This window comes from Verrucomicrobium sp. BvORR034 (assembly GCF_000739635.1).
Classification (GTDB): domain Bacteria; phylum Verrucomicrobiota; class Verrucomicrobiia; order Verrucomicrobiales; family Verrucomicrobiaceae; genus Verrucomicrobium.
Genome location: NZ_BATQ01000142.1, coordinates 1 through 57,671, shown reverse-complemented (window position 1 = coordinate 57,671; position 57,671 = coordinate 1). Strand labels below are relative to the sequence as shown.

Here is a 57,671-nt window from a genome sequence, read left to right as displayed (position 1 = left end):
CCGGATCTCGTTATCGTGAATTCACATCGGGCGGCAGCAACCTGCCGCCCGAAAACCGATTTCCCAAGTAAACCAATAAGCAACGCAGCCCCAATCCGGCCTTCCGACCACCTCACATGAGCAATCTCACTCACGCACCTGACCTCACCCAGCGCCCACCCCGCAGCCCCCGCGTCCGCCTCGGTGGTTATGTCATCCTGCCCCGCATGCTAGATAAAGGACGCGCCTCCCTTATCGGCAAAAGTGGCGACTATCACTATGCCTGTCCGCTGGATCAGCGATTTCTGGCCTTCGCTGGCATTGATGCCGAGAAACTGAAAGAGCAACTCGCGGCTGGTGCGGGCGATGAAGAGGTGCTGAACTGGATTGTGGAAAACAGCACGACCAAACCCCAGGACTGGGAGATTGCCCACTGGACCAGCTATCAGGAGCAGCGCGCTCCGTCCGATGTAGAGACGAAAGGTTATTTCACGAAGCTCCAGTCATCGATAAGCGAGACCCGGGAAGACATTCTCACCTGGTTTGACCTGCTGGATGCAGACGACTTCGTCAGTTACGGCGGCAAGCGTTGACCTGCCTGCTCCGGGCTTCATGCCGCAGCATGGAGCCCGGAACTTTGTCTGGCCAATAGCAGCACTGCCTGCTTTTTTGTCTTTGTTCGACCAACTCCACCAATCCCTTCTCCACCCCTCGATCTCACCTCTCATGAAAGCTGCCCGTGGTTACGCCGCCCCAAGTGCCGATAGCCCGCTGAACTACTATTCTTTCGAGCGCAGGGATCCCCAGCCTCATGACGTTCAGATGGAGATTCTGTTTTGTGGAGTGTGCCACTCTGATCTTCATCAGGCCCGCAATGAATGGCAGAACACAATCTACCCCTGCGTGCCGGGTCATGAGATCGTGGGGCGGGTGACCGCGGTGGGCAACAGTGTGACGAAGTTCAAAGAAGGGGATCTCGCCGCCGTGGGCTGCATGGTGGACTCCTGTCGCGAGTGTGAAAACTGCAAGGCAGGGGAGGAGCAGTATTGCGATCACGCCCCCGTGTTCACTTACAATGGTCCTGACAAACACTCAGGCACCCAGACCTTTGGTGGCTACTCGGACAGCATCGTGGTGGATGAAGCTTTTGTGCTGAAGGTGCCCACGAACTTGGACCTCGCCGCGGTGGCTCCACTGCTCTGTGCTGGCATCACCACGTACTCCCCGTTGCGCCACTGGAAGGTGAAGAAAGGGCAAAAAGTCGGCATCGTGGGCTTGGGCGGGTTGGGCCACATGGGACTGAAATTCGCCCATGCCTTTGGTGCCCACACCGTCCTCTTCACCACCTCTCCGAACAAGGTGGAGGATGCTCTGAAGCTCGGCGCAGATGAGGTCATCATCTCCAAGGATGAGGACGCGATGAACAAGCACGCCCTGAGCTTTGACTTTATCCTGGATGCGGTGTCCGCCCAACATGATCTGAATGCCTACCTGAACCTGCTCAAGCGAGACGGCACTCTGACGTTGGTGGGCGCCCCGGAGCACCCATTGCCGGTGTCTTCCTTCAGCCTGCTGTTCAAGCGTCGTCAACTGGCCGGGTCCCTGATTGGCGGCATTGCCGAAACTCAGGAGATGCTGGATTTCTGCGGCACTCACAACATCACGTCAGAGATCGAACTGATCAAGATCCAGCAGGTGAATGAAGCCTATGACCGGCTGCTGAAGAGCGATGTGAAGTATCGATTCGTCATCGACATGGCTTCGCTCAAGGAAAACGCCGCGGCGTAGCCTTGGGGGTAGGGAGGGCGAGTATGGAGACCTGCATGTGCAGCCTCGGAAATTCTCCTTGCCCACCGCAGAAGTGGTGTAAGAAGAGGGCGCACGGAACTCGCGTGCGCCCATGATCCCACCCGCTTCCGCCCGCACTGCTGACACGCTGCATCGTTCCACCTTATGGATGATGGCGGCAGCGTGTGGGGCATCGGCGGCGAACATCTTCTACAACCAGCCCCTGCTGGGAAAGTTTGCGCTCGCCTATCAGGCCAGCCCTTCCAAGGCCGGGTTGGTGGCGACCGCGGCGCAGGTCGGCTACGGCATCGGGCTGTTCCTCTTTGTGCCATTGGGGGATCTGCTGAACCGCCGCAAGGTGGTCTTGCTCCTCATGAGCTTGTGTACAGCCCTGCTGGCTGCCACGGCAGCCGCGCCAGGGTTGCTGACGTTGATCTGGCTGCACCTGCTCATTGGCATCACCACCATGAACGCGCAGATCCTCATTCCCTTCGGCATGGAGCTTTCTCCGCCGAAAGAACGGGGGCGCACGGTTGGAGTGCTCATGGCCGGTCTGCTGTGCGGGGTGCTGCTGGCGAGGGTCGTCTCAGGCTTTGTCGGGGAGCACATCGGCTGGCGCATGGTGTACATCATGGCGGCCGCGGTCATGCTCGTGATCCTGGTTTCCTTGTACCGTGGGTTGCCCCATCGTCCTCCGGTGGCGGCGCACATGGGCTATGGGAGGTTCATGAAAGAAATGTTCCAGCTCTGGGGGCGGCTTCCGGCCCTGTGGACTGCCTCTGCAGTGAGCGGCCTGTCTTTCGGCTGCTTCACCGCGTTCTGGACCACGCTTTCTTTCCTTTTGATGGATCGTTTCGGGATGGGCGCGTCGGCCGCTGGCGCTTTTGGAGTGATCGGCCTGGCCGGAGTACTGGCTGCACCTCTGGCAGGCAGGGTCTCAGACCGTCGCGGTCCCCGCTTTACAGTGACCGTTTCGCTCCTGCTGATCGCCCTTTCATTTGTCGGCATGTCCCTGTGGCTCAGCCTGCCCATGCTGGTGCTGGGAGTGATCTTCATGGACCTGGGAGTCCAGGCCATTCAAGTGGCCGCTCAGACGCGAGTGATGTCTCTTGTGCCTGATGCGGGGAGTCGGCTCAATACCTTTTACATGGTGTTCCGATTCGTCGGGGGAGCCTTGGGTTCTTTCCTTGGTGCGACGGCCTGGGCTCACTGGCAATGGCCCGGCGTCTGCTGCGTGGCGGTGGCCTTGGTGGCGGCAGCGATGGCGGTGCATTTGTTGGAGCGGGGGAGTCGGTGATTCAGCAAAGCGGTCAATCAGTAATTGGGTGAACCAGCAACCCGGTGGACGTGTGGACCATTGGGCTCGTGGGGCCGCTGAGCGCAAAAAAACGGCGACCTAGGGAGGGCCGCCGTTCTCTAAACTGACGATGAGCAGTGGGGACGCTTACTTCTCCAGTCGCACCATGAGGTCCTTGCTCTCGACCGTGCTGCCCACGGCCACGAGGATTTCCTTCACCACACCGGTGACCGGGGAGGTGACGGTGGTAAACATCTTCATGGCTTCGAGCGTGAGGAGGGCGTCGCCTTCTTTGACCTTGGCTCCAGGATTGACGGCGATGCTGGCCACCATGCCGGGCATGGGGGCACCTACCTGCAATGAGTCGGCGGGATCTGCCTTGAGGTTGGTCTTCACTTCCTTCGCCACCGATTTGTCCCGGATCTGAACGTGGCGGGGGTAGCCGTTGAGTTCAAAGATGGCCGTGCGCTGCCCTGCCTGGTCTGGCTCGGTGATATTGAGCAGCCGGGCGAAGAGGGTCTTGCCCGCCTCGAGGTTGATGGTGATCTCCTCCTTGTCCTTCAGCCCGTAGAAGTATGCCGAGGTGGGCAGGACGCTGACATCGCTGTAGGAGTCGCGGAATTTCACGAAGTCTGAGAAGACCTGTGGGTACATGAGGTGGCTGTACAGATCGTCGTCGGTGACGGCGTCGGCGGCGACTCCCAAGCTGGTTGCGAGCCCCGCACGTGTCTTGGCCAGGTCCACCTTCTCGGCGCGTTCGCCGGGGCGGTTAGTGAAGGGCTTGCGCTTGCCGAGGATGATCTTCTGCACGTCTGCGGGCCAACCGCCCATGGGCTGGCCGAGGCCGCCCTGGAGCATGTCGATGACGCTCTCCGGGAAGCTGGTGCCGGCGGGCAGTTCGTGCAGGTATTTGCGGGCCTCGCCGGACTTCACGCCGCGGGTCACCATGAACATGCACATGTCTCCCACCACCTTGCTGGAAGGGGTGACCTTGACAATGTCGCCAAAGAGGTCGTTCACCTCCGCATACATGCGGGCGATCTCCGGCCAGCGATGGCCAATGCCCATGCTCTCCGCCTGTTCCTTGAGGTTGGTGTACTGGCCGCCAGGCATCTCATGGAGATACACCTCAGCGGTGCCGTAGGGCTCGGCAGTGTCAAAGGGCTTGTAGAAGGCTCGAACCGCGGCCCAGTAGTCGCTGAACTCCTGAAGCGCGTCAGAATCCAGCCCGGTGTCGCGTGGCGTGTGCTGGAGAGCGGCGACGATGCTGTTGAGGTTGGGCTGGCTGGTGCAGCCGGAGAGGCTGGAAAGAGCGGCATCGCAAACGTCCACGCCCGCCTCGGCGGCCATGAGAATGCTGCTGGCGTTCAGGCCGCTGGTGTCATGCGTGTGGAAGTGGATGGGGATGCCGATCTCTTCCTTGAGCGCCTTGACGAGCTTCTTCGCAGCCATGGGGCGACAGAGGCCGGCCATGTCCTTGATGCAGAGCATGTGGGCTCCCATCTTCTCCAGCTCCTTGGCCAGCTTCACGTAGTACTGCAGGGAGTACTTGTCGCGCTTGGGATCAAGGATGTTGCCGGTGTAGCAGATGGTGCCTTCGCAGATGGACTGCGTTTCTTCACGGACAGCCTGCATGGCCTCAGTGAGGTTCGGCAGGTAGTTGAGGCTGTCGAAGATGCGGAAGATGTCCATCCCGTTCTGCGCCGCATGCTTGATGAAGCCACGCACCACGTTGTCGGGATAGTTCGTGTAGCCAACCGCATTGCTGCCGCGGAAGAGCATCTGGAAGCAGATGTTCGGGATGCGCTCACGCAGATCGCGGAGGCGTTCCCAGGGGCACTCGCGCAGGAAGCGCATGGCGGTATCGAACGTGGCGCCGCCCCACATTTCCATGGAAAAGAGCTGGGGTGCCCGGCGTGCCACGGCGTCGGCAATGGCCAGCATGTCGTAGCTGCGAACGCGCGTGGCCAGAAGAGACTGGTGCGCATCGCGCATCGTGGTATCCGTGAGGAGCAGGCGCTTCTGTTTGCCCACCCACTCGGCGAATTTCTCCGGCCCGAGCTTGGTCAGGAGCTGCTTGGTGCCCTCCTGCGGAGCGGTGAGGTGGTCGTAGGCCACTTTGGGGGCAGAGACGAAGGCCTTGGCGGGCTTGTAGCCTTTGGCATTGGGGTTGCCGTTTACCGTGACATCCGCGAGGTAGCTCAGGAGCTTGGTGGCGCGGTCTTTGCGCTTCTCAAACTGGAACAGCTGCGGGTTGGTGTCGATGAAACGGGTCGTGGCCTTGCCTTCCGAGAAGATGGGGTTGGAGATGACGTTCTCCAGGAAGGGGATGTTCGTCTTCACCCCGCGGATGCGGAACTCACGCAGGGCGCGGTCCATCCGGCTGAGGCTCTGCTGGTAGGTGCGGCCGAAGGTGGTGACCTTCACCAGCATGGAGTCGTAGTAGGGGGTGATGACGGCGTTGTTCGTGCCCAAGGCACCGTCCAGACGCACGCCGAAACCACCCGCGCTGCGGTAGGTGAGGATCTTGCCAAAGTCGGGCGTGAAGTTGTTTTCCGGATCCTCGGTGGTGATGCGGCACTGAATGGCGTAGCCGCTCTTTTCCACCTGATCCTGTGCGGGCAGGCCAAGAGGTTCCTCATGAAGCTTGTGCCCCTGCGCGATGAGGATCTGACAGCGCACGATGTCGATGCCGGTGACCTCCTCCGTCACGGTGTGCTCCACCTGGATGCGGGGGTTCATCTCGATGAAAAACCAGTCGCCGGTATCCACATCCACGAGGTACTCGACCGTGCCGGCGTGGGAGTAGTTCACTTCTCTGGCAATGTTCACCGCGGAGGCGCAGAGGCCGTCGATGATGTTCTGGTCAATGCCGTAGCTGGGGGCCTGCTCAATGACCTTCTGGTGGCGACGTTGCACAGAGCAGTCGCGCTCATGCAGGTGCAGCACGTTGCCGTGCTTGTCTGCGAGGATCTGCACTTCGATGTGCTTGGCGCGACCCACGAACTTCTCCAAGAAGACGGCTCCATTGCCAAAGGCGCGCTTGGCCTCGGTCTGGGCTTCGTCGAGCAGGCGCTCCAGTTCTTCAGCCTTCTGCACGACGCGCATGCCGCGACCACCACCGCCGAAAGCGGCCTTGATGATGAGGGGGAAGCCGATTTTCTTGGCAGCGCTGAGGGCTTCCTTGCGGTTGTCGATCGGATCGTGGGTGCCCTGCAGGGTGGGGACCTTGAGCTTGTCCGCCACGTTGCGGGCGGCGGTCTTGTCACCCATCATGTTCAGCACCTTGGGATCGGGTCCGATGAAGATGATGCCTTCGCGGGCACAGGCGGCGGCGAAGTCAGGGTTCTCGGAGAGAAAGCCGTAGCCTGGGTGGATGGCGTCCACGCCTTTTTCCTTGGCCAGGGCGACGATGCCTTCGATGTCGAGATAGGCTCCGAGCGGTCCTTTCTCGGTGTTGAGCTGGTAGGCCTCGTCAGCCTTGAAGCGGTGGGGGCAGAAGCGGTCCTCATTGGCGTAGATCGCCACCGTACGGATGCCCAGTTCCGTGGCTGCCCGCATCACGCGGATCGCGATTTCTGACCGGTTGGCCACCATCAGCTTTTTGATCGGCCGGATCGCTGGGGCGGCGGACTCGGCGACGGGTGCGGCAGTCTTGGTCTTGGCAGTCTTGGGCATGGTTCGTTGAGGAAGGAGGATGGGAGTCCAAATGGGAAGCTCGCGATTGTCGGATTGGATACCGGGGTTTGCAAACGGATCATGGGAAACGTCAGTAACCGGCGCTATTTTGAGCAGGATCGGCACAAGTTGGCGATTGGCATTTGCGTCTTGGCACGCTTGAATGGCGGGATGAAGACGCCTGCAGTTGCCCTGGTCACTGGAGCTGGAAAAGGGATCGGCCGAGAGGTGGCCCGGCTGCTGGTGGAAAAGGGTCTGGAAGTGTGGGTCGCAGCGCGCAACGCCGGGCAAGCAGCGGAGGTGGCGGAATCCTTGGGACCGCAGGCGCATGCCGTGACCCTGGACGTCACCCACGAAGGTTCGGTGCAGGCTGCGGCAGCGGAAGTGGAGCAACGTTCCGGCCGACTGGACGTGCTGATCAACAACGCCGCCATTCTGCTGGACCGGGCGGATGACATCGCGGGCGTGCCAGTGGAAGTCCTAAGGCACACTCTGGAAACAAACGTACTGGGAGTGTGGCGGGTCATCCAGGCCTTCCTGCCCCTGCTGGAGAAGAGTGCGGCTCCACGAATCGTCAACGTTTCCAGTGGTGCCGGGCAACTCAGCGACCCTGGCAGCTGGGCCCCGGCCTACAGTGTCTCCAAGACGGCCCTCAATGGCGTGACCACCCAGCTCGCGGTGGCTCGCCCGCAAATGGCGGTGAACGCCGTATCTCCCGGCTGGTGCAGAACGGACATGGGCGGAGCTGGCGCGACGAAGTCGGCAGTGGAAGGTGCAGACAGTATTGTCTGGCTGGCGGTGGAGTCGCCCCAGAGCCTGACGGGAAAGTTTGTCGCAGACCGGCGGGAGATGGCTTGGTAGTCAGGGGTGAGAGGGCGTTTTTTCAGACAGGATTGACAAGATTTCTGAAGGATTAACAAGATGGGACCTGGATGGGATTCTTTGGGGCGAATGGACGACAGACATGAGCAGCTGTTTTGCTAAAAACTGAAAACTGAAAACTTGAAACGGTGCCCTCTCCCCAGGTCGAAGCGATATTGCTGCACCTGATGATGAGGTCTTGCAGGGACTGGTATCTGCGCGACTTGGCGGCATGACGTTGGAATATTTGGCGGACTCTTTCGTATGGTGGTTGTTCGCAACCTCCCTCACACCATGACGCGCCGACACTTCCTCGCCACCACCTCCGCCGCTGCTGCATCCCTGCCTTCTCTTCATGGTGCCCAGGAGGGCAAACTGAAGGTGGCGGTAATCGGGCACTCCGGTCGCGGTGCCTACGGGCATGGGCTGGATACGATGTGGCTGCAAGTGCCGGAGACCGAAATTGTAGGCGTGGCGGATGCGGACGAAAAGGGGCTGGCGGGCGCGGTGACGAAGCTCAAGCTGAAAGGCGAGCAGGGATTTGCCGAATACGCGAAGATGCTGGCGACGGTGAAGCCAGACATCGTGGCCATTGGGCCGCGTCACCTTGACCAGCATCGCGACATGTTGATCGCGGCCATCCAATCCGGGGCTCGGGGCATCTACATTGAAAAGCCCTTCGTCCGCACGCTGGCTGAGGCGGATGAGGTGCTGGCAGCGGCGAAGGCGAAGAACGTGAAGATTTCGATCGCTCATCGCAACCGCTTTCACCCTGTGCTGCCGGTGGTGCAAAAGCTCATCGACGACGGCACGGTAGGTCAGGTGCTGGAGATGCGCGGTCGTGGCAAGGAAGACCAGCGTGGGGGCGGACTGGACCTCTGGGTGCTGGGCACTCATGTGATGAATCTGGCCTGTTACTTCGGGGGCAAACCGTTGGAGTGTTCCGCCGTTGTATTGCAGAACGGCAAGCCGGTCACCAAGGCCGACGTGGCGGAAGGGGCGGAGGGCATTGGCCTGCTGGCTGGGAACGAAGTGCATGCCCGTTACCAGTTGGAGCGCGGCATGCCGGTCTATTTTGACTCCATCCAGAACGCGGGGGTGAAGGAGGCGGCCTTTGGACTGCAGATCATTGGCACCAAGGGCATCGTCGATTTCCGCATTGATGTGGAACCTCTTGCGCACTTCCTGCCGGGGAATCCTTTCCGTCCCGTGAAGGAGCCTCGCGTGTGGCAGCCCATCACCACCGGTGGCATTGGCCAGCCGGAGCCAATTGCGAATCTGGGTAAAAATGTAGGTGGGCACCTTACGGCGGCAACAGACCTTATCTCTGCCATCCGGGAGAATCGGGAGCCGCTCTGCAATGGCGAAGAAGGGCGCACTACCGTGGAAGTCGTGGCTGGGGTGTTTGAGTCCCATCGGCTGGGTGGAGCCAGAGTGGCCCTGCCCCTGGCCTACCGCGGGAATCCTCTTGCGGGGCTGTAAGGAGTGTCCGCATTCATTCCAGAAATTATCGACTCAGAGAGACGATCTTGTGCACCTTCTCAAAACTCGCGTTTGACAGGGCCGCCAAAATGAATTTCATCGCCTATGGGCGAAATCTCATTGTCTCTCTCTTTCGATGACGTGCTTCTGCTGCCTGGCAGAAGCGAAGTGCTTCCTGGTGAAGTTTTTCTGGGTACGCAGCTGACCAAGGCGCTGCCTCTGAACATTCCCGTGCTGTCCTCCGCCATGGACACTGTCACGGAAAGCGAACTGGCCATCGCACTGGCTCGTGAAGGCGGCATGGGAGTCATCCACCGGGCCTGCACCATCGACTACCAGGCTGAGCAGGTGGCCCGCGTGAAGCGGTCGGAGAACACCGTGATTCAGAAGCCCCTTACCGTCCGCCCTGACACCACCCTGGCCGAACTCGCCCGCCTCATGCGTGAGAAGGGCGTGAGTGGCTTCCCCGTCGTGGATGAAAAGAACGTTCTTATGGGCATGGTGACCAGCCGTGACATGTGGTACCTCGAAGACGAGTCCACCCCGGCGCATAAGATGATGACGCCGCGCGAAAAGCTGGCGGTGGGTGAGCCCGATACGAACTGGGAAGAGGCGCTCAAGATTCTTTATATCAACCGCATTGAGAAGCTGCCTCTCGTGGACGCCGCCGGGCATCTGGCGGGTCTGATCACCAAGCAGGATATCGAGAAGCGCCAGATGTTCACCAGCGCTGCCAAGGACGGCCAGGGCCGTCTCCGGGCCGGTGCCGCGGTAGGCGTGAGCGAAGACTGCGTGGATCGTGCCCTCGCCATGCAGGCTGCAGGTGCAGATGCCATCTTCATCGATGCCGCCACGGGACATACTTCGCGCGTCATGAACGTGATTTCGCGACTGCGTGAGGCACTGGGCGACGGCACCCCAGTTGTCGCTGGCAACGTGGTCACCAAAGACGGGGCCAAAGACCTTTGCGATGCTGGTGCGTCTGCCATCAAAGTGGGCGTGGGCCCAGGGTCCATCTGTACCACACGCATCATTTCCGGTGTAGGGATGCCTCAATTCAGCGCGGTGCAGGAAGTGGCCGAAATCTGCCGCCCGCGTGGTGTGACCGTCATCTCGGATGGCGGCATCCGCTTCTCCGGCGATGTCGTCAAGGCGATCGCCGCAGGTGCCGATCTGGTGATGCTGGGGTCACTTCTGGCCGGTACTGCGGAAAGCCCCGGGGCCATGGTCAAGTGGCAGGGCCGGACCTTCAAGGAATACCGTGGGATGGGCTCCCTCAAGGCCATGCGTAAAGGCGCTGGCGACCGTTATGGCCAGAACTCCTCCGGCAAACTCGTCCCAGAAGGTGTCGAGGCCCGAGTACCCTACAAGGGGCCGCTTGCCGATGTCGTCTTCCAGCTCATGGGCGGTCTCCGCTCCGGCATGGGTTACGTAGGTGCTGACAAACTTCAAGAACTGCGAGACAAAGCCCGCTTCGTCCGCATCACCGCCGGTGGTCTCAAGGAAAGCCATCCTCACGACATCGTCATCACGGAAGAGCCCGTGAACTACGAAGTGGGTTGATGGGAGACCAGAGACTGCAAGACAGAGCCTCCCGCTTGGTTCCGAAAGGGCCGGGCGGGAGGCTTTTCGTTTTGCTGCAGGATATTCAGCAAGGTGTGCGACAGGGCTTTGTGTGTTGACTTCGATCGAAATTAGAACAGTGGATTTTTGGGGGCTTGTTTGCGTGTCCTGAACGTGGAGTGTCCAGCGTGCGTCGAAACTTGGAGATGTGAGGGCAAGGACGAAGCTTGCAGACGCTTCAGCTAGTGCCTGCCAAGGAACCTCGCGGTGTGAACGGCAGTCAGACCATTACCATTCCCCCTTAGCAACGGATTCGCGAAGGGGAGAGCAGGCGGCTCGCCTGCTTCAGCCCGGCGGCCCGCCGGGCAGTTGAGGTGGCTGGAACAAAAAGAGGGCCTCCATCGGATAACGATGTGCTACGCGGGCGGGGCCGCCCTTGTGGCAGGCGAGCCGCCTGCGCTCCCCCCAAACACCCGTGTGCAGGTCGGTTCCCTGGCGGCCTCAGCCGAGGCCTTTCCGCGAAGCGGATGCGGCTACAAGCCCAACGTTGACGAGCTTCCAGCGAGTCTACGTTGGGTGCACGCGTTGAAGTTGTTTACTCCGAAGGAGTTTCGGCGGTCTGACCTCATCTCGCATCCAAGGTTCCTTGGCGGGCACTAACTTCCCCGTCTGCGATGGTTGAATTGTGGAAGTGCGACCGCGTACCCAAGGGGCTCCATGGCCGCGAGGGGGGGGCAGCATCAAACAACCCATCCCCTGTCTAACACCGTTACGTTCCAATGAGTGATCAACTTCGGACTGATGCTGGCAGGCCGTTAAGGTGCCGTCCTGCGCAAGGTCGTATGCAACGCTGTGACCGCTCTATTGAGTTCGTGGAGACTACATCCACCGCCAAAGCCCACCACCCGGTCGCTCAAGACAATGATGCCGCGGTGCTGAGTCTCAGTGGAACTCTCGTTGCCGGAGGTGGATTGAATCGTTTGAAACAACCCGGTGCGAATGTCTTGCACCTCGGAGGCGGGCACGAGGGTTTCATGCTGACTAAGACCACAGGACTCCAGGATCTGCAGCGCATCGGGCGTGGCGGTGATCTGGAAGCTGGTGCGATTCATGCGCCAGCCGGCGATCATGACCGCAAGGCCCATGAGCCCAAAGATGGATACGCCGCCGCACCAGAAGAGGCAAAAGCCGTTCCACAGCAGCATGAAGGGCAAGGGCGCGCCTTCTGAAGGCGGCAGCCACATCCGGGAGCCCATGACGATCATGAAGGTGGCGACCGCCACGAAGATACAGCCCATGACCAGAACATGTTTCCCATGGTTCCCGGGGGCGATGCGGACTACGCAGCCGTGACCGCGGTGGTTCACTTCAACGCGAGGGTTCGACGAAGTTCCCAAGACCGATGAAGTGTCCCGCAATGATTCAGCGGAATGGGTCGCTGAACGGGCAGCGGTGTGGCGCAGGCTGACAGCGTGGCGCAACTCCTCGCAGAGCCAGGCTTTCTCTTCAGGGGTGAGCCCGCTGCCGAACCGGATCTTCCGTCGCCCGGCTTTGATCTCAATCCCATGCACGGGTTTGTAGTTTTCCGAGTAGAACACCACGAGCTCTACGCTGGAGATGTCCTCGCGTGGCAAAGCCTTGCGCTTGACGTTGCCAAACATGCGCCGCTCATGGACAAGCTCCACCGCATCCACATTTAGGACGTGATGAGAGAAGCTTTGCCCAAGTCCGCCATAGATCAGGCCGACCCCAATGAGGAGAAACGCGCTGATGAGCAGGAAGGCCGGAATGTTCCCGATGCCTGATACATTGCCGAACAAGAAGATGGCAAAGAAGACAGAAGAAAACAGAAACCAGATGGTGCCAAACCCAAGCAGCGGATTCCACCCGCCTTTGGCAGGAAGGATCCAGGTGCGGGAGGAGCCCGTGTCTTCGACCGTGATGCGGGTGGCGACGGGTGGAGTGGTGGCGATCCGTCCCGCAGCGAGTTTTTCTTCCGGAGTCTTGTTGTGATCCGCAGCGAAGTCCATCAATGAGGCCGCGTGCCCACAATGGGGACAGGTCACCAGCATATCCCACATGGCGTCGTTCAGCCGGTGTGGGAGAGGTACGTGTCCCTGGCATTGGGGACAGGGAAGAGGGCGGTTGTTTTTCCGGATTTTGCGGTCGAGGAACCAGCGCAACAGAGCGCGCTGCCAACGGGGCAGAGTTTGGACTGACATAGGAGTCAGATGAATGGCTTGTTACTGAAATGATGATCCTCATGGGATGGATCCAGCAGGTTCGCTGGGAGACCATGGGGGATGGATTGAATCTGCTGGCAGATCGGCTTTGGCCCGGGGAGGGCTCGCAGGGATCGGTCAGGGGAAGGTCACTCATGTCCCAGCGCTTGCTTGAGCGCGGTCGTAGTGGATTGGAGTTCAGGCAGACTGCACTCACCGCCAAAGCTGATCACGCGATCTTGTAGGACGATGAGGGCGCAGTGGTTCACCTTGGTGGCTCTATGCGGGCCTGAACCGGAAGCCATGGTGAAATAGATGCTGGTGCGGATGTCCCTCACGTCTGAGGCGGGGACGAGTGTTTCATGTTGCCAGTTCCCATGGCTCTCCAGCACCTGTAGCGCTTGGGGCGTGGCGGTGATCTTGAAGTGGGTGCGCAGCATGCGATAACCCGTGAGAATGGTGCCCAGCCCTAACCCCACGAAGAGGATCACGCTGAGACACCATAGGATGAAGAGGCCGTTCCAAATCAGAACCCATGGCAGGGGCCAGGCTCCCGAGAGTGGCAACCACAGGCCCCGTGCCATGATCAGCAAGAAGGTCGCGAAGGCGAAAATCACGCTGCCTAAGATCATGATCCCCTTGCCCAACTTCCCCGGGGCCACGTGAACGACGCATCCCTGCCCGGGTGTCTCTATGAAGATGCGGGGCGCCGGTACTGACTTGGGGCTGCCCGTGTCCGCAACATCCAGCGAGGCGGTGTCCTGCCGGGTCACCAAGAGGGCGCGGCGCAAATCACCACAGAGCCATGATTTTTCGTTGGGAGGGAGCCCGCTGCCGAACCGAATCTTCCCTGAATGCCCCTTGATTTCGATCACATAAACTGGACGACGGTTCTGGGAGTACAGGCGCTCCAACTCCACGCTGACGATGTGGTCACGGGGAAGAAACCGGCGTTTGATGGATCCGAAAACGTTTCGCTCGTGGACGAGTCCCGAAGCATCCAGCGACAAGACGTGGCTTGTGAAGCTCTGAAGCAGGCCAGCGATGAGCAGTCCGACGCCGACCAGGACAAACCCCGCCACGATCAGGGGCGGCAAGTACCCCTGAGTGGCGGACTTTTCAGAAGAGAAAATGGTAAACGCGATGAAGACGCTGAATGCCATCCAGAGGGTGCCGAACTTCAGCAGTGCGTTCCAACTCTTGGGCGCGGGCAGCGTCCAAGTGTGGGTTGTTCCGTTGTGCTCGCGATGGATGTGCGAGGTGGCAGGGGGACTCTCTTCCGCGTGTTCCCCGGCAAACGCTTCTTTGACTCTCTTGTGGCGGTAGGAGGCGACTTCCAGAACAGAGCACGCATGGCCGCATGCCGGGCACGTAATGACCGTCTCCCACAGGATTTCATCGCTCAACCGATGGGGGAAGGGAAGGTTTCCCTGGCACTGGGGACAGGGAAGAGAACGCACTCCTTTTCGGAGCTGTCGCTCTAAAAACCAACGCAACACGGTGCGCTGCCAACGGGGCACTAGGAGTACTGACATGCATTGCCGGACCCTCCGGCGCGGCTAGCAACGCGCATGGACGGAAAAAATCAACTCCTTCCTCGCGAAACCTTTGTCACTTGGGGGTGGAATCCCTCCGCCGCAGGTGGGACGGTAGAGCCCCTATGCGAACACGAGCTTTGCCGGATGCCCAGAGTGCCACGCTTTATCAGCGGCTGGCAGCGCATTTCATTGATGGATGCATCATGGTGGCGCTCATGCTCGTGTTCGTGATTCTTGCGGCAACGGTGGAAAACGTGAGCAGCCATCTCGCTGGAGCCTTTCGAATTCTGGGGGCTTTGGCGGCGCTCGCCTACCGGCTGCTGGTGGATGGATTCTTGCAAGGCCAGGGGGTCGGAAAGCGGCGCATGGGTATTCGGGTGGTAGCCAGCTCAACGGGGCATCCCTGCGGGGTGGGGCAGTCTGTCATAAGGGCGTTGCCGATCTTCATCCCTTTCATCGGACTGGCGGACGTCTTTCTGCTTTTGGTGAACAAGCGTCGACGACTGGGGGATTTTCTCGCTCGAACAGAGGTGCTGCAGGGCATTCCACCGCCGCCGACCGTGCGGAAATCGAGAGCGCGGGCGAAGCAGAAGGCCTGAGGGCGGCGAGGGTGGTTTTGAGATGTTGGCAACAAAATTGCTGCAACGTGCCGCCAACCTGTAGAGAATCGGCGATGAAAAAAGTCAGTGGGGAGGGGCTATCGTGTGTGAGGCCGCTGCCCGTGATCAGATAGCCACACACTGCCACCTGCGATTTTCCCCATGACTGAGATCATCAAACCGACTGAACTGGAAACCGCGTCTGTTGCCCAACGGGTGGTGGCGCATCTCATTGACCTGGGGGTGATGATGGGGATTTGGATGTTGCCGGCTCTGGTAGGGGCGACGGGAAATTTTGCCATTTTTCTTTACCTGGTCGCCCTGGTCGCCCTGCTCACCTATCGTCTGCTGGGCGACGCGGTCTTCGGCGGGGCCGCCTTGGGCAAACGCCTGCTGGGACTGCGGGTGGTGGATGCGGAGACCCGCCATCCTTGCTCCTACATGCAGTGCGCCATTCGTACCGGGATCACGCTCATCCCTCTGGCTCCGGTAGTGGAGTTCATCCTCCTGGCCATCGATGGTCAACAGCGCTGGGGTGATCAGATCGCCCGGACCTATGTGCTTCGTCTGCACGCGAAAGCGGAGCCCTATCACGCTCCTTCGCACCCCATCGATTTTGCTGGTTTGAAAGAAACGGTCAGTCACCTGCACCCTCACGGGCATGCAGAGGAAGAGGGGAAGCGGTAGGTCGGTGAATCGGTGATTCAGTAGTTCGGTAAACCAGTGCGTCAGTGCGTCAGTGCGTCAGTGCGTCAGTGCGTCAGTGCGTCAGTGCGTCAGTGCGTCAGTGCGTCAGTTTTGGGTTCGAGGTAAGTTTATGTGTATTTAATGCTGGTCTTCCAGGAATCACTTCTGCTGTGCCTTCGTGGCGGGCTCACGCCCCAAATATCCGCCCACTGATGTTTGACTGCCAACCATCCAGCGTCCTGTAGTTGCCGACATGAGGAGAACGGACCAACCGCGCGCGTTTTTGGGGTGGCGACCAAGGAACCGGCTCCGGCTCAGTCCGCAGTTAATCCCTGAAGGGGATTTTGTAGCACAGCCCAAGGTTGGACGAGCGCTAAGCGAGTCAACCTTGGGTACCTTCCGAAGAGGGGTCTCAGGTGGGAAGGCCGACAGCATCCGCTTTCCCCCTCACCGTCTTCAGCGCCTCCATGTCGCTGGTTACACGTCGCGGAGCCACCCGCTGACTGAAGTTCCCGGCAAGACGCCGGAAACAGCACACAAGATGCGTGCGCTGGCAGGCACTTGTCGCAGTGTCTGCAAGCTTCGCCTTCGCGTCACGCCACCAAGATTCGACAGACGCTGGAGCTCCACGAAGAAGATCTGAGGCATGCTTGACGAAGTCCGGCCCTCATCAAGGCCGGGCTAGAGCTCTGGACAGCTTTTACAGACGAGTCTTGAATTTGAGCGAGTGCTTCAGGAGGGCGAAGTACGTGAATCTGAGCCGACCGATAGACGGTTGATCTCCTGCCGCAGAGCTTCGTTTTCACTTTCCAGTATTCGGATCTGTTCGTGAATGGGCAGAGGCGGTGGGCCGGAGCCTGGTTGCACAACCCTCTCATGGCGGATCATGACATGGCGATGGGGGCCAGTCTGCGCAAGTGCTTCATGAATCCGGCCGGTCTGGTCTCGATATCTGATCTTGTAAGTGCGATAAGGGCTCCTTCCGTTAAGGAAGGCTTCGGAACTGCATGAAAGGAGGGTGTGCCCCAACGCCGTCACATGGCGATCGATCAAGCGGCGGCTTCTTCGACTCAATTCGCTGTAGCAGAGGACCGCCAGGGCTGCCATGAACAAACAGCATGCAGGAAACAACACATGGAGAACGTCAACTGTCATGCCGTTGTGGATTGGCGTCGAGATTCTTCGCTGCTCTGCAACTCTGCCAGATGGTGTTTCAAGAGGCGATTCTCCTCCTGAAGCCTGAAGAGATGTTGAAGATCCGATTCTGAGGGTAGATTGATCGCGCTGGTAGGCGTGTAGATGGAGTCCCAGTGTTCTTGAGGTGCCTGAACCGGGGTTGCTGCTTCTTTAGAGTTGAGGAGCTTCTGTTCACCGATGAACACACCAGCGATAGGCGTCACGGCCGCGACAGCCTCATATTCCTGCCCTGCTGCATCGCAGTAACGGATGGCATAGAGGGCACCGTCCAAGGGCATGTGAACACGCTGACAGCGTTTTCCCGCAGTCAAAGTCAGGCCCCTGAGAGCCAGATACTCACCGATGCGTTGAAGGTACTTCGGTTTTCCAACGCCGTACTTCCAGTAGAGCAAGGGCGGCAGAATTGCGATGGTCGCCAGAAGCAGCCAACCAATCGCATAGATGAGATTCCTGGCGAGCTCTGGGGACATGAGGCATCTTAGATAGAGTAAGAACTCCGACGAAACCCGTCAAGCCCGCGCCGCGGACGGGTGTTTCGTTGTGTTGGTGAATGGAGCAACCATCCCGAAAAAATAAAACCGCTCCGCCGGAGCAAAGCTCAACAGCAGAGCGGTTTAGAGTCCCACTTGTGTCGTTTCAGAAGCTGGCTGCCGTTCCCAAGGAAAGCGACAGGGTGGAGACCCGCATAAAGTGCGTTTGCCGTCCAGTGAAGGCGTGGCAGCGGCACCCAAAGCGCAGTCTCCGGTGCTATCAATTATCGGTTCGGGCCATATGCGTCTGCAACAACGAACACCGCAGGAGAGGGGATTCCGTTTCCGGAAAAGTTGATGTCAAAGATCGAAAGAAAAGCTCCAAGAAGGGCTGTTTACCGGATGGTAGCGGGGAGCGTGCCAACCAGTGTTTTCAGCACACGAGCGTGAGCTTCATCCACTTCTTTCGTCGCCAAGGTGCGGTCAGACGCACGGTACGTCAAGCACCACGCCACGGACTTTTTGTCACTGGCGAGCTTTTGTCCCGTGGTGTCTGTGAACACGTCGAAGAGCGAGGCTCCTGCGAACAAGGGTTCCTTGAGAGTGCTGAAAAACGCGGCCACTTTGGCGGTCGCCAGATCGGCTGGCACCTCGAGGGCGACATCGCGTGTCACGCTGGGGAAGCGGGGCAGATCAGTGAACTTGGCCACGCCTTGGGCGCCCTGTTGGAGGGCGCTGATGGCGAGCTCCGCCACGAAGACGGGGCTGCGGGCGTCCAGCTCGCGGGCGCGGGAAGGATGGAGCTGGGCCACCCAGCCCAGTGTCTTGCTCCCCCGTTTCACCTCGGCGCTCAGGAGCCAGCCGGGGAGGGGCTTGGGCACCAACTCTAGACCCTGACCAGCCAGACCCGGCAGCGCTTCCAGAAGGCCGCGGAGGTCTGTGAATTCCAGAGCGGGGCTTTCTTTGGCGTGCCAACTGGGCGGCAGAGAAGGGCCGCTCAGGAGCAGGGCGAGGCGTTCTTCCTCACGAGTGCTGCCGTTGGGATTCTTCAAGAAGACGCGGCCGATCTCGAAGAAACGCAGGCGCTGGAGTCCCTGCCGGATATTGAGAGCTGCGGTGGCGATCAGTCCGGGGACCAGGCTGGGGCGCAGCGTGGTGTGATCTTCGCTGAGCGGGTTCTTCACTCCCACGGCTTTGTCCGGCGTCAGGGCAGGCCCGAGGACGTCGGTGAGCTGGGATCCGGAGATGAGGCGCAGGGTCTGGGCCTCAAAGACGTCCCGGTTCACCAAGGCCTGGCGCAGGGTCATGGTGAAGTCATAGGTGCGGTCGGGGGCAAGGCTCGGAGAGAAGGCGGCGGCGGTGCGGCTGGGCACACGGTCCAGACCGATCACGCGAGCGACTTCCTCGACCAAGTCCACGGAGCGCTGGAGGTCCCCGCGGTAGGAAGGGATGTGCCAGAGGGAGGTGGTCTCTGTTTTGCTCTTCTTCGCCAGCCCCAGGCCGGCGAGCACGCCGTGCATCTCCTCGCGACTCAGATCGGGGATGCCGATGAGATTGCGAGCCCGGGTTTCGTCGAAGGTGACATCCTGGGTGAGCTGGGGGGCGGTGCCCGCCACTAGCACTTCGGCCTCGGCGGTGCCGCCGGCGATCTCGAGGATGATCTTCACCGCCAGGTCTGAGCCGGCCAGAGCGCCTTGCGGATCCACGCCGCGCTCAAAGCGGTAGCTGGAGTCGGAGCTGATGCCCAGACGCCGGGCAGTACGTCGAATGAAGCTGGGGGTGAAGTAGGCGGACTCCAGCAGGAGGTCGGTGGTTGTTTCCGTGACGCTGGAGGCTTCGCCACCCATCACTCCGGCGATGGCCACCGGGGCACTGGTATCCGCGATGACGAGGTCGTCGGTGGTGAGCTCATAGTTGGCCGCATCGAGCGCCACGATCTTCTCACCATCCACCGCCTGGCGGACGATGATTCCGCCGTTCAACTTGTCGAGATCGAACGCGTGCAGCGGCTGGCCCACCTCGAGCAGGACGAAGTTCGTGATGTCCACCACGTTGTTGATGGGGCGCAGGCCTACGCTCTGAAGACGGCGCTGGAGCCACTCAGGGCTCGGGCCCACCTTCACGCCCTTGATGATGCGAGCGCTGTAGAGAGGGCATCGCTCGGTCGTATCCAGACGCACCTGATCGGGTGTCGCCTCCTTCACCGTTGCTTGCGGAACAGGCGACTTGGGTTCGAGACCTTTCTTGGTCAGGGCGGCCAGTTCGCGGGCCAGACCGGTGTGGCTCAGCAGATCTGGACGGTTGGGGGTGATTTCCAGATCGAACACCACATCTGGGGGCACCACTTCCGTGAACGGTGTGCCCACCTTCAAAGAGGGATCCAGGATCATAAGGCCGGCGTGATCATCGCCAATGCCCAGCTCGCGACCGCTGCACATCATGCCATTGGAGACCACATCGCGGAGCTTGCCCGCCTTGATCTCCAGTCCGCCGGGGAGAATGGCTCCCGGCAGTGCCAGCGGGATCTTGTCGCCCACCTTGTAGTTCTTCGCGCCACAGACGATCTGGCGCGGCGTGCCGCTGCCGTCATCCACCTGGCACACGCTTAGGCGGTCCGCATTTGGATGCTGGACGGACTCAAGAACCTGCGCGACCACGATCTTGTCGGAGTCAACACCCCGAACCTCAATGTCCTCCACCTCAATGCCCGCAAACGTGAGGAGATCACGCATGCTGTCGACGGTGTTGTCGGAGAGGTCGAGGTGCGTTTTAAGCCAGGAGAGGGAGACTTTCATAGACAGGATTAACAGGATTTTAAAAAGATTAACAAGATGACGGTCGGGAGGGCGTCATTCGGAGGCTGTCAGCGAAGGATGACCGTCGAAGGAAGCTGGTTTGGGTTTGCTAAGGCGAAACTTGCGTTTGGGCTGGAGGCTTTGGCTGCCAAAGTTGAGAAGCAATCCGTTGTCGATGCCGGTGGCGGCGAGGTAGTTCACGAGCTGCACCTCATGAGAGGGCGTGATCGATTCGATCGCCTTGAGTTCAACAATTAGTTTCGGGGAGATGTACAGGTCAGCGATGAAGTGTCCGACGATCTTGCCTTCGTAGAACACATTGAGCTTCCTTTCGGACTCAAAGATGATGTTTTGAGCGGCGAGCTCAATTTCCATGCATCGATGGTAGACGGATTCGAGGAAACCAGGACCGAGGGCGTTGTGCACCTTCATGGCGCAGCCAATGATCTTGTGCGTGAGCTCGTCCTCAGCCGTTCTCATCTTGTAAATCTCTCCGAAATCTTGTTAATCCTGTCTAGAACTGAGACAAGAAACGGACGTCGTTCTCAATGAGGTGGCGAATGTCGGTGATGCCGTGCAGGATCATCGCGAGGCGGTCGAGGCCCATGCCGAAGGCAAAGCCGGTGACTTCCTCGGGGTTGAAGAGGTTGTCGCCGCGCATCTGGGATACGGCCTGGAAGACGGCAGGGTCTACCATGCCGCAGCCAGCGATCTCGATCCAGCGGGCCTCCTGGCCTTTCACCTCGAGCTTGATGTCGATCTCAAAGCTGGGCTCGGTGAAGGGGAAGAAGTGGGGGCGGAAACGGACCTGGGTCTGGGGGCCAAAGATCTCCTGGAAGAAGACTTCCAGAGTGCCTTTGAGGTCCGCGAGGCTGACATTCTTGTCCACGTACAGGCCTTCGAGCTGATTGAAGACGCTCAGATGGGTGGCATCGATCTCATCGCGGCGGTAGGCGGCGCCGGGAGCGATGATGCGCACAGGAAGGGCCTTCACCACCTCCATGGTGCGGATCTGGACGGAGGAGGTGTGCGTGCGCAGCAGACGGCCGTCCGGAAGATAGAAGGTGTCCTTCTCATTGCGGGCCGGGTGGTCGGCGGGGGTGTTGAGCGCGTCGAAGCAGTGCCACTCTGTTTCGATTTCTGGACCGTCCGCCACGGCAAAACCCATCCGGCGGAGCGTCTGGATGGCGCGGTCGCGGATGCGGGAGAGTGGGTGGAGCGTGGCACCGGGGGAGGGACGGCCAGGCAGGGTGATATCGATGCCCTGAACGGAGGCAGCGTCTTTCTCTGCCTGAAGGGAGAGGAGTCTTTCCTCGATGCCGGCAGTCAGGGCGGTGCGGACCTCGTTGAGTTTGGCGCCGACAGCGGCTTTCTGGTCGGGAGGAACGTCCCGCATCTGGGAGGCGACTGCGGTGAGGCGGCCTTTTTTGCCCAAGAAGTTCACTCGCAAGGCTTCGAGGGCGGTTTCATCGCCCACGGAGGCCAGCAGGGTGAGACCTTCGAGCTGGATGGTGTCGAGTTCTGAGAGCATGGGAAAGGGGAGGAGTGCGGGAAAATCGGGTCAGGGCGGACCGGTTAAAAAACAAAAAAGCCGGAGCAAAGCTGCCCCGGCTTTCGTTGAATTTTTTGGAGGGGTAAAGTGTGCTTTTCGTCGCGAAACCGGCACACCTTACGGGGTTGGCTCCGGATGCTTAAGCAGCAGCCTTCTTCTCCAGGGCTGTTTTGGCTTGCTGGATGATGGCGTTGAAAGCAGCGGCGTCCTTGATGGCGATATCGGAGAGGACCTTGCGGTCAAGCTCGATGCCCGCGGCCTTCAAGCCCTCGGTAAATCGGCTGTAGCTCAGACCCTGTGCGCGAGTGGCGGCGTTGATACGCTGGATCCAAAGCTTGCGGAACTCACGCTTGCGAACCTTGCGGTCGCGATAGGCGTAGGTCATCGCCTTGCGGACGGCGTCCTTGGCGTAACGGAACAATTTCGAACGGAAGCCGCGGAAACCCTTGGCTTTCTGAAGGGTACGCTTGCGGCGGGCGCGACTGGCGGGTGCGTTGGTGGCTCTTGGCATTTTCTTCTTTCCTGGATCAAGCTGTTGGTTTGGAACTCGACGGTGGCCTCACTTGATCGAAGGTCCCGCTAAAAGAAGCGAAACCAGGCCGGGTCGTCGTGGCTGCAATAGCAGCCTTCATGGTCACTCAGGAGCGAGCATCAGGACCAAGGCATGTTGGCCTTGACTGCTGCGACGTCCGTGTGGTCCACGAGGACGGTCTTACCGAGGGAGCGTTTCCGTTTGCGGCTCTTGTTCTGGAGCAAGTGACGCTTGCCCTGCCGGCGACGGAGCACTTTGCCCGTTCCGGTGATTTTGAACCGCTTGGAAACTGCTTTCCGCGTTTTGGCGATGCCTGCGTTTTTGGACATAGGGGTCGCGAGAATACGGGAAAAGAGGGGCGACGCAAGGGAATTCTACCTTGCCCGCCAAGATCCTTTCCGCTGGTTTGGCGGGAATGGAGACTGTTTCCATAAAAATCGCGCACTTCAATAACCCCTGCGTCCCATTTACTATAATATGGGTGAGACTGAAAAAATGGCTTTGCTGTAAAGCTCGTAACATGCTAAAAGCTAAGGACTGTTAACTATTATGGCCGACATGTCCGCCCTCGCCGTCGAAACTCCCCGCTCGCGCGTCTGCGCAGCTCCCGACACGGGCGCAGATCCGCTGAAGACGGCCCATCTGGCCAACTCCTTTTTGCGTACCGCGCTCGATCAAGCGAGCGAGGGCATCATGATTGTGGAGGCTAACCTCTCTCACCGTCTGGGACCCCGTATTCTGCTCCACAACACCCGTATGGCTGCCATGGTGGGCGCCGAGCCCGAGAGCGGGCTGCGGGAGCGCTTTGTCACGCAGCTCGTAGCCTCTCAGACTGAGGCCGACGATCTCATGCAAACTCTGCGTGGAGCGGTGAAGCAGGGGGGTGCCTCCCAGTGGGAAGGCAGTCTGAAGACGCTCTATGGTGGCGGCACGCAGCGGTGCGCCTGGCGCATCCGCGCGGTGCAGGACGAGCACGGCAGTGTCTATAACTACACGCTCACGGTGGCGCCAGCACTCGCGGCCCCGGCGGCGAGTCCTGCTGGTGGGCCAGGAGTAGTGGAGGTGGACGACAGCCGTCGCCTGCGCAATGACAACCTGGCGACGCTTTCCCTTGGGGTGTTTCACGATCTGAACAACCTGCTGGGCATCATGATGACCAACCTCTCCGAGGCGGCCCGGCTTTCCCCGGGTGGTGTCCCGGCGGTGGGGCATCACGTGGATGAGGCGTTGGCAGCCTCGCAGCAGGCCCGTGCATTCATTCAGCAGACTATGAAGATGGCCAAGGACATCCCCGCCTCACGCGAGCCGGTGGACATGGCCGATCTGATTCGCGAGACCGCTCGCGTCGCCCAGAGTGGCAGCGGGGTGACCCTGCACATGCATCTGCCCAAGGACCTTTGGTGGTCGGTGGTGGATGGCGCGAAGATCACCCAAGTCCTGCAGAACCTGATCATCAATGCGATCCAGGCCATGAACAACCATGGCTATATGGATGTGCTGGCCCGCAACGTGGTGGTGCCTCAGGGTCACCACCAGCTGCAGCCCGGACCGTATGTCGAGCTTCTGGTTCGCGATCGCGGTTGCGGCATGGATCCTGACGTGGCCCGTCGCGTATTCCAGGAATCCTTCACCACCAAGCCTGATGGCAATGGCATCGGCCTCACCACCTGCCGGCGCATCATTCTGGAGCATGCGGGCCACATCGTGGCTTCCTCCATGAAGAATGTCGGCACGGAGATCACTTTCTGGCTCCCGGCGACCCAGCCGCGCGCCAAGCAGGCTGTCTCCGCGCCTGCCAAGCCCGCCTCACGCGGTCTGCAGTCTGGCGTGGGAACCGTGCTCGTGGTGGATGATGAAGACCGCCTGCGCCAGGTGATTCTGGCTGTGCTCAGGCAGTGCGGCTACAAGGTTTACGAAGCAGAGAGCGGCGAACAAGCTGTGTCCACCTACCGGAGCCTCCTTCTGGAAGGCGAGCAGGTGGACACCGTGATCATGGATCTGACGCTGAAAGGCGGCCTCAATGGCGAGGAATCCATGAAGGCCATCAAAGCTCTCGATCCCGCGGCCCGTGTCATTGCCTCTAGTGGTGGTATGGTGGAGGAGGCTCGCGACAGCTACATCTGCCAGGGCTTCGATGACATTCTACCCAAGCCCTACCTCGCGCCCGATGTGGCCGCGGTGGTGCATCGTGTGCTGCATCAAGGCAAGAGTGCCTCGAAGGGCGACATGGTGGCGGCGTGACGGCTTCGCCTGAGACAGAAGACGTGAAGGCCTGATGTCCAAAGGTGGCGTGACTGAACTGGACAGGAATGTCTCGCTCACCTTTTACTGAATGCCGGCCCGGAAACCAAAAGGAGGCGGGGGTTCCAGCCCCGCATGTGAGCGGAGCGATGGACGACTGCGATCCCTTCTTCCCAGTCACCGCGATGGACTCAGTTCGCACGTCCCTTCGGCGTACTGGATGGCGGGGACAGTCGAACTACGGCCGACAGCACCGCACTGAACTGTACCGGCGGGACGCCGGTACCACCCAGAGGCTGGAAGCCTGCGTCACCACTCAGTCTTTTTTGAGCTTGCTGCCTGCGGTCTCGCTGCGATAGAGACGCCATGAACATCTGGGTTGCCGCCATCATTGCCATCGCTCTGGCTTACTTGAGCGGTTCGCTGCCGTTTGGCTATTGGGCGGGGTTGATGAAGGGTGTGGATATCCGCAAGCATGGGAGCGGTAATATTGGCGCGACCAATGTCATCCGTGTGTTGGGCAAAAAGACTGGCATCCCCGTTTTCGTCCTCGATATGTTGAAAGGCTTGTTGCCCACACTTTTCGCCCAAGCCTGGTTGAGCAGCCTCGGGGCCTCCAGCACCATGGTCACCACGGTGGCGGTGTTGTGTGCGGCGGCCTCGGTCATCGGGCACAGTTTCACCTTCTGGCTGGGCTTCAAGGGCGGCAAGGGCGTGGCCACCTCCGCAGGGGCGTTTCTGGGGCTCGCCCCGTGGGCGCTGCTGGTGGCGTTTGTGGTGTGGCTCGTTCTTTTCTTCACCACTCGCTATGTGGCGTTGGCCTCGATCGGGGCGGCCATCAGCCTGCCGATCTCCATGTATGTCATCATGCTCATTGGAGGCGGGCTCAATGTGGGTGCCTACATCCTGCTCGCCCTCGGGTTGGTGATGGGCATCCTCGTGGTGGTGCGGCACCGTTCCAATATCAAGCGGATGATGTCCGGGACTGAGAGCCGGTTCAATCGCAAGTCCAAGGACAAAAAAGGGGGCGTAAAGCAGTAGTCATGGGTGCAGAAACGGCGAAGATGGAACGTGCGATTGTCATGGGTGCGGGCAGCTGGGGCACGGCCCTGGCGGCGATGCTGGCCCAACGTGGCCTGCGGGTGCAGTTCTGGGGGCGGGATGAATCTCTCATGCAGGAGATCGCCACCACCCGGTGCAATGAAAGGTATCTGCCCGGCCGGGTCATCGAAGGTGAGATGGAGGCCACGCACGACCTCAATCGGCTGCAGCCGGCAGATCTTGTGCTGTTTGTCACCCCGTCCAAGGCCATGCGCACTGTCGCAGGGGCGCTGAGGGATGCTGAGGTGCTCTCAGGCAATGAGGTGCTGGTCTCCTGTACGAAGGGGATCGAGCTTGCCACGGGGCGGCGCATGTCACAGCTCCTGGAGGAGTACTTTCCTCAGCACCATCTCGCAGCGCTTTCCGGGCCAAATCATGCGGAGGAGGTCTCCCGAAAGATGCCCTCGGCCGCCGTGGTGGCCTGTGCTGATGCTGCCTCTGGGGTGGCGCTCCAGAGCTGCTTCACGCTACCGTGGTTTCGCTGCTATACCAGCGAGGATGTCTCGGGCGTGGAGTGGGCGGGTGCCTTGAAAAATGCGTACGCGATCGCGGCTGGCATCGCCCTGGGGTTGAATCTGGGTGATAACGCCATTGCGGCGCTGGTGACACGTGGGCTGGCTGAGATGGTGCGTCTCGGCGTGGCCTCAGGGGGGCAGGTGGAGACCTTTTACGGACTCAGCGGGGTAGGGGATCTCGTGGCGACATGCTATTCAGAGCACAGTCGCAACCACCGGGTCGGCAAGTTGCTTGGGCAGGGCATGCCCCTGGCCGAGATCGTCGCCAGCACCCGCATGGTGGCGGAGGGCGTGCCGAACACTGAGAGTCTCTGGCATGCTGCTCGCGCAGCGGAGGTTCGCACCCCGCTGCTGGATGAGGTGTATGCCGTGCTTTACCAAAATAAGTCCCCCAAGCTCGCGCTACGGGAATTGCTTGGTCGGGATCCGCGTCCAGAAGTAGATTGAAACCGTAGGAACCATGATTTCACAAATCACATGGGCAGGGAGTGATCACTCTGGGTGCCAGTGTGACTGTTTTCTGCTCTGATGCGCGGGAAACTACTATCGGTGCTTTCGTGATTTAATGGGATCAAGCGCTTGCAAGATGTGCTTGCTTGTTTCAAGCTCCCGCGCGCTCCGCCCTTGGAGCTCTGAGTTTTTCTCCATGCACGACTTTAGCCCCAAGCCCGGTAGATTTAGTACCCCGCCAGAACGCCTTTTTATGCGTGTTCTGGGAGGTATGTACAGGGTACAAACGGTGCGCTAAGGTTCGGCTGGTGGGTGTCACGCACGTGTCACTGCACCTGTCATAAATGTATCATTCGAAATTAACTGTTCATCCCAGGAGGTCCCCAACGTGAAGTTCAAGTGCCCATCATGTGACATGAGTCTGAAGGCCGAGCCGGAATGGGCTGGCAAAGTGGTCCGCTGCCCCGGCTGCAATACAAAGCTGCAGATTCCTGAAAACATTGGTGGTACGCCGCCTGCCGCAGACGCGCCCTCTCCTGGTGCCGCCCCTTCTTACAGCAGCTCTGCACCGTTGCCTGACGCCGCTCCCCCTCCGCCTGTGGGTGGGGGCTTGGACAGCTTCGTTCAGAGACCCGAGCGCCTTGGGTGGAAGGAAAGCGATCCCACGAACCCCAACGGGTATCTGAGCTTTGCCATCGGCGTTGTGTTGACCATTGCCTGGTTCGGCATCGTGTACCCCTTCCAGGCACCAGCAGCCAAGGCTGTGGCGGAATACTCCTCGATGGAGACGATCGCGAACGTGTTCTTCAAGCACTTCCTGATCAGCTTCATCAACACGATGTTCTTCTTCTGGGCGGCTGCGATTCTCTATCTCAAGCTCGGCAAGTTGAAGCACCAGCGTGAAGCGTTGTTCCTGGATGTGCTTCCAGCAGAACTGGGCCGCGAAATCAACGGCCAGAACGTCGGCAGTTTCATCGACCACCTCTACAACATGCCTGTCCGTCTGCGTGACAGCCTGATGGTGAACCGCATTCGCAAGGCGCTGGAACTCTTCGAAGTTCGTCAGAACACCCCGGATGTCGGCTCCATGATGTCCAGCCAGTCGAGCATCGACGGTGCCCGTATCGGCGGCAGCTACATCATGCTGAAGGCGTTCCTTTGGGCCATTCCGCTCATGGGTTTCATCGGTACGGTTATCGGTCTCTCTCACGCCATCGGTGGCATGAGCTTTGCCAACATGGATGACGTCAGCGCGATCGTGGGATCCATCAGCGCGGTGACAAGCGGTCTGGGTACGGCGTTCGATGCGACGCTGCTGGGCCTTGTGCTTGCCGTGTTCCTGAACTTCCCCATGAACGCGCTCGCCAAGAACGAGGACGAGATGCTCAACGAGATCGACGCCTTCTGCAACGAAGTGCTCCTGCCCCGCCTGAACGATGGTGCTGGCGCGGGTGGTGGCGATGTGGCGGCAATTGCCGACTCCGTTATGCGCGGCCTGGCCGGTGCTCAGAAGGAGTTCCTTGTGGACCTCAATGAGCTGTCGAAGCGGATGAACGAATACGCCAGCAATCTGGACAAACGCTCTGACGCCTTCCAGCAGGTGGTCACCAAGGAATTCATCAACAACACCACCCAGATGCGCACGGAGATGCAGGAGTCCCTCAAAGATTCCCTCAAAGTTGTCACCCAGTACATGGGTGCGCTTGAGACGGGTGTGCGTGGCTTGAACACCGTGCTCAAAGAGCTGGGTGAAAAGCAAATTCTCGTTCAGCAGGTGAAGAAAAAGGGCTGGTTCGGCCGCGACTGATTTCTTCCCCTGTGCCTGTGCTGACTCTTTCACCCCTGCAATTCTGAGCCGCTGACCGCTGATCCATGAGCCGCCGCCGCCACAAGACTGAGGAGCTTCTCCTAATTCCCTTCCTGGACATTCTGTGTTCCCTGATTGGGGTGCTGATCCTCATCATTGTGGTGCTGTGCGTGGCCCAGTCCCAGCAGACCAACGGACGCACGCCAGAAGAACTGGCGATGTCCAAGGAGTTCGTGGAGCTTCAGAAGAAGCAGAAGGAAGACGTCAGCACAGAGACGCTGATTAAGGAAAAACTCGCCGCCCTGGAGAAGCTCAAGAAAGAGCTCCAGGAAAAAGAAGAACGCTCAGCCAAGCTGCGCAAGCTGCTGAGCACCGGAGCGGACATTCAGAAGATGAACGAGGAGCTGAGCCAGAACCTGATGAAGGAACTGGACAACCTGCTCCTCGAAATCGAAGGCCTTACCAAGACGCAGGCGGAGATGAAAAAGGAAATCGCCGCGCTCATGGAAGAGCTGAAGAAGCTCCAAATTCCGCCGGACAAGAAACCCCCGCCGGTGATGGTGCAGCCGGGTGGTTCCGGCCTGGCGAAGGGGACCAAGGTCTTCTTTGTAGAGGCGGGCGGTGGACGTATCATCATCTATTGGGATGCCAAGACTCGCACTCAGGTCAGTGCCGCGGCAGAAGTGATCGTAGCCGACGCGGCCTACAACCACTTCCTCAAGGAAGTGAAGAATGTGCCCAACTCCAAGATCATCTTCCTCATGCGGGATGATGGCACGGGTGCTTTCAACAACGCCGCAGGTTGGGCCCAGACCACCTACAACTATCAAGTCACCCAGATCGGCAAGCTGCTGCTGCCGGGGCGTGGAGATGTGGACCTTCAAATGTTCAAGGATTTCCTCGGTACCCTGCCTCCGCCACCTGAGGCGAAGCTCATGCCCGCCGCTGGTGCTGCTCCTGCTGCAGCACCAAAGCCAGCAGCTGCCGCCGCGCCTGCTGCTGCACCCGCACCCGCACCGGCTCCCGCTCCTGCCGCAGGAGCCCAGCCCCCCAAGCCTTAAGCCCCGTCTGATCGAAGCCTCAGCCCCTTACTGCCATGGCCAAACGCAGAGAAGCTCATGACGAAGAATTGCCCTTCGTCGCCCTCATGGACACCATGACCAACGTGGTGGGCGTGTTGATCATCGTGCTGGTGATGATCGGCATCAGCCTTGCCCAAGCCGTGCGCAAGGTGCTCTCCGATCTGCCGCCCGTCACCAAAGAACAGCTGGAAGAGCTGAAGAAGGTGGTGGTCAAGGATACCCCCAAGGAAGATCCCAAGAAGCTCGAGGAAGAGATGAAGGAGACTCAGCAGGCTCTTAAAAAGGCCACTGAAGAGCTCAAGACCATGGATCTTTCCATGGATAAGAATTCGCCCAAGCACATGGACTTGGATGAGCTTCGTAAGCAACTTGAGGAGCGTAAGAAAGTCCGCGACACCAGCAAGGAAGATGTGGACAAGCTCTTGGCCGAACTGGACAAGCTCAAGAAAGCGATTGATTCCACGCCCCGGTACGTGCCGCCACCCGCGACAGTGGTGAAGCTGCCTAATCCACGTGAGATTCCTGAAAATGCCACAGTGCAACGCTTCATCGTCACTGGCGGCAAGGTGTACTATTTGAACGACATCGAGTTCATGAAGTATGTCGTCCAGGAAATCGAGAAGAATCAGAAGAGTCTCGTCTTTGGTGAAGTGCCGGTGAAAGACACGTTTGGCAATCCGGTCATGGAGAAAGTGCGCGGCAAGGATGTGCCGAAGATGAAGACTGTCTTCGACCAGAAAAAGATCGCGCAGCACTTTGTGAATCTGCGCCTCCCGGTGCGCGACCTGAAGATGGAGGTGGTGGAAGCTCCCAATGCGCCGCGCATGCCCATGCGTTTGACCCCCAATCCGCAAGGGGGAGAAGGCATTGAGCAGTTCAAGAATCCCGCTTCCACGTATCAGCGTGCGGTCCGTAAATTTAAGAGCGAGCCCAACACCGTGATGTGGTTCTATGTGTTCAAGGATTCGGTGGAAGCCTTCCTTGCTGCTCGTGACTATGCTGACACCGAAGGCGTGCCAGTGGTGTGGGAGCTTTACGGCAATCCCTTCTACCAGAAGAATGTGGCCGAGTTCGAGGTGAACTTCACCCCGCCCAAGCCGCAACCGCCTCCGCCTCCTGGAACGGTGAAGATCGCTGCACCGAAGATGACGGCGGACTAAGGAAGACGAAAGACTGGAAGACAGAAGACCAAAGACTTTGACTGCTGGGACGACGTGAAGTCGTCCCAGTTTGCGTTTGGGGGGCGCAAGTTCTCCCTGGATTCTGATGATGGCTGGAATTACCGGACTGCACGCCAGAGTCCTGGAGCGTCGCTTGCATCTGCTGCGTCCGCCTTCTCCTCCGCTCACGCTGCCATTGCCGCAATTCGTCTGTGATCACGGTTAGAGAACGGAGTCGAGCCACCGTACTCCAAGACGCTTCGCGAGATTTGGAGGTGCTGGAGGATGGCGATGGGGCAGTCGTGGTGCGTACTGACCGTCCCGCATGCGGGGCGGAACTCCAACCTCGCCTAAGGAACGAAGGGGGGGCGACTTCACTCGGTGGAAGCTGAAGCGCGCGGAGTATTCGAGACCTCGCTCGCTTCAATTTGCCGTTGGTTTGACCAAACTTACTTCGAGATTCTACCGGCTGATCAACCAAGGGTCAGATGGCGAGTTGATCATGGATTGAATGAAGGGTGTTCTTCAAGGATGAGGGGTTTGTGCCTGTCGGCCAAAAGCCTTGCCCATGATTTCCGGTTGCCTATCTCAGCGTCAACCACCCGACCACCGCCAGGACTGGCACGAGCATGGGCAGTGAGAAGCGGAACAGATAACCCAGAAATCCGGGGGTATGCACCCCGGCCTTTTCTGCAATCGCTTTCACCATGAAGTTGGGGCCATTGCCGATATAGCTGCCAGCACCAAAGAACACTGAGCCGAGAGACACGGCGACGACAAATGGCGCGTGAGAGGCGAGGAACATTCGAACGTGGTCAGCGGACCCGACATCCAGCCCGGCATTTCCCATGGCCGCAGCGAGGAAAGTCAGGTAGGTGGGGGCGTTGTCCAGAAAGGCCGAGAGCGACCCGCTGGTGAAATAGTATTGCAGCGGAGTGGTGAGATGGATGCCCTGACCTGAGCCGAGCAACTCCAGCGCTGGCACCATGGTCAGGAAAATGCCGATGAACAGGAACCCTACCTCTTTCACTGGACCAAAGCTGAAGTCATTGGCCTCATGAACTGGACGGGATGTGGTGAAATAGGACGCTGTGGCGGCGGCAATCATCACGATGGAGCCGATGCTCAGCGAGAAATGGTCCGTGCCCACCTTCCAGGTTTGCGGAAAGAACACTGCCGCCAGCACCACCAGCAGGAAGAAGGCGTTGTGCAGGCCCCGAAACTGCCAGGTTTCCTGGGAAGTGTTTGCCGTGGCGATGCCCTTGGGGGCCCGGCCATAGTTCCGCCGATCCAGGATGTAAAACAGCGCCAGTAGCAGACCCAAGGTCAGCAACCACGCAGGCCAGACATGCTGAATCACCCACCAGAAAGGAACCCCGCGGAGGAAGCCGAGGAAGAGCGGGGGATCGCCGATGGGGGTGAGGGCACCGCCCACGTTCGAGACGATGAAAATAAAGAACACCACGTGAAGCTGCGTGATGCGGTATTTGTTCATCCGGATCCAGGGGCGGATTAGCAGCATGGAGGCTCCCGTGGTGCCCACCAGATTGGCCACCACCCCTCCCACCAGGAGGAAGAGGGTGTTGACCCATGGCGTAGCCTCGCCCTTCACCCGGATGTTGATGCCACCGGAGATCACAAACAGGGAGCCGATGAGGGCCATGAAGCTGAGGTACTCCATCATCGAATGGAGCATGGCGCTGCCGTGCTGGAGACCAAAGACGTAGTAGGCCGTGGTCACCAGGCCAAGGCTGATGACGACTTTGGCGTAGTGGTGTTCCCAGAACCGGGCTGCGAACAAGGGCATGAGCGCGATGCAGAGCAGCAGCACCACAAAAGGGAAAACCATCCACGGAGATGGAAGTGTCGTCGCAGCGGAGGTGGAAGCTGCTGATGCAATGAAATTGTGAATGCCCATGAGGATGCGTGTGTTTTCATCCTGAAGGGGCGGGAGTCCAAGTCAAGGAGCGGGGTGAGAGAAGGAGACGGCACCTGACTCCCAAGGCCGGGTGCAGCAGTTCGATGAAATAAAAAATCCCGCACCTTGTGAAGGATGCGGGATGGGGGGCGTTCTAGATTTGCAATGCTGCGCGAGGCCTAAAGCAGGGCCCGCATCGTCACGGGAAGTGTCGCTGCAAGACGGTCACGACGGCTGACAGGCAGCGGTGTGGTGAGGGTGCGCTGACCCGGGAGGACGATGCGTCGCGTAGGGGCATCGGCATTGAGGTCGTTGTCCATGGCTGCGGGGGCGACGAAGTTGGCGCCGGCTGTCTCCACGATCATCCAATAGCGCAGAGCGCGCAGCGGAATGGAGACATCAAACTGCTCCTGCAGCCATTTGCGGGTTTCAGTGACGTTTTGCCATTGATGGCGCTCGATGCCTTCTCGGAAAGCCAGCACCACGTGTTGAGGTAGCCGGGAGACTGCGGTGCTGTCCAGCAGCTTGGCAAAGCCGCCATTGCGCCATGCGGCCAGGCAGCCCGCCACGCTTGCGCGGGACATGGTGCCAGCTTCGGCCAGCCGGGTAAGACTGCGCTCGCCCATAAGGGCCAGCCGGAGGACGTTCAGGCGTTCCCTGTGGCGACGGGGGCTGCGGGCGGCGCACAAAAGGCGTTCGACTGCAACAGCTTCACGCGATGGGGTGGGATGGGGGGACCGGTTTCGTGTCATGAGCAAAGGGGTTCGGACTGTCATGCTCAGAGCACCGGCCATGCCATAAATGAAGCATAGAGAGGGGACCTTAGTGAAAATGATTCTTTTGTGATCGAAAAATTGGGGAGTTTTTCCATTGCACGTGTCTCTACAAGCATTTCTGTATCAGATCAAGTCACAATCCTGTTGCACAGGACATGTGTTTGTTCGCTCTTGCTCAACGCGTTGTGAGTTTTTCCTGGGGGCCGGAGGATGCTGCAGGATTTGGCCTGTATTTGGTCCGGAAGTGATGTTAAAAAGGAGGCGTGAAATCACTTTTCGTCGCTACCGGTAACCCGCACAAAACGGGCGAGATTCGCAGCATGCTTGGAGACGCTTATGACGTTTCGGACCTGACCGCGCACCCACATCTGCCCCAGCCTGAGGAAACGGGCGAGACTTTCGAGGCCAATGCCACCATCAAGGCACTCGCCGCCAGCATGGCTCTGCCCGATGCGCTGGTGCTCTCAGATGACTCAGGCCTTGAGGTCGATGTCTTGGATGGTGCGCCGGGCGTTATCTCGGCTCGATACGCTGGAGTCAACGCAACGGATGCAGACAATCGCAAGCTGTTGAAGGAGCAACTTTCCGAACTGGCCAAGCAGACGGAAACGCCCCTTTTCAACGGCCGTTTCCGCTGCTGCATGGTGCTGGCTCAGAATGGACGTGTGCTGGGTGTGTTTGATGGCGCGGTGGAAGGGCGACTCTTGCTGGCGGAGGATGGAGAGGGAGGTTTTGGCTATGACCCGCTGTTCGTCCCCGAAGGCTATGAGAACAGCTTCGGTGTGCTGCCGCCGGAGGTGAAGAATCAACTTAGCCATCGATCCCGCGCCTTGGGCAAGGTGGTGGCGTGGCTGGCGGAGCGGGCTTGATTTGAAGATCTTTTACGAGATGGCCAGCGGCATGACTCGGCGACTTGCAATGATCCTGCTGCTGGTTTCGGGCCTGCCTGGAGACAGCAGCGCCCAGTCGCAGAGGGAGGTTGTTTCCTTGGGCCACGAAGTGGCGTGGAGCCGAAAGGACCTCAGTAATCCACTGGACGGTTGGTTGCAGGTAGTAACCTTCGACTCCTCAAAGGTGAAAGTGGAGGTGTTGGCGAGGGGGACCAAGGAGACGGCACTGCCCATGCATCGCTGGATGACGGAGGAGAACGTGATCGCCGGCTGCAATGGCGGGTACTTTGATCCAGCCACATTTGCTCCTGCGGGTCTGCAGGTGGTGCAAGGGCGGGCCACGGGCGAGTACCAGCAGTTCGGAGAGTGGGGTGGCGGAGTCGGAGTGCGGTCAGGAAAAGCCCAGATCTGGACGGAGAAAGAGATTCTCTCGATGCGGATCTTCGAAGCGGAGTCCTTTGTGCAATGCAGTCCAGTGCTGGTCGATGGCGTGCGTCGATTTACCGGTGCTGGAGAGGATGTTCGCGTTCGCAGAACTTTCATCGCACACGATGGGGGCTCGCTGTGGGCCATGGGGGTGACTTCGAGGATTGGGTTGAGAGAGCTGGCCGCACTACTGGCCAATCAGGGACCTGGCCTGGTGGGTTTTAAGGTGAACCGAGCGCTGAATCTCGATGGCGGCCCGTCCTCGGGGCTATGGGGCAAAGATGAAATGGGAAAGGTAGTGGTCCACGAAAAGGAAATGTGGTTCGTGAAAAACTGTGTGGTGATTCGCCCCCTTCAGAAATAGATCGGGTCCCAAGAACTTCTTGAGTTTCCGGGGCGGAATCGTTCTGTGGCGCATGGTTTTCTCCTTCCGGCTCACTTCTCGTCTCGCACCGTTTTTGCTACTGATGAGCGCGATGGTGGAGACGCTGCCAGCGCAGTGGACAGTGCGCTTTCAATCCGCGGCCGAAAGACTGTCCGGCGGTGCGGTACAGGTCAAGAAGCAGCTGGCCGGCCCCACCGAGGCAGATTTGAACCTGATCCTTTTCACCTCAGGCAAATATGATCTGCGCGTGATAAGCCAGCCGGACCGTGCCGGAGCGGTGTCTTTGGCCACGAAGATGAAAGAGCTGGGCGCCGTGGCGGGATGCAACGGTGGATACTTCACCCCGGAGTTCCAACCCTTGGGCCTTGAGATAAGCAACGGGGCCAGGGCGGGAGCATTCCAGCGCAGTTCTTTGTTAGGGGGAGTCTTTGTGGTGAGAAATGGCAGACCCACCTTGATGTGGAAGGACGAGTACTCCGACCTAAAAGGCACGACCCAACTCTTTCAGGCGGGGCCTCGTCTCGTTGACGCGGGGCAGCCGGTGGCAGGGCTGGAGGCGACCAAGCGCCGAGTTCGCACCTTCATCCTGACCGACCAGGCAGGGAGCTGGGCGATTGGCACCTGCAAAAGCGTCACGTTGCGTGAGCTCTCCGACCTGCTCGCCACCCGTGCGGTCATCCCCGAAATCGCCGTGAAGCGCGCCCTGAATTTTGACGGCGGCAGTTCCACAGGACTCTGGTGGCGGACGGAGGATGGCCAGGAGCACAGTGAGCGAGAGTTTTCCAGGGTGCGGAACTTCCTCGTCGTCATGCCCCGCACGTCTGGTCCTCGGCGGTCATCGTAGCGTGATATGAGGATTCCTGGCGCGCGGTCTGCGAAGCAGTCGTGCTTGATTGATCCCCGTACTTGTGCCCACTGTCCAGATCTGGTTTTAATTGCATCCTTTCCATCTGGGTTCGACCACGATCCCGTAGAACTTCTCCAACCCTCCTTTCACCGTTCTCAGTCCCATGCTTGAAGCCTCTGCCAAAGAATTCCTCCTCGATTATCTCAACACCCCCAGCCCGACCGGATTCGAGTGGCGCGGCCAGCGCAAGTGGGCTGAGTATGTGCGCAAGTTTTCCGATCGCGTAGAGAGTGATGCCTACGGCACCGCCTGGGCCACGCTGGAAGGCAGCGCGAAAAAGCCCAAGCAGATCATGCTGGAGTCCCATGCCGATGAGATCGGTTTCATGGTGAAGATGATTACCAAGGACGGCTTCCTCTACCTCGACCGGGTGGGCGGATCCGACGCGGCCACGGCCCGTGGGCGTCGTCTGGACATTCTGGGGGACAAGGGCGTGGTGCGCGGCATCATTGGCAACACGGCCATTCACATTCGTGAACGCGAGAACGAAAAGGCCCCCCAGGTGCACGAGCTGTATGTGGATATTGGTGCCTCGAACCCAAAGGAAGTCGCTGAGGCTGGCATCCGTGTGGGGCACCCGGCGGTGTATTCCTACGGTGCGGAGTTTATGGGCAAGGAACTCATCCTGGGCCGGGCGCTGGACAATCGCATCGGTGGCTTCATTATCGCGCAGGTCATGAAGCGCCTGAGCGCGAAGAAAAAGCGCCCCGGGGCCACCGTGGTGGCGGTGAACGCCATCCAGGAGGAGATTGGGGGTAACGGAGCCAAGATGATCGCCAACCGGCTCATGCCGGACGTGGCGGTGGTTCTGGATGTCACGCACGCCACGGACACGCCGGGCATCGACAAGACCAAGCACGGCGATGTGACCCTGGGCGGCGGCCCCAGCATCACCCACGGCACATGCAATCACCCCATGGTGGTGCAGCGTCTGATGGACTCGGCGGAGAAAGCCAAGGTGGAAATCCAGCACGAGTCTTCCTCCCGCTACAGCGGCACGGACACCGACAGCATCTTCACTGTGGGCAACGGCATCCCCAGCGGTCTGATCTCCCTGCCGCTACGCTACATGCATTCCGTGGTGGAGATGGCCAATCTCAAGGACGTGCAGCAGGTCATTGACGTGCTCGTGGCATTCGTCGAGAGCGTGGGACCTGACGACGAGTTCAAGATCAAGATCTAGTCTTGAGGCCCGGTCTCGTGTAGGGGTGGGATGGATCAGCATCCGGACTTGGATTTAAATCTTGATCGCGGTCTGAAACTTCATCTCCTTTTGTGACGCCTCCGCCTGCCCCTCGTCTGCTTTTGAACCTCCGCGATGGCACGCCTGTGCTGTTGCGGATGTTCACCCCAGCGGACCGGGCGGCGGTGCAGGAGGCCTTCCGGCGGCTGTCGCTGGATTCCCATTACTATCGGTTCTGGACCCAGCACCGCGAGCTGCCCGACTCGCTGCTGACGCGATTTCTCAATCCCGAACCAGGCCTTCACGAGACTTGGGCGGTGTTGGATCCCGCCCTGCCGGATGAGCCGGGCCAGGGAGGCGGCTCCTTCTGGCGGCTGGAAAACGAGCCTTGGCGGGCTGAGATTTCCTTCACGGTCGCAGATGAAGTGCAGCATCGTGGGGTGGGCAGTTTGCTCCTCGCCCTTCTCTGGGTCCGAGCCCGTGAAGTTGGCATTGCCGAATTCTTCGGCGTCGTGTTACCGGACAACTATACCGTGCTGGATTGGTTTCGCGCGCTCGGTGCGCGGGTGACCCTGCACGGCGGCCAGTATGTTTTTGAACTGGAACTGGAGGAGTCAAAGCTGAAACCGACTCCAACGACGGAGCGGTTCAAGCAGCGTTTGCGGGAGGTGGAAGCGGCGCTGACTGAAGCACAAGACTAGACGTCCAGAAGACCCACGGCCTGGGATTCTGCGCTGGATCCACTTTTCCCGCTCAATCGCCCAGACCATAGGCCTCGGCCAAAATTTCCTCGTCTTCCTCCCAAAAGGAGATGCTCATGGGGCGGCAGCAGACTTCACAGTCATAGTCCATAGTGCACGGCACCTCCGAGAAGTGCGGGGCCGGGACCTCGAACTCCTCAAAGCAAGTGGGACAGATGACGGAGGGCATGGGGAACAGGGTTAGCAGTTAAGGGGGTGGGAGATCGGAGAGTCTCCCATAACTCATAACGCTTAACTTCTAACCGTTTTCATTACGGCAACTTCCACGCCGTGCGCATCTTCTGGTACTCGCTCTGGGGCAGGAGCACGTAGTAGGGGTACTTGTCCGTCTTGATCCAGCGGATCATCGATTCCAAATTCTCCAGGGCCATCGTCGTGCAACCGGCGCTGGGCCTCGTGGGGCCGCGGCGGACATGGAAGAAGATGGCGCTGCCGTATCCCGGTGAGGCGGGATTGGTGTTGTGGCGGATTTCCAGGAGCCACTTGTAGGCGTCGTCGCCCAAGCGCATGCGCTGGCTCTCAAACCACGGGGGCACATTCTGGGGATCTACCCGCACGTGTTGATTGTAGTGGGGGAGGCGAGGGTCATCCACCCATGCGTCCCATGGGCCCACTTGCAGGTAGGGCCAGGAGGCTCCCTTCGGTGGGGTGGCTGCGGCTCCATGGAGGCGCCCCAGCTCAAAGACTCCAGCAGGAGCTTTGCCATCCTTTTCCACCTTCCAGGAAATTTCCGGATTACTAGGCTGGAATACTCCACGCCCCCATGCCAGTCCGTGCCGACCCAAATTGACCGGCCACGCATTTTTGAAGACGGGGCGCCAAGGACTCTCTGCGGAAGGGCGTTCCCAGCACTGGAGCGTGGCTGTCGCGCTTTCCCAGCTGGGGGCCACGGCCACGATGACCTGCCGGGCAGAGTTGGGAATTTGAGAATATGCTCGTCCGGGAGATAAAAAATTCGCGATCGCCAACAAAAGGGCAGCACATGTAAGTACGGAGTGGTTACAATGAGGGGTCATCGACGGAAAATCTTTGGTTTAGGGGCTGCGTTTTAGAGATTTTTCTTTGCACAGAGAGGGTAACTAGGTATTTTTGCACAAAGCGATCCCGTTGGATCATTGTCCTCTAGGTTTTGGGGGTTTTTTTTCCTAGAGTCAACCCAGCGGGATCGCTTTTTTATGCCTAAATGAGATTTTCTTGAGTTTCATGAGGGGTGGGAGAGGCGAACATGCCTTAATACGCAGCCACTTTCGGAATGGACGGCGTGAGGTTGTAACAAATGCAGGAGGCAAGAATGCTCCAGTTGCGACGTACTTTTGCCTCCTCATTCAAGCGATTTCCGCGTTCTTCCCATGATGGCTATTCAGCTGCCTGCTCTGGTGTCCGTCCTATTGGTGGCATCCTCCACTGCCTTACCCGCAGCAGGTGATGCCCCTGTCCGGCGCATCAGCTTCAACCGGGATATCCGGCCCATCCTTTCCGACAACTGCTTCGCGTGCCACGGCTTTGATGCCAAGCACAGGAAGGCTGGACTGCGGCTGGATGTGGTGGAAGGGGCCCGGCTGCCCAATGATGAGGGTCAAGTGGCGGTGAAGCCGGGCGATCTGGCATCCAGTGAGGCGTGGCAACGCATCATCACGACCGATGCAGATGAGTTGATGCCGCCGCCGGAATCCCACAAGACTCTCAAGCCGGAGCAGCGGGAATTGATCCGCCGTTGGATTGAGGAAGGTGGCGAGTATGAGATCCACTGGTCGTTTATCGCGCCCAGTTTGCCCCGGGTGCCTGGTTTGTTGCAGGCAGAGAGTTCCGGACCAGGAGGCGCAGTGGATGCGTTCGTCAGATCCCGACTCGAATCTGAGGGCATCAAGCCGTCTCCAGAGACGGATCGTGCAACGCTGATCCGCCGCGTGACTTTTGATCTCACCGGTCTGCCGCCGACTCCGTCAGAAGTGGACGCCTACTTGCGAGATACTTCGCCGCAGGCCTATGAACGAGTGGTGGACCGCCTCCTGAACGGCTCTGCCTATGGCGAGCAGATGGCGCGTTACTGGCTGGATCTGGCCCGCTATGCGGATACCCATGGGCTGCATCTGGACAACGAGAGATCCATGTGGCCCTATCGGGACTGGGTGGTGCGCGCCTTCAATGAGAACCTGCCCTTTGACCAGTTCACGGAATGGCAACTCGGTGGAGATCTGGTTCCCCAGGCGACGAGGGACCAGGAGATCGCCTCCGGGTTCAATCGGTGCAACGTCACCACCAGTGAGGGGGGCAGCATCAACGAGGAGTTCGTCTTCCGCTATGCGGTGGACCGAGCCTCCACCGCTGTGGAAGTGTGGATGGGGCTGACAGCTGGCTGTGCCGTCTGCCACGATCACAAGTTCGATCCTATTTCGCAGAAGGAGTTCTATTCCCTCTATGCCTTCTTCAACAGCGCTGCGGACCCTGCGATGGATGGCAATATCCTGCTCACCCCGCCGGTGCTGAAGCTGAGCAGTGCGGAGCAAGCCCGCCAGTTGAAGGAGTACGATGAGAAGCTCGCCTCCTTGAGCGCACGCACGACGTCGATGCTGGCGCAGATGCCGTACACGGATCCTGCCACCGTTCATCCCCGTCCCCCGGTTCAGGAATCGGAGACCGTATGGGTGGAGGATGATTTCCCTGCTGGCGTCACGGCCCAGCATGCAGGGCAGCACCCCCTCCAGTGGATTGCTGATGCTGCGGGCAAGATCTTCAGTGGCAAGAGAGTCCTCATGCGGAAGGACACCGGTCTGGCGCAGGATTTCTTTTCCGGCTTGAAGGAGCCGTTTGTCGTCCCTGCAGGCGGGCGGGTCTTTGTTCACGTGTACCTCGAACCCGGCGACCTGCCGAAGGCGGTGATGTTGCAGCTGCACGTGGATGGCTGGTCGCACCGGGCCGTATGGGGTGACATTGATGCGATTCCGTTTGGAGAGGTGAATACAGAGCAGCGCAAGAGCATGGGGCCGCTGCCGAAAGCGGGCGAATGGGTGCGCCTGGAAGTGCCCATGGAGGCGCTCAAACTCAAGGCGGGGACGAAGGTGACGGGGCTGGCCTTCACACAACAAGGCGGCACCGTGTACTGGGACAAGGCAGGCGTGAAGAGCAGGGTGGACCCAGTGACGGCAGAGGAAGAGTCCGAGTCCGCCTGGCTGACGAAATGGCAGGGCAAGCGCCATCCTGAGGCTCCAGATGACGTTCGCGACATTCTGCGGACCAAGAAGGCAGAGGAGCGCACAGAGGCGCAGAAACAGCGGCTGCACGCCTACTGGCTGGAGAAGGTGAGTCGGGCGGGGCGGGCTCTGGTGGCGGAACTCCAGGCGGAACGCGCCCCCATGGAGCAGGCCCGGAAGCAATTGGACGAGGCCATTCCGGCCACGCTGATGATGAAGGACATGCCTACCCCGCGGGACAGCTTTGTGATGAAACGCGGTCAGTACGATCAGCCCGGTGAAAAGGTGCAGCGCGGCACGCCAGCCATTTTACCGCCTCTGCCTTTGAAGAAGGAAGTGGGCAATGCGGTGTCGGAGTACAACCGCCTTGATCTTGCCCGCTGGCTGATGCGCCCCGAGCACCCACTCACGGCGAGGGTGGCTGCGAACCGGCTCTGGCAGCAGTTCTTTGGCACCGGTCTGGTGAAGACGAGCGCGGACTTCGGTTCCCAAGGCGAACCGCCCAGCCACCCTGAACTGCTGGACTGGCTGGCCGTCACCTATCGCGAAAGTGGTTGGGACACGAAGGCTTTTGTCCGCCTGCTGGTAACCTCCCAGACCTATCGCCAGAGCAGCCGCGTGACGCCAGAGTTGCTGGCCCGGGATCCTGAGAACCGCCTGCTGGCTCGGGGGCCGCGCTTCCGTCTGGACGCGGAGCAGCTTCGTGACAACGCTCTGTATGTCAGTGGGCTCCTCGATCCCACGATGGGTGGCAAGGGGGTAAAGCCCTATCAACCGGAGAACATCTGGGAGCCGGTGGGCTTTGGCGGCAGCAACACCCGCAATTACAAGCAGGATACAGGCAGCGCACTCTACCGCCGCACGCTCTACACTTTTCTGAAGCGCACCGCGCCTCCTCCCAGCATGACCACGTTCGATGCGCCGAACCGCGAACAGAGCTGCACCCGGCGGGAGCGGAGCAATACGCCTCTGCAAGCACTGCAACTCATGAATGATGTGCAGCACTTTGAGGCCGCGCGCCACTTCGGCCAGCGGATGATCAAGGAAGGCGGCCTCGCCGGTTGGGAACGCCTCGCCTGGGGCTGGAAGGTGGCCACTTCCCGGCTCCCCACCGACGACGAGATGAAGGTGGTGCAGGATGCACTCAATCTGCACCTGGAGCGGTATCGCTCCAGCCCGGACGCGGCGAAACTGGTGGTCAACGCTGGCGAATCGAAGCCGGACCCCGCCCTGGACCCTGGCGAGCTGGCTGCCTATACCATGGTGGCGAATCTCCTGCTGAACCTGGATGAGACCGTGACCCGGAACTGACGCCCATAGATTGACTCCATGAACCCGTTTGTTGACTATCACGAGCAGACCACCCGGCGTCGTTTCTTTCAAGGCACCGGCCTGCGTCTGGGGGCGTTGGGCCTGAGCTACCTGCTGGGAGACCGCTTGATGCTGGGGGCGACTGGCGGTGGAACTGCGGCGCAGGTGCACCCAGCGCAGCCAGGGTTTCCGCACTTTGCGCCCAAGGCCAAGCGGCTGATCTACCTGCACATGAACGGGGCGCCGTCGCAGATCGACCTGTTCGACTACAAGCCGGGCCTGCGGGAGTATTTTGACAAAGATCTTCCGGACAGCGTGCGCAACGGACAGCGCATCACGGGCATGACCAGCGGCCAGTCGCGGCTGCCGGTGGCGCCGAGCATCTTCCAGTTCAACCAGTGTGGTCAGAGCGGCACGTGGATGAGTGACCTGGTGCCGCACATGCAGACGGTGGTGGATGACCTGACCATGATCCGGACGGTCCACACCTCCGCGATCAACCATGATCCTGCCTGCACCTTTGTCATGACGGGCAGCGAGGTGCCGGGCAAGCCCAGCCTGGGTTCGTGGCTCAGCTATGGCCTGGGCAGTGAGAGCAACAACCTGCCGGCGTTCGTCGTCTTCACGCCCACCTTCCCGTCCACCGGCAATGCCCAGGCCCTGTTCACCCGCATGTGGTCCAGCGGCTTTCTTCCCACGAGTCACAACGGCGTGGCACTACGGGGCCAGGGAGATCCCGTGTTGTACATCAAGAACCCGCCCGGCGTGGAGGGGGGCGACCGGCGCACCATGCTCAATGCGCTGAACAAGCTGAATCAACAGAGCTTCGAGCGTTTCGGTGATCCGGAGATTCAGACCCGCATCTCACAATACGAGATGGCGTTCCGCATGCAGACGAGCGTGCCGGAACTCACAGACCTGAGCACGGAGAGCAAAGCCACGCTGGATCTCTACGGCCCGGACGTGCAACGCATGGGTTCCTTTGCCTCCAGCGCCCTCCTGGCCCGTCGTCTGGTGGAGCGTGGCACCCGAGTGGTGCAGATTCTGCATCGTGGCTGGGATCAGCACAGTGGGCTGCCCAAGAATATCAAGGAACAGTGCCTGGATGTGGACCAGGCTTGTGCTGGATTGATCAAGGACTTGAAGCAGCGTGGGTTGCTGAACGATACGCTCGTCGTGTGGGGCGGGGAGTTTGGACGGACGGTCTATTCGCAAGGCACCCTCACCAAGGACAACTACGGTCGAGACCACCATCCGCGGAACTTCTGCATGTGGATGGCCGGTGGCGGCGTGAAGGCCGGGACGACCTATGGGGAGACGGATGACTTCAGCTACAACATCCTGAAGGACCCTGTGCACATCAATGACCTCAACGCCACCATTCTGCACCAGATGGGGGTGGATCACTCCAAGTTCAGCTTCAAGTTCCAGGGGCTGGATCAGAGGCTGACCGGCGTGGAAGAAGCGAGGGTGGTGAAGGGCGTGCTGGGTTGACTGTCAGGGCGGGGGCTTTTGAGACAGGATTGACAAGATTTTTAGAAGATTAACAAGATGGGGAATTGAGGATGAGTCGGGCTGGATGAGGGCGATAGGTTCTTGGAAAATACCAGGCTTGGAGCAACTGTGCTGCGATTGCCCTTTTGCTGGGGCTCGGTGCTTTTGCTTTTCGTCCCGGAGGGACGGTGGAGCGTAGCCGGTGGTGGAGGCCTGTCATCAGGCCGGGAACCACCGGTCAAATGATGAGAAAGGTTTCCGTCCCGGAGGGACGGTGGATCGGAGCGTCTCCTTCGGTTATGCCGCCTTCAGGTTCATAAGGTCATGGAAGAGCTGCGTCTTATCTTGGGGAAGGATCATCTCAATGTAGGAGTCCAGATAGTCTTGTGGTGCAGACATGGACTGCACCTGACGGAGCAATTCTTCCATCTGGGAATGTCGGTCAGCGGCATCGTCCGCCAAGTCTGCCCAGATGAAGAGGATCATCACAAGGGCGTTGGCCACTTCCGTTTCCAGGTTGTGGGAAACAAGCAGATCACGAAGAGGTGTCATCCAGGGCTTGCGGCGGCGACGGGCCAGCCGATGGAAGTATCCAAAACGTCCACCGACATTTGCAAGCAATTGCTGTTTGCGATCGGTTGACCGCGCAACCTCTGGAAATGATGCTGCCGGAGCCAAATCCAATCCGTCGTACGCGGTGTGGGGTGATCGAAGTGCCACCTTTCCGAGGGAAGAGCGCTTCTTGATTCCGAAAGCTGCTGGTGACAGCGCTGCTGCCGCAGCCATCGGAAGTGAATCAAACATAGCCCCGCCAACCGCCACAGACGGTTGATACACTTCACGCGTGGCTACAGAGACCTTCTCTTGCTCATCCCAGGCGATGAAGGAGGTGCCTTCGCAGACGAGGTTGTGGGAGATGGCCAGTTGGATGGCGGCTGGTTTGCGATGGGAGGCCAGGAGATCCTGACATCGGCGTTGAGTCCAGATCAGACGAGGCAGAGCATTGCCGGGTTCGAGGTTCAATGAGAACGTCTGGCTCCAGGGGATGCCTCCCGGCTGGAGGGCGTGCAGGGTGATGTGGCTCGCAGTAGAGCGGCACCTCACAGCCAGCAGCGTGACCTCGCTGGCGTATAGGTCAGTGATTTTCTCGGGCAGATCTCCTTCCTCCATCCCGGCCTCCGCCTGCTCCAGGTGAATTTTGGTGAGCACGGGACGTCGCAGGGTGAGGGCGAGCCGCTTCACGGCTGCCGGAATGTCGTCCTTGGGCGTCATCAACGTACAGCGTCCCCCAGATTGACGGGCGAGAGCCTTCAGGAAAGCATCGTTCACGGCATCATCGATGCCAAAGCAATGGACTGACAGGGGTGCAGCGTCTGGCTGCTGCATACGATGCAGGTTCTCCGGCTCGTTGCCGACTTGGCCGTCGGTGATGAGGATGATGCGAGAAGGGCGGGAGGCGTCCGCATGGGTGGCGCGTTTCGCCAGCACGTGTTTGAGTGCAGGTAGCAGTTCAGTGCCGCCGCCTGTACCCAATTTGGCGATGGCTTGAAAGCCTTTGTCGGCCAGCAGTTCGTCGCGTCGCAGGGGACGCTCGGCGAAGTCGCGGAATCCCGTCTCAAAACAGGTAATCCAGATGCGGTCGTTGGCGCCCAGCTCTTTCACGAAGGTGTGGAGAGCTTCGGCACACTTCTGCCACTTGTCCCCCTGCATGCTGCCAGAGCGATCCACCAGGAACCAGAAGTCCTGAGCAAGGTCTTCTTGGACGGCCAGTGCTTCGATCTGTGGAGCCCGCAGTTGCAGGAGCGCATAAACCGAGTTGTCCCGTTCGTGGTCGGTTCCGGAGCGGGGCCCGCCCGTCCAGGCACGGCCCATGGCCGAGCTGCCAGTGGTAGTTTCCTCCCATCGTACGACAAAGTCGCGGTCGGGGATCTGCTCCTCGCCGGACAGTTCTGCCTCAAGACGTCCATGAAGGCTGCGGAAGACGGCGTGATGGGAGGGGGATGTCAGGGTGCGCACATTCACCTCATCGGCATCAAATTCCCCGTGCAGATACATCGTGGCTGCGTCGGGGTGGTTGCCCCGGATGCGCGGTGGTGAGATCTTTGAAGCGTCGGGAACTTGATCCGTGTCGTCCACGCTGCCCTGGCCTCTGTTACTGCGCAGCAGCGGCTGGCCGGGAATGTAGCGGATCCCGGGGCTGAAGGGGATGCGCAGACTCAGCTGGGGGCCCAGGCGGTCGAGCCACTCCACGTAGGCGAAGCGGATGACGATGCGATCTCCCGGGCTGACGTTGCCCAGTTGCAGGGTGAAGAGGTTGTCGCGAGTCACCTCGACCAAGGCGGTGCGATGTCCCTCCGCTTTTTTGGTGGCTGCAGTCTCGCGGGCTTCGTTTTCCTCCATGACCACGGCGCGAACCACGCGGTCGTTGATGATCATCTCGCAGCGATGCACTGCCGCACTGGCGGGCAGGGGGAAGGTGTAGGTGACATCCAACGGTTCGCGGGAGGTTTGTTCAAACACTTGATCCATCTGCACAGAGACCACCTCCCCGGAGATGCGAAAACGTGTCTCGATATGGATGAGCGGGAGGTGAATGCGGGTTTGAGCGAGCTGCGCAATGAGGCCGAAGAGTGGAGAGGTCATGGCGGGGTGGGGTTGGAACGGATGAAAGCGGAGGTGGAAAGTTTTAGGAAACTTTCCGTGTGGTGAAGAGGTTCAGCGTGGGGCTGGCCTGATGGATTGGTTGGAGGACTATCCTCGTGCGAGGATGTCCAGGATGGCAGCGGTCTGCTCCGGACTGAGGTGAACTCCGGGCTTGCGTGAGATGAGCAGGAAGTCGGATCCCAGCGGCCAGGTTTGCCAGCATTCAGGTTGCGCGGGCAACGGTGCTTGATTCGGAGAAGGAAGCTCGACAGTGCCCTTGGCCGCCGCGTCGATGACAGATTGCAGTTCACCATCGCTTCGACCGAAGAGGAGCGATTGAATGCGGTTGAGTGGAAGGCCTTCCGCCTGCAGCACCCGCACGGCACAAGCCTGCAGGAAATGTCGCTCCCCGTAGCCCGCCCCGCCGCCCGACGCTGGAGCATCGAGAAGATTCACCGTGCGGTAGTAGCGCAGCGTTCGGACAGACAACTCAGTGGCCGCCTGGCCATTGGCAGGGGTAATCCGGTGCTGGGTGCACCAGGCATTCACCGCGTCCGCAAGACTGTCCAAGCTGTAGGCCATTTTCTGAGTACGGATTTACAGTGACAGTGTTAGTGTAAATTGTAAAGAAAGAAATGAACTGCCCAAGAAGCGGAAGAGAGCGCGATGAGCTCACCGGGTGCATGCCTACGACTTCGTGGGGCCGCGGTATGAACAGGACTCTGCAAACATCCAACACCTGGATGAGCAGCCTCTTTGGGACTGCGGCGAGGATCGTTGCGTTAGGGAGTTCTGTGCGCGTGTCAGGTTTGGGGGGATGTAAATCCCGAGCGTGACGGTAATTCCGTGTTTTCTGGCGGAAATCCCACGCCAACGGCGTGATACATAACAGTCCCGCAGTCGCGGGATCAGACCGCGAAGTGGTCGCCACCCCAGGTATAGAGGGGGCGCGGGAACTCCAAGGGAGTTCAACAAACCGTCCAGATCACCTGGATGCGATCGTCCTGCATGCGGTGGCAACCTCAGGGATGCTGTCACGGTTTGTTGAACTCACTTCGGAGTTCTGGTCCACTTGCCCATGTACCCAGGGTGGCGGCTCGTTCCTCGCCTGACCCTGGGCTACTCTGTTTGACGCCTTTGGCGTCAGACCGCTCGCGCGCAACAACGGTAACCCCTTAACCTGACTCGCATGCGCTTCGCGGGATCAAGTGGAGATTGCGAGGGGTGGAAGAAGGCGCTTTCAGCCTTCGGCGTTGAGGCCGCCCAACATAGCTCTCTGCCTGACTCAGATCTTGATCTTCCTCGATTGGCCGGTCGCTGGATCCAGATGGAAGATCTCGCCGTGTTCATTGGTGACGCGCAGGGTGGTGGATTGATCGGATTTGCTTCCCGATAGCGGGTGGATTTCCATCTTGGTGATGAACACCCACTGGACGTCCTTCTCGAGCCCTGGAATCAGGATGACTGTGTACAGTTTCTTTTCCCAGAGCTTCTTTCCGGTGCGGATGTCCGTCGCTGTCACGACGCCCATGGTGTCGGGCTGATTGCGAACCGTGAACTGGACGCCGTTAAGAGTGACCGGCAGGACCTGAGGGGGAGCGGCGCGCTTGGCGTGGAGCGCAGTGGCGCCTGCCATCGCCATAAAGAGAAAGAGACAGAATGCGGTCAGCAGTTGATGGCGAGAGTGGTGCATGCGTGTCAGAGCGAGGATGGTTTCGACAGGGCGTAGTGCAAATTGCTCAGACCGCGATCGAAGCAGGATGAAATTCCTGCAATACCGACAGGTTCGGAAACCTATCATACCAGCGCAGACTGAACCGGCTGGAAGCCGGTGTCACGCGTAAGGCAAAAAAAGGGCGTTGGACGATTCACGGTCCAACGCCTTGACGCACTGACTACTGACGCACTGCCCACTGGCACGCAATATCAACGAAGCGCACCCATCTCCAATCCACCCAGCGCTTACCGCCGCCGCTTGCCTGTCTTCCGGCCGGTCATGATGGCCTTGGCTTTGTCTTCGTTGTCCAAAACCGTGGTGAACTTGTACTTGAAGCCGTCGAGCTTCCGGCGCTCGATCTTTTGATCAATGAGGCGCTCGATGGAGTGGACGTAGGAGATCTCATCTGCGGCAAAGAGGGTAAAGGCATCGCCCTCTTTTTGCGCACGACCGGTACGGCCGATGCGGTGCACATAGTCTTCCGGATTCTCGGGCACCATGTAGTTGATCACATGGGTCACGCCGCTCACGTCGAGGCCACGGGCGGCAAGGTCGGTGGCGACAATGATGTCGAAGGCGCCGTCGCGGAAACCCTGCAGGGCCTTCTCACGATCGCGCTGATTGATGTCGGAGTGCATCACGGCCACCTTGTATTTGCCAGTCTGCTGGATGGCGGCAAAGAGACGGTCGGCATGCACTTTCATGCGGGTGAAGATCATCACGCTGTGGAATTCGGTGCTCTGGAGCAGGGCCAGCAGCAATTCCTCACGTTGATCGCTCGCGACGGGATACATGTAGTGGCTGACCGTTTCCGCAGGGGAGAAACGCAGGCCCACTTCGATGCTCTCAGGCTCACGCAGGGCCCAGTCGGCCAGGCCCTTGATCTGGGGGGGCATGGTGGCGGAGAAGAACAGCGTCTGCCGTGATTTAGGGGTCTCACTCACGATCCGGCGCACATCAGGAAGGAATCCCATGTCGAGCATGCGGTCCACTTCATCCAGAATGAGCACTTCGATATCGGCGAGGTTCACCGTGCCATCGCTCATGAAATCAAGGAGGCGACCGGGAGTAGCCACTACGACGTCCACGCCGCGCTGCAGGCCTTCGCGCTGCTTGCCGTAACCTACGCCGCCGTGCACGAGAAGGGTGCGGAGGCCGGTGTGCCGGTTGAACTTGTCGAACGCTTCCACCACCTGGGCGGCGAGTTCGCGGGTGGGCTCCAGGATCAGGCAGCGAAGTTTGCCAGGAGCGCCGAGGCGGGAGAGAGTGGGCAGACCAAAGGCGGCAGTTTTGCCAGTACCAGTCTGGGAGGCGCCGATGACATCTTTACCGGCGAGAACTACGGGGGCGGTGCGGGCTTGAATTTCAGTGGGCGTTTCGTAGCCCATATCGCGCACCCCGGCGAGAACAGCGGGGGAGAGCCCCAAGATTTCAAAAGCTTCTGGATAAGGACCTTCAGGAACGGGCGGTGCGGGCGGCGGGGGCTCGGCGGCGACGGCTGGGGCGTGGCGGCGGTCGCCAGCTTCGCGTTCCTCGCGTGGAGACCGGTCACGATCGCGTTCGCGACCTCCACGGGCTGGGCGGCGATCCTGGTCGCGGCCAGAACGGGGGCGCTCACGGTCGCGTTCCCCAGTGCGGGGCGGTCTGCCGGCTCCGGCTCCACCACCTTCGCGCTGGCGGTCGCGTTCACGTCCACGGTTGCCATCGCGGTCACGTTCACGCTCCACTTTGGGGCGATGTTCGGCGGCATCCCTGCGGGTGGCGGCCTTCGCGGCGTGCAGCTTCTCCGGGTGCTTTTCGTGATGTTTCGCGCTGTCGTCAGCGGTTTTCTTCTTGCCCAGGCCCGTGAGGCGTTTCAGCCCTGACGTGATTCGTTGAAGCAGGGAGGGTTTGGTCTTGGTCGATTGGCTCACGAGCGATAGATGGGGAAGAACAGGGGGGCACTAGATAGAAGTACCCCTAATCCGATGTCATCCCACTTTTTTACACCTTTTGCAAACGGAGATGTGCCCCGGAGCGGGAATCGCCCCGGGGACGGGTGTTTTTCTAGTGCATTTCCACCGAGCAGGATCCCAGGCCGCCGCGGAAGTAGTTGAACTGGACGTTGGGGTGGTCCGCAAGCAGGGACATGGGCACGGCGGAGTCGGCCAGGCCCTTGGAGATCATGAGAGCGGTGAGACGCTGTCCCAGTGGGTTGTCATGCGTGCCCGCCTGCCAGATGCTGACCTTCTCTGCGAGCCAAGTTTCTTTGGGCCCCACGGTAATGGCGGTCTTGGGCACCATGGTGATATTGCCGCCGCCGCTGGTGCGGGCGTTCTGCGCCAGGGTGATGGGATGCAGTTCCACAATGCGGGTGCCGAGCTTCCGGTATTCCTCGGGAGTAGGGGGCTCGTTCTTGTACTTGCCCGTACGCTTGAGGGGGTCGTTGAAGGCCCAGTGCTTGATGTCGCCCTGACCGCCCTGCATGACGGCGCAGCGCACGCCAGCGTTCCAGCTCTGCACAAACTCTTTCACATCGCCCTTGGGGAAATGGAGGTTGGCATCTGGCATGGCCAGCTTTTTCTGGATGCGGTTGAAAAGCAGCTCACGGTCAGCCTTTTCAAAGGAGAGGGGGTGGGTGATGGGCACCTCTTTCTTGGTCTCCACATCGTACCACTCATCCATGCCCCAAAAGTGGGAAGTCTTCAGGCTAAGGCCCAGTTCATTGACAAGGCGGGCGACGAGCGGGAGTTGCTCGGTAGGCCCGATGGGACCGCAAACGCCCACAGGATTGTCGGCGGTGGACTGCCGCCAGGCGGCGATGTACTCCAGCGCCTCAGCCAGATAAAAATCCTCGAGAGTGTCATACATCACGACCTTGAACCCGGGGCGGGAGAGCTGACGCAGGTCCTTCTCCGAGAGCTTGGCGGCATCGTTGATGAGGCTGCTGTCCAGGGTGGTGTAGTCCCACCAGTCGGGGGCGATGTGGCTGAGTTTGCGAGGCATGAGAGAGAGGGAAAAGGGGTGAGGGAAAAGGGATAAGGGCGAGAGGTTTAGCTGTGCCGCACGCGGCACGTTGAGGCGCTGCGCTGGTTTAGGCGGGCTTCGCCCTAGTTGAGGGGGAGAGAGTTCGGGAGTCTTGAGGCGGTCCTGGGGAGAGTGAAGTTTGGAGTTTGAATTTTGAAGCTTCGACAGCGGAGCGGTCGGCTACTCCTCGAGCCAGCGTTCGTAGGCTTCGTTGATGAGGCAGTCGCCGCCGAGCGCTTCTTTGAGGGGGTCGGTATCGCCGGCGCTGAAGCCGAGGTGGAGGTGGCGACGCCAGCCTTCGGCGTGGGTGAATTTGCCGGAGAGCGTGCCGACCTTTTGCGCGGCCTCGTCCATGGAGATGAGGTAGGAGTCCATGCCCTGGCTCACGTCGAGCCAGTGCTTCTGGCTCACGTGCGCGGCGAGGGCATTGCGCTTGATTTCATGAACCGGGGCCGTGTTCACATAGGCTCCCGCGTGAATGCGTTTGCGCAGCGGATCCCGCAGGCCGTGGGGCATGGCATGGTACACGGTGACGTCATGGAAATAGGCGTCGCGCGGGGGATCGGTGATGAAGTTGGGGATGCCGTGGGTGAAGGCTGCGGTCACGGCCAGGCGGGAGGCGGCCATGTGGTCCTCCATGTAGTCGCTAGGCGCATGGGTGAGCACGATCCGGGGCTGGGCTTCGCGCACGATGGCGGCGACTTTTTTGAGTGCCTCCGGGTTGTAGGTAAGAACCAGGTCGTCGCTGATGGGTGGGTAGAACGAAGATCCGAGGATTCGGGCGGCCTCCTGGGCCTCCTCGAGCCGTTTGCGGGCCGTGGTGGGGCCGTCCATCTGTACGGAGCCGCCATGGCCGTTGCAGAGGTTCACGTAGTGCAGGTCCCACCCCCGGGCCTTGAGCTGGAGCAGGGTGCCGGCGGCGACGAATTCGATGTCATCAGGATGGGCGAAAATGGCGAGGACGGAAGGCATTGGGAGAGGGAAAAGGGAAGAGGGCGAAGGGATATGGAGTTTCAGTGTGGGAGCGAAGGCGGCCGCTTGGAGATAGGGTCTGGGGGCAAGGGGCGCCGTTTGAACTGCACTGGCGAGATCCAGGCGATCACGTCGTCGGGGCTTTCTTTTGATGGGCCCGGTTTGCCAGGAGGGATGAAGGCGTCTTCGAGAAATCCGTCGATGGTATCTGGGATGCGAACCTTGCTGGAACGCTTGGGTGGCGATGAAGTTCTGCCCAGCGGGTTCTTGGCGTAGTAAGTCACTTCCAGGAGGTGCTCTGGATCCAGTCGATGTTTTTCTTTCTCGAGCGGGTGGGTCCCGATTGAATCAACTGCGACCCGAACGGGAGTGGCCACTGGCTTCTCCATGGGAGGCAGCACGGCGTAGAGCTGCCGGCGGTACATGCCGGGCTTGATGCACTCTGCCAGCTCGTCGTAGCCTTTCTGGCGATCCGTCTCTTGAGTGGACCGGCAGGATACCATGGTCACCGCAAAAACTGCCACAGCCAGCGCCTTGATGAGGGGCGTTGGACGGGAGTGTGTCGCCTGGGACAGATCGGTGAAGGTTGGAGGCATTGAGGGGAGAGAGGGAAAAGGGAAGAGATAAGTAGCTATGACCTCCGTTGCAGATCTGAAATGCGAACGACGGCGTCCTGTGGGTTTTCGAGAGAGAGTACCCACCCGCCATCTTCGGGTCTCTTGCCGACTATCAGTAGATCAATGTGGAGATCAGGGGCTGGCTGAGAGCGCTGGTATTGCACCTCGACGAAATACCCGTCCTGCAGTGGGTGGTGTTCCAGAACCTTTGCAAGAAATGGACCCCGAAAGCTGTTGGGGGGTATCAGAGTGAGCGGGGGGCTCGAAGGAGGCAGTGTCGCATAGAGCTCCTTGCGAGAGATTCCTGGGCGGATGCGCTTCAGCGCCTCCCTTGTCTGCGAGATGGAAGGCGTTGCTGCCGGCTGAGGCTTGGACGCGCAGGACACCAAGGTCCCCGCAAAAACTGCCACAGCCAGCGCCTTGATGAAGGGCAGCGTGGACTGTGGCAGTCGGATCATTGCAGGAACGAAGCGGGAAGAGAGCGGGGCTTAGGCCAGCTCGCTGATTTTTACGGGACGACCGCCTTCCGAGGCGGACTTGTCGGCAGCGAAGAGGACTTCGAAGCTCTTGAGGGACTCCCGCAGGCTGGTGAGGGGCATGGCTTCGCCCTTCTCCAGGGAGGCGAAGAAGGTCTCGAACTGCGTCTGGTAGGGGTGATCGCTCACGTCGCCGCTGTCGAGCATCTTCATGTTCAGGTTGCTCCAGCCGGCCTTGTTGGTGTGCAGCTTCATGGAGTGGAAGCGGTTGTCCAGCAGGCTGCCTTCACTGCCGCACAGGTGGGTGTGGAAGTAGTAGGGCTGCAGGCAGTCCACCACGGCGGAGCATTTGCCCACTTTGCCGTCCTTGAAATGGACGAGGGTGACGCTGGTGGTGTTGTACTCGTAGGGGGCGAAGATGTCGCTCTTGGACTTGGTGGAGAGGCTGGTCACGCTTTCCACCTCGCTGCCCATGACCATGAGCAGGGCGTCCAGGGCGTGGCAGCCAGCGGTGAGGAGGGCGCTACCGCCGTTTTCCTTGCCGATGTTCCAGCGGAACTGGCCGTACCAGGGCCCAATGCCGTGGTAGTAGTCCACCTCGCCATAGTGCAGCTCACCCAGCAGCCCCTGATCGAGGATGGCCTTGGTGGACTGGAACTGGCCGGAGAAACGGCACTCGAAACAGACGCAGCCGAGCACATTGTTGGCCTCCGCGGCGGCGATGATGTCGCGGCACTCCTGGATGGACATGCCCAGAGGCTTCTCGATGATGAGGTGCTTCCCGGCGCTGGCGGCGGCCACGGCCTGGTCGCGGTGCTGGGCAGGCATGGAGCAGATGTCCACGACCTGGATGTTGGAGGCGAGGAACTCGTCGAAGTCCGTGTAGGTCTTCACCGGGCAGCCGTGACGGGCGCTAACCTCCGCATTGTCGAGCTTGCGGGAGGAGAAGATGGCGGTGACCTGCGCGTGCGGGGTGGCGTTGATCGCAGCGATGTGAGCGCCTGCCGCCCAGCCATATCCGATGATTCCGACGTTGTATTTCTTCATGTTGTTGCGTTAGAAAGGGCCTTGTGAGTCTGTTCTGTGTGACATCAAACTCATGTCTGCCTTATGAAAAATGGTACGCTTTTTAAGCCAACAATTTGTCAGGCGGGCAAGGGCCTGTTGATCCTGGGAATCATGCTCTCTGGTTGGTGTTTGCAAGGACCGGCGCAGGAGCCCGTGCCGCCCCGCGCGCTGCGTGATTTAAATACCAGTTACTTTCCTTTCACGCCAGTCAAGGATGCGGCTGCCTGGGCGAAACGTCGGACGGAAGTCGAGCACCGGGTGCGGCTGGCGTCCGGGCTATGGCCCATGCCGGAACGTCCACCGCTCAATGCCGTCATTCACGGGCGCATTGAACGGGAAGATTACACGGTGGACAAGGTTTACTTTATGTCTGTTCCCGGTCATTTTGTGACTGGAAACTTGTACCTGCCCAAGAGTCCGCCAGCCCGGATGCCGGTGGTGCTTTGTCCGCATGGACACTGGCCCGACGGACGGTTCATGCGTGCCAATGATGCGACGGTGGCCAAGGAACTGGCGACGGGGGCGGAGCGTTGGGAAAACGGGGCCCGCTCACCCCTGCAGGCCCGTTGTGTGCAACTGGCGCGCATGGGCTGTGCGGTGTTCTTTTACGACATGCTCGGGTATGCGGACAGCGTTCAGTTTCCCGAGCACCGGCATGGACCCCAGGAGGAGGGGTTTGTGAGTGTGGATGCAGAGCAGAATCTGTACGGTTATTTCCCGCTCCAGATCTGGAACGGCGTGCGGGCGCTGGATTTTCTGCTTTCCGTTCCAGGGGCGGATCCCACCCGGGTGGGGTGCACGGGGGCGAGCGGTGGCGGTACGCAGACGATGGTGCTGGCGGGCATTGATCCGCGTATCACCGCAGCCTTCCCGTGTGTGATGGTCTCCACTGCCATGCAGGGCGGCTGCACGTGTGAGAACTCGAACCATTTGCGCATCAACCAGGGGAACATCGACATCGCGGCCCTCACCGCTCCTCGCCCGCTGGGCCTGACGGCGGCCAATGACTGGACGAAGGAGCTGGAGACCAAGGGATTCCCGGATCTGAAAGGACTCTACCAGATGACGGGCAGCCCGGGAAATGTGAGCGCTCTGTTCGCCACGCACTTCCCGCACAACTACAATCACGTGGCGCGCACCGCCATGTACAACTTCTTCAACAAACACTTCAAGCTGGGCCTCGCGGAGCCGGTGCTGGAGCGGGACTACGTCCTCTCCAGCAAAGCGGAGCTCAGCGTGTGGGATGCCCAGCATCCTGCACCCACCGGCGACCAGGTGGGCCAGCCCCATGAGGTGGCGGTGGGCAACTGGTTCAAGGAGCAAACGACGAAGACGCTGACCCCTCTGCTGGCGGCCAAAACGGAAGAGGAACGCACGAAAACTGACGAGGTGGTGGGCGAGGCCTGGCGCATCCTGCTGGGGCGCACCCTGCCCGGCAAGGGGGAAACCTCCTTTGATGTGGGAACCAAGGAGGAGCGGGGAGATCATTTCCTGATCCGCGGTCAGGTCCACTACAAGGACACGGATCACATTGACGTCACTTTCCTCTATCCCAAAACCTGGAACAACAAGGCGCTCCTGTGGCTGAGCGGGAAAGGGCCGGAATCTCTGGTGAGTGCGAGGGGGGATCTGACCGAGGCAGGACGCAAGCTGGTGGCAGAGGGCTATGCCGTGGCGTGCCCGGTGCCGTACCTGGCGGGAGCTTCCCGCAACCCCAACGTGTATGGGAAACGGAAGCTGCAGACTTATGAAGGGTATGCGGGCTATCACTATGGGTACAATCCCAGCCTCTTCGCCGAGCGGGTGCGGGATGCTCTATCGGTGATCGCGATGATCCGCGACCATGACAAGTATCACCCCGACCAGATCCTGGTGGCAGGCTTGGAGGGGGGCGGGCATGTGGCTGCGGCAGCCGTGGCCCAGGCGAAGCCAGTAGTGGCCCAGGGGGTGATTGCCACGGGAGGTTTCCGCTTCGGGCAGCTCAAAGACGTGTGGGACGTGAATTTCATACCCGGTGCGGTGAAATACGGAGATGTTCCGGCGCTGCTCACTCTCTGTGCTCCGGTGAGTTTGAAGGTCCTGGATGAGGCGAAACCCGGTGAGGTGGAGTTTGTCCTGGGGGCGTTGGGGAGGTGACACGGGCGTCCTGCCTGTGAGTGCCACCGGCATCCTACCGGTGGTTCGAGGTATGTGTGGAGGTGTTGGGTGGTTGATCGTCAAACTCTGCCGACTGAAGTCCAATGCTATCAGGGAAACAAGTCGCCACTCATCGTGGGCAGGCTAGATGAGGCCGGGCCTTCAGCCCTTCTGAAGTGGCATTCCTGCGACTCCGGGGCTCACCAACGCAAAATAACAAGACTATCCTTTCCCCTGATGGCATTGGTCCCGCATGCGGGACGGTACTCCCACCAACCTGTCGAACCATCTGAAAACGAGCAACCGCGAAAGCATTGTTTGAGTACCCCCTTCAGTCGGCTCAGTGGTGAAGCGGGTCCATGTTCGACTCGCAACTTGCAAGGTGTCTTGCGAGTTGCCATGCAGGTTGCCCACGGCGATGGCCGGTGTAGGGGGAAGTGTCTTTGCATAAGTAGTTGATTTAGAGTGTGATGCAGGATGCGTGAGGCGGGTGGCCTGCGTTATGCGCAAGGGAGGGATATCCCGGCGTTTTTGCGTCGGGTTGTGAGGCAAAGACCCCTTTCACTCCCAAACCAAATCCAGATGAACCACATGAAAACGTACCTTTTCTCCGCCCTGGCAGCCGCATTGATCCTCCCCAGCTGCGCTTCCTCAGATGTGGCCAGAAACAGCACGCCGGGGCAGCCGATGGCGATTGACCGGGCCGAGCGGAAGATCTACGCCACCCCGACGCCAGTATCGGAGGACCCCACCTCACCGCTTTATCACGTAGAGTCCAATGGCAGCGCCGCCAGTGTCGCGCTGGCAAGCTTCTAGCATCTAGTGGCCAGGCCGGTGTCCGCCGGTTTGGACTCGTGTTTGTGACACCGTCCGGCTAGACTGGTCAAACAATTCACTCATGAAAACGACACTGGTCAGCTCCGCACTGGTTATTTTTGCCACAAGCCTGCTCTCAAGCTGCGCCTCCAGTGATCCCACCTCCTCCGGGCAGCCGGAAGCGGCGCAACGGGAGGAGGCGAGGAAATATGGCACCCCAACGCGACTGTCGTCCGACCTTTCTTCGCCGTTGCATGATCTGGAGTCCAATAAGGGACAGGTCAGCACGAAGATTGCGGAATTTTAGATCGGATGGAGCGCGTTTGTAGACAGGATTGACAAGATTTTTGAAGGATTAACAAGATGGGGTCTCGGGTTGGAG

The 57,671-nt window shown here is 60.0% G+C and carries 45 protein-coding genes; 24 read left to right on the top strand and 21 right to left on the bottom strand.

Translation table 11 applies throughout. From position 1 onward, the window contains the following. Positions 1–116: 116 nt before the first annotated feature. The 3 genes from BV034_RS25055 to BV034_RS25045 all read left to right on the top strand — a co-directional run bounded on the left by BV034_RS25055 (position 117) and on the right by BV034_RS25045 (position 3,064). On the top strand, positions 117–572 hold the full coding sequence (locus BV034_RS25055; protein WP_050029703.1) for a DUF5069 domain-containing protein: 456 nt from the start codon (positions 117–119) through the stop codon (positions 570–572). Positions 573–705: 133 nt separating this feature from the next. After that, positions 706–1,767: an NAD(P)-dependent alcohol dehydrogenase gene (locus tag BV034_RS25050; protein ID WP_050029702.1), complete on the top strand. Its 1,062-nt coding sequence runs from the start codon at positions 706–708 to the stop codon at positions 1,765–1,767. 112 nt (positions 1,768–1,879) lie between these two features. Beyond that, positions 1,880–3,064 carry an MFS transporter gene (locus tag BV034_RS25045; protein ID WP_050029701.1) on the top strand — a complete coding sequence of 395 codons (1,185 nt, stop codon included), beginning with the start codon at positions 1,880–1,882 and terminating at the stop codon, positions 3,062–3,064. Between the two features lie 147 nt (positions 3,065–3,211). Here BV034_RS25045 and BV034_RS25040 read toward each other — a convergent pair whose 3' ends face one another. Next, a complete protein-coding gene (locus tag BV034_RS25040) occupies positions 3,212–6,742 on the bottom strand; it encodes a pyruvate carboxylase (RefSeq protein WP_265593448.1) in 3,531 nt (1,176 codons plus the stop codon). A gap of 171 nt (positions 6,743–6,913) precedes the next feature. Here BV034_RS25040 and BV034_RS25035 point away from each other — a divergent pair, with 171 nt between their 5' ends. From BV034_RS25035 to guaB, 3 genes are all read left to right on the top strand, one after another. Beyond that, positions 6,914–7,603, top strand: a complete 690-nt coding sequence (locus BV034_RS25035; RefSeq protein WP_050029718.1) for an SDR family NAD(P)-dependent oxidoreductase — start codon at positions 6,914–6,916, stop codon at positions 7,601–7,603. 294 nt (positions 7,604–7,897) lie between these two features. Next, a complete protein-coding gene (locus BV034_RS25030; RefSeq protein ID WP_050029717.1) occupies positions 7,898–9,085 on the top strand; it encodes a Gfo/Idh/MocA family oxidoreductase in 1,188 nt (395 codons plus the stop codon). Positions 9,086–9,190: 105 nt separating this feature from the next. Then, positions 9,191–10,648 carry an IMP dehydrogenase gene (gene guaB, locus BV034_RS25025; protein WP_050029700.1) on the top strand — a complete coding sequence of 486 codons (1,458 nt, stop codon included), beginning with the start codon at positions 9,191–9,193 and terminating at the stop codon, positions 10,646–10,648. Positions 10,649–11,463: 815 nt separating this feature from the next. Here guaB and BV034_RS25020 read toward each other — a convergent pair. Both BV034_RS25020 and BV034_RS25015 read right to left on the bottom strand, forming a co-directional pair. Further along, positions 11,464–12,678: a hypothetical protein gene (locus tag BV034_RS25020; protein ID WP_265593447.1), complete on the bottom strand. Its 1,215-nt coding sequence runs from the start codon at positions 12,676–12,678 to the stop codon at positions 11,464–11,466. 341 nt (positions 12,679–13,019) lie between these two features. Continuing rightward, positions 13,020–14,276 carry a hypothetical protein gene (locus BV034_RS25015; protein WP_050029698.1) on the bottom strand — a complete coding sequence of 419 codons (1,257 nt, stop codon included), beginning with the start codon at positions 14,274–14,276 and terminating at the stop codon, positions 13,020–13,022. A 254-nt stretch (positions 14,277–14,530) separates the two neighbouring features. On the opposite strand from BV034_RS25015, the gene BV034_RS25010 reads away from it, so the two are divergent. Both BV034_RS25010 and BV034_RS25005 read left to right on the top strand, forming a co-directional pair. After that, positions 14,531–15,007: an RDD family protein gene (locus BV034_RS25010; protein WP_081888095.1), complete on the top strand. Its 477-nt coding sequence runs from the start codon at positions 14,531–14,533 to the stop codon at positions 15,005–15,007. A gap of 162 nt (positions 15,008–15,169) precedes the next feature. After that, positions 15,170–15,694 carry an RDD family protein gene (locus BV034_RS25005; protein WP_050029696.1) on the top strand — a complete coding sequence of 175 codons (525 nt, stop codon included), beginning with the start codon at positions 15,170–15,172 and terminating at the stop codon, positions 15,692–15,694. A 1,151-nt stretch (positions 15,695–16,845) separates the two neighbouring features. On the opposite strand, the gene BV034_RS25000 is transcribed toward BV034_RS25005, so the two are convergent. From BV034_RS25000 to rpmI, 6 genes are all read right to left on the bottom strand, one after another. Then, positions 16,846–17,361 (bottom strand): hypothetical protein, encoded by a 516-nt coding sequence (locus BV034_RS25000; protein ID WP_050029695.1) that lies wholly within the window; start codon positions 17,359–17,361, stop codon positions 16,846–16,848. Between the two features lie 395 nt (positions 17,362–17,756). Further along, the gene (gene pheT, locus BV034_RS24995) at positions 17,757–20,156 is read right to left on the bottom strand and encodes a phenylalanine--tRNA ligase subunit beta (RefSeq protein WP_050029694.1); all 2,400 of its coding nucleotides are present in this window, start codon (positions 20,154–20,156) and stop codon (positions 17,757–17,759) included. 54 nt (positions 20,157–20,210) lie between these two features. Beyond that, positions 20,211–20,636, bottom strand: a complete 426-nt coding sequence (locus BV034_RS24990; protein WP_050029693.1) for a GxxExxY protein — start codon at positions 20,634–20,636, stop codon at positions 20,211–20,213. A gap of 34 nt (positions 20,637–20,670) precedes the next feature. Next, positions 20,671–21,687: a phenylalanine--tRNA ligase subunit alpha gene (pheS, locus tag BV034_RS24985; protein ID WP_050029692.1), complete on the bottom strand. Its 1,017-nt coding sequence runs from the start codon at positions 21,685–21,687 to the stop codon at positions 20,671–20,673. Between the two features lie 160 nt (positions 21,688–21,847). Next, complete coding sequence (rplT, locus tag BV034_RS24980) at positions 21,848–22,219, bottom strand: 50S ribosomal protein L20 (protein ID WP_009960241.1); 372 nt, start codon at positions 22,217–22,219, stop codon at positions 21,848–21,850. Between the two features lie 140 nt (positions 22,220–22,359). After that, the gene (gene rpmI / locus BV034_RS24975) at positions 22,360–22,569 is read right to left on the bottom strand and encodes a 50S ribosomal protein L35 (protein ID WP_050029691.1); all 210 of its coding nucleotides are present in this window, start codon (positions 22,567–22,569) and stop codon (positions 22,360–22,362) included. Between the two features lie 229 nt (positions 22,570–22,798). On the opposite strand from rpmI, the gene BV034_RS24970 reads away from it, so the two are divergent. The 6 genes from BV034_RS24970 to BV034_RS24945 all read left to right on the top strand — a co-directional run bounded on the left by BV034_RS24970 (position 22,799) and on the right by BV034_RS24945 (position 30,596). Beyond that, positions 22,799–24,481 carry an ATP-binding protein gene (locus BV034_RS24970; protein WP_265593446.1) on the top strand — a complete coding sequence of 561 codons (1,683 nt, stop codon included), beginning with the start codon at positions 22,799–22,801 and terminating at the stop codon, positions 24,479–24,481. A 366-nt stretch (positions 24,482–24,847) separates the two neighbouring features. Next, positions 24,848–25,522 (top strand): glycerol-3-phosphate 1-O-acyltransferase PlsY, encoded by a 675-nt coding sequence (plsY, locus tag BV034_RS24965; RefSeq protein ID WP_050029689.1) that lies wholly within the window; start codon positions 24,848–24,850, stop codon positions 25,520–25,522. 2 nt (positions 25,523–25,524) lie between these two features. Continuing rightward, positions 25,525–26,544 carry an NAD(P)H-dependent glycerol-3-phosphate dehydrogenase gene (locus BV034_RS24960; RefSeq protein WP_050029688.1) on the top strand — a complete coding sequence of 340 codons (1,020 nt, stop codon included), beginning with the start codon at positions 25,525–25,527 and terminating at the stop codon, positions 26,542–26,544. Positions 26,545–26,962: 418 nt separating this feature from the next. Continuing rightward, the gene (locus BV034_RS24955; RefSeq protein WP_050029687.1) at positions 26,963–28,354 is read left to right on the top strand and encodes a MotA/TolQ/ExbB proton channel family protein; all 1,392 of its coding nucleotides are present in this window, start codon (positions 26,963–26,965) and stop codon (positions 28,352–28,354) included. Between the two features lie 65 nt (positions 28,355–28,419). Continuing rightward, complete coding sequence (locus BV034_RS24950) at positions 28,420–29,415, top strand: hypothetical protein (RefSeq protein ID WP_050029686.1); 996 nt, start codon at positions 28,420–28,422, stop codon at positions 29,413–29,415. 35 nt (positions 29,416–29,450) lie between these two features. After that, entirely contained in the window at positions 29,451–30,596 is a 1,146-nt protein-coding gene (locus BV034_RS24945) for a hypothetical protein (protein ID WP_050029685.1), read from the top strand. Positions 30,597–31,179: 583 nt separating this feature from the next. Here BV034_RS24945 and BV034_RS24940 read toward each other — a convergent pair. Continuing rightward, positions 31,180–32,445: a sodium:proton antiporter gene (locus tag BV034_RS24940; RefSeq protein ID WP_265593445.1), complete on the bottom strand. Its 1,266-nt coding sequence runs from the start codon at positions 32,443–32,445 to the stop codon at positions 31,180–31,182. A gap of 248 nt (positions 32,446–32,693) precedes the next feature. Next, positions 32,694–33,266, bottom strand: coding sequence for a hypothetical protein (locus BV034_RS24935; RefSeq protein WP_265593444.1), 573 nt, complete (start codon positions 33,264–33,266; stop codon positions 32,694–32,696). Between the two features lie 287 nt (positions 33,267–33,553). Here BV034_RS24935 and BV034_RS24930 point away from each other — a divergent pair, with 287 nt between their 5' ends. From BV034_RS24930 to BV034_RS24910, 5 genes are all read left to right on the top strand, one after another. Next, positions 33,554–34,159, top strand: coding sequence for a non-canonical purine NTP pyrophosphatase (locus BV034_RS24930; RefSeq protein WP_063768896.1), 606 nt, complete (start codon positions 33,554–33,556; stop codon positions 34,157–34,159). A 31-nt stretch (positions 34,160–34,190) separates the two neighbouring features. After that, positions 34,191–34,970 carry a phosphodiester glycosidase family protein gene (locus BV034_RS24925; RefSeq protein ID WP_265593443.1) on the top strand — a complete coding sequence of 260 codons (780 nt, stop codon included), beginning with the start codon at positions 34,191–34,193 and terminating at the stop codon, positions 34,968–34,970. Positions 34,971–35,022: 52 nt separating this feature from the next. Continuing rightward, positions 35,023–35,835 carry a phosphodiester glycosidase family protein gene (locus BV034_RS24920; RefSeq protein WP_081888094.1) on the top strand — a complete coding sequence of 271 codons (813 nt, stop codon included), beginning with the start codon at positions 35,023–35,025 and terminating at the stop codon, positions 35,833–35,835. 166 nt (positions 35,836–36,001) lie between these two features. Then, on the top strand, positions 36,002–37,081 hold the full coding sequence (locus BV034_RS24915) for a M20/M25/M40 family metallo-hydrolase (protein WP_050029680.1): 1,080 nt from the start codon (positions 36,002–36,004) through the stop codon (positions 37,079–37,081). Positions 37,082–37,173: 92 nt separating this feature from the next. Then, complete coding sequence (locus BV034_RS24910) at positions 37,174–37,782, top strand: GNAT family N-acetyltransferase (RefSeq protein ID WP_265593442.1); 609 nt, start codon at positions 37,174–37,176, stop codon at positions 37,780–37,782. Positions 37,783–37,834: 52 nt separating this feature from the next. Here BV034_RS24910 and BV034_RS36400 read toward each other — a convergent pair whose 3' ends face one another. Beyond that, on the bottom strand, positions 37,835–38,011 hold the full coding sequence (locus tag BV034_RS36400) for a CPXCG motif-containing cysteine-rich protein (protein WP_265593441.1): 177 nt from the start codon (positions 38,009–38,011) through the stop codon (positions 37,835–37,837). Positions 38,012–38,093: 82 nt separating this feature from the next. Further along, positions 38,094–38,858, bottom strand: coding sequence for a L,D-transpeptidase family protein (locus BV034_RS36885; RefSeq protein WP_343123299.1), 765 nt, complete (start codon positions 38,856–38,858; stop codon positions 38,094–38,096). A 333-nt stretch (positions 38,859–39,191) separates the two neighbouring features. Here BV034_RS36885 and BV034_RS24900 point away from each other — a divergent pair, with 333 nt between their 5' ends. Both BV034_RS24900 and BV034_RS24895 read left to right on the top strand, forming a co-directional pair. Next, positions 39,192–42,344 (top strand): PSD1 and planctomycete cytochrome C domain-containing protein, encoded by a 3,153-nt coding sequence (locus BV034_RS24900; protein WP_050029677.1) that lies wholly within the window; start codon positions 39,192–39,194, stop codon positions 42,342–42,344. A gap of 18 nt (positions 42,345–42,362) precedes the next feature. Then, positions 42,363–43,838, top strand: a complete 1,476-nt coding sequence (locus BV034_RS24895; protein ID WP_050029676.1) for a DUF1501 domain-containing protein — start codon at positions 42,363–42,365, stop codon at positions 43,836–43,838. Positions 43,839–44,135: 297 nt separating this feature from the next. On the opposite strand, the gene BV034_RS24890 is transcribed toward BV034_RS24895, so the two are convergent. The 8 genes from BV034_RS24890 to BV034_RS24850 all read right to left on the bottom strand — a co-directional run bounded on the left by BV034_RS24890 (position 44,136) and on the right by BV034_RS24850 (position 54,316). Continuing rightward, positions 44,136–46,481 (bottom strand): VIT and VWA domain-containing protein, encoded by a 2,346-nt coding sequence (locus BV034_RS24890; protein WP_050029675.1) that lies wholly within the window; start codon positions 46,479–46,481, stop codon positions 44,136–44,138. Positions 46,482–46,589: 108 nt separating this feature from the next. Next, a complete protein-coding gene (locus BV034_RS24885; protein WP_050029674.1) occupies positions 46,590–47,063 on the bottom strand; it encodes a MerR family transcriptional regulator in 474 nt (157 codons plus the stop codon). 703 nt (positions 47,064–47,766) lie between these two features. Continuing rightward, positions 47,767–48,174, bottom strand: a complete 408-nt coding sequence (locus tag BV034_RS24880) for a hypothetical protein (RefSeq protein ID WP_050029673.1) — start codon at positions 48,172–48,174, stop codon at positions 47,767–47,769. A 269-nt stretch (positions 48,175–48,443) separates the two neighbouring features. Further along, positions 48,444–50,111: a DEAD/DEAH box helicase gene (locus tag BV034_RS24875; protein WP_265593439.1), complete on the bottom strand. Its 1,668-nt coding sequence runs from the start codon at positions 50,109–50,111 to the stop codon at positions 48,444–48,446. 133 nt (positions 50,112–50,244) lie between these two features. After that, positions 50,245–51,183 carry a glucosamine-6-phosphate isomerase gene (locus BV034_RS24870; RefSeq protein WP_050029672.1) on the bottom strand — a complete coding sequence of 313 codons (939 nt, stop codon included), beginning with the start codon at positions 51,181–51,183 and terminating at the stop codon, positions 50,245–50,247. 201 nt (positions 51,184–51,384) lie between these two features. Next, a complete protein-coding gene (locus tag BV034_RS24865; protein ID WP_050029671.1) occupies positions 51,385–52,176 on the bottom strand; it encodes a PIG-L family deacetylase in 792 nt (263 codons plus the stop codon). Positions 52,177–52,217: 41 nt separating this feature from the next. Continuing rightward, positions 52,218–52,772, bottom strand: a complete 555-nt coding sequence (locus tag BV034_RS24860; protein WP_050029670.1) for a hypothetical protein — start codon at positions 52,770–52,772, stop codon at positions 52,218–52,220. Positions 52,773–53,281: 509 nt separating this feature from the next. After that, entirely contained in the window at positions 53,282–54,316 is a 1,035-nt protein-coding gene (locus BV034_RS24850; protein WP_050029668.1) for a Gfo/Idh/MocA family oxidoreductase, read from the bottom strand. Positions 54,317–54,622: 306 nt separating this feature from the next. Between BV034_RS24850 and BV034_RS24845 the strand changes: the two genes are divergently transcribed. The 3 genes from BV034_RS24845 (at position 54,623) to BV034_RS24835 (ending at position 57,596) form a co-directional block, all read left to right on the top strand. Further along, on the top strand, positions 54,623–56,473 hold the full coding sequence (locus tag BV034_RS24845) for an acetylxylan esterase (RefSeq protein ID WP_265593438.1): 1,851 nt from the start codon (positions 54,623–54,625) through the stop codon (positions 56,471–56,473). A gap of 591 nt (positions 56,474–57,064) precedes the next feature. Next, positions 57,065–57,289 (top strand): hypothetical protein, encoded by a 225-nt coding sequence (locus tag BV034_RS24840; RefSeq protein ID WP_265593437.1) that lies wholly within the window; start codon positions 57,065–57,067, stop codon positions 57,287–57,289. 82 nt (positions 57,290–57,371) lie between these two features. Beyond that, positions 57,372–57,596, top strand: coding sequence for a hypothetical protein (locus BV034_RS24835; protein ID WP_050029665.1), 225 nt, complete (start codon positions 57,372–57,374; stop codon positions 57,594–57,596). Positions 57,597–57,671 lie beyond the last annotated feature (75 nt).

Bases quoted from the DNA above. Each gene is read 5' to 3' on its own strand.
- BV034_RS25055 (WP_050029703.1), top strand. From the start codon at position 117: ATGAGCAATCTCACTCACGCACCTGACCTCACCCAGCGCCCACCCCGC.
- BV034_RS25050 (WP_050029702.1), top strand. From the start codon at position 706: ATGAAAGCTGCCCGTGGTTACGCCGCCCCAAGTGCCGATAGCCCGCTG.
- BV034_RS25045 (WP_050029701.1), top strand. From the start codon at position 1,880: ATGATCCCACCCGCTTCCGCCCGCACTGCTGACACGCTGCATCGTTCC.
- BV034_RS25040 (WP_265593448.1), bottom strand. From the start codon at position 6,742: ATGCCCAAGACTGCCAAGACCAAGACTGCCGCACCCGTCGCCGAGTCC.
- BV034_RS25035 (WP_050029718.1), top strand. From the start codon at position 6,914: ATGAAGACGCCTGCAGTTGCCCTGGTCACTGGAGCTGGAAAAGGGATC.
- BV034_RS25030 (WP_050029717.1), top strand. From the start codon at position 7,898: ATGACGCGCCGACACTTCCTCGCCACCACCTCCGCCGCTGCTGCATCC.
- guaB (WP_050029700.1), top strand. From the start codon at position 9,191: ATGGGCGAAATCTCATTGTCTCTCTCTTTCGATGACGTGCTTCTGCTG.
- BV034_RS25020 (WP_265593447.1), bottom strand. From the start codon at position 12,678: ATGGACTTCGCTGCGGATCACAACAAGACTCCGGAAGAAAAACTCGCT.
- BV034_RS25010 (WP_081888095.1), top strand. From the start codon at position 14,531: ATGCGAACACGAGCTTTGCCGGATGCCCAGAGTGCCACGCTTTATCAG.
- BV034_RS25005 (WP_050029696.1), top strand. From the start codon at position 15,170: ATGACTGAGATCATCAAACCGACTGAACTGGAAACCGCGTCTGTTGCC.
- BV034_RS25000 (WP_050029695.1), bottom strand. From the start codon at position 17,361: ATGTCCCCAGAGCTCGCCAGGAATCTCATCTATGCGATTGGTTGGCTG.
- pheT (WP_050029694.1), bottom strand. From the start codon at position 20,156: ATGAAAGTCTCCCTCTCCTGGCTTAAAACGCACCTCGACCTCTCCGAC.
- BV034_RS24990 (WP_050029693.1), bottom strand. From the start codon at position 20,636: ATGAGAACGGCTGAGGACGAGCTCACGCACAAGATCATTGGCTGCGCC.
- pheS (WP_050029692.1), bottom strand. From the start codon at position 21,687: ATGCTCTCAGAACTCGACACCATCCAGCTCGAAGGTCTCACCCTGCTG.
- rplT (WP_009960241.1), bottom strand. From the start codon at position 22,219: ATGCCAAGAGCCACCAACGCACCCGCCAGTCGCGCCCGCCGCAAGCGT.
- rpmI (WP_050029691.1), bottom strand. From the start codon at position 22,569: ATGTCCAAAAACGCAGGCATCGCCAAAACGCGGAAAGCAGTTTCCAAG.
- BV034_RS24970 (WP_265593446.1), top strand. From the start codon at position 22,799: ATGTCCGCCCTCGCCGTCGAAACTCCCCGCTCGCGCGTCTGCGCAGCT.
- plsY (WP_050029689.1), top strand. From the start codon at position 24,848: ATGAACATCTGGGTTGCCGCCATCATTGCCATCGCTCTGGCTTACTTG.
- BV034_RS24960 (WP_050029688.1), top strand. From the start codon at position 25,525: ATGGGTGCAGAAACGGCGAAGATGGAACGTGCGATTGTCATGGGTGCG.
- BV034_RS24955 (WP_050029687.1), top strand. From the start codon at position 26,963: ATGAGTCTGAAGGCCGAGCCGGAATGGGCTGGCAAAGTGGTCCGCTGC.
- BV034_RS24950 (WP_050029686.1), top strand. From the start codon at position 28,420: ATGAGCCGCCGCCGCCACAAGACTGAGGAGCTTCTCCTAATTCCCTTC.
- BV034_RS24945 (WP_050029685.1), top strand. From the start codon at position 29,451: ATGGCCAAACGCAGAGAAGCTCATGACGAAGAATTGCCCTTCGTCGCC.
- BV034_RS24940 (WP_265593445.1), bottom strand. From the start codon at position 32,445: ATGGTTTTCCCTTTTGTGGTGCTGCTGCTCTGCATCGCGCTCATGCCC.
- BV034_RS24935 (WP_265593444.1), bottom strand. From the start codon at position 33,266: ATGACACGAAACCGGTCCCCCCATCCCACCCCATCGCGTGAAGCTGTT.
- BV034_RS24925 (WP_265593443.1), top strand. From the start codon at position 34,191: ATGACTCGGCGACTTGCAATGATCCTGCTGCTGGTTTCGGGCCTGCCT.
- BV034_RS24920 (WP_081888094.1), top strand. From the start codon at position 35,023: ATGGTTTTCTCCTTCCGGCTCACTTCTCGTCTCGCACCGTTTTTGCTA.
- BV034_RS24915 (WP_050029680.1), top strand. From the start codon at position 36,002: ATGCTTGAAGCCTCTGCCAAAGAATTCCTCCTCGATTATCTCAACACC.
- BV034_RS36400 (WP_265593441.1), bottom strand. From the start codon at position 38,011: ATGCCCTCCGTCATCTGTCCCACTTGCTTTGAGGAGTTCGAGGTCCCG.
- BV034_RS36885 (WP_343123299.1), bottom strand. From the start codon at position 38,858: ATGACCCCTCATTGTAACCACTCCGTACTTACATGTGCTGCCCTTTTG.
- BV034_RS24900 (WP_050029677.1), top strand. From the start codon at position 39,192: ATGATGGCTATTCAGCTGCCTGCTCTGGTGTCCGTCCTATTGGTGGCA.
- BV034_RS24895 (WP_050029676.1), top strand. From the start codon at position 42,363: ATGAACCCGTTTGTTGACTATCACGAGCAGACCACCCGGCGTCGTTTC.
- BV034_RS24890 (WP_050029675.1), bottom strand. From the start codon at position 46,481: ATGACCTCTCCACTCTTCGGCCTCATTGCGCAGCTCGCTCAAACCCGC.
- BV034_RS24885 (WP_050029674.1), bottom strand. From the start codon at position 47,063: ATGGCCTACAGCTTGGACAGTCTTGCGGACGCGGTGAATGCCTGGTGC.
- BV034_RS24880 (WP_050029673.1), bottom strand. From the start codon at position 48,174: ATGCACCACTCTCGCCATCAACTGCTGACCGCATTCTGTCTCTTTCTC.
- BV034_RS24870 (WP_050029672.1), bottom strand. From the start codon at position 51,183: ATGCCTCGCAAACTCAGCCACATCGCCCCCGACTGGTGGGACTACACC.
- BV034_RS24865 (WP_050029671.1), bottom strand. From the start codon at position 52,176: ATGCCTTCCGTCCTCGCCATTTTCGCCCATCCTGATGACATCGAATTC.
- BV034_RS24860 (WP_050029670.1), bottom strand. From the start codon at position 52,772: ATGCCTCCAACCTTCACCGATCTGTCCCAGGCGACACACTCCCGTCCA.
- BV034_RS24850 (WP_050029668.1), bottom strand. From the start codon at position 54,316: ATGAAGAAATACAACGTCGGAATCATCGGATATGGCTGGGCGGCAGGC.
- BV034_RS24845 (WP_265593438.1), top strand. From the start codon at position 54,623: ATGCCGGAACGTCCACCGCTCAATGCCGTCATTCACGGGCGCATTGAA.
- BV034_RS24840 (WP_265593437.1), top strand. From the start codon at position 57,065: ATGAAAACGTACCTTTTCTCCGCCCTGGCAGCCGCATTGATCCTCCCC.
- BV034_RS24835 (WP_050029665.1), top strand. From the start codon at position 57,372: ATGAAAACGACACTGGTCAGCTCCGCACTGGTTATTTTTGCCACAAGC.